Consider the following 57,671-nt stretch of genomic DNA (forward strand, 5'->3'; position numbering starts at 1 on the left):
AAACAGTTCCGCTTTTGCATTGAACTCTTCAAAAATAGCTTCCAATACAAGATCACAGGATTTCAAATCATTCATATCCGCGGAGCCGGTGATGTTCGCAATCGTTTTTTCAGTTTGTTCCGGTGTAAAGACTTTTTTTTCTACACCTTCCTGAAGGGTAATACGAATTCCATTGAGTCCATTCTCGACAAATTTCATTTCACGATCGGCCAGGATCACTTTAAAATCTTCCTGTGCAAATTTCTGTGCGAGCGCTGCACCCATTTTTCCGGCGCCGATTACTCCGACTTTATTCACCTTTTTCATATTCATGCTGCTAATTATTTTGCCATTCCGGTTTTCTTTTTTCCAGGAAAGAATTAATGCCTTCATTCGCGTCATGCGTTTGCATGAGGCGGTTTACATACAATTGCTCGAGTTGCGGAAGAAAATTTGTAAAGAGGTGATTCAACTTCACCCTTGCCGCACGCACCGCATAGCGAAGAGATGACGCGCTTTTGGGAACAATGTGCTGTTCCAGCCATTTATCAACTTCCGTATCCATCGTGGCTTTATCTTCATACAGTTCGTTCACAAGACCAATCTGTTTGCCCTCTTCACCGGAAATTGTTTTTCCCGTAATCAGCAATTCCTCCGCCCGCGCAGACCCAATTTTTTCCGGCAAAAGAATTGAAGCAGGAGGAGGGAAAACACCCAGTGAAATTTCAGGCTGTCCCAGCTTTGCTGTTTTGTCAGCGAAAATAAAATTGCACATCAAAGCAAGTTCCAGTCCACCACCAAGGCATTGTCCTGAAATTTTTGCCCCACATGGAATTGCCAGGTCCCGGATGGAATAAAATAACTGATGGAAAGCGTGTAGCATCGTGGAAGCGAATTCCTTTTTGTGTTCTTCCACACTGGCACCAAAGCAGAAATGTTTTCCGGCTCCTTCAAACAGAATGAACTTTAATTCATCCTTTAAATAAAATGAACTCAATGTTTCCTGTAATTCCTCCATCATTACATGATCCAGTACATTTCCCTTTTCATGATCCAATACAATTACAGCTACTGAATTATCATATTTGAAATAAACATTTATTTTTTTCATAATTCCTTGTGATTTCATTTGGTTTTGTAACTGAAAACAACAGATCAACCCGGTATTTGCTGAAACTGAGGCGAGATTTTCCGAATCATTTCGTCGTTCCATTCCTGTCCTTCAGACAAAAGTTGTCGCAGCAGTATAAAGTCTACTTCACGATTCTCTTTCGGTCCTTCATTGAAAGCACGAAATCCCGCTTTCGCTTCGGTCATCATATTCAAAGCAAGCCATTCCCTGTTGGCTTCTTTATTTTTGTCCCAATGCTCCAGTTTTTTCTGCCTCACGGCGTTCACAGTTTTCATCGTACAATTCGGGAATGTGTAAAGCAATTTCGCTATCAGGTTATTGACACCTTCGTCCAACAATGACAGATCCATGTTACCTTTTGCGACAATTTCCTTTGCTTTTGCCAACGCTTCTCCCCGCTTTGGAGTTCCATAAATAATTTTTCCAAATTCATCCATCCATTTGTCCGTATTTACAAGAGGATTAGCAATAAATTTTCCATCAACTTTCAAAGCAGGCACCAGATCCGTGATCAAGCCATATTGATATGCCTGATGTGCAGTCCACTGTTCGCAGAGCGTGAGAGAACTCATCGCTCTTTCAACACCTACATACAAATGAAGAAAATCAGTGGCTCCGCCTACAGGAGCACTTCCATGTTTTGGCCCAGCCTGACCAAAACGAGCGAAATCCTGCGCGATGGTAAAATCACAGGCCATACCAATTTCTTGACCGCCGGCAATCCGCATTCCATTTACACGATTGATGACAGGTTTTTCGCAAAGCAAAATAGCCGTGACCATGTCGTTGAACAATCGCATGTACTGACTGTATTCCTGAGGGTTGCTAGAATAGTATTCAGCATATTCCTTTGTATTTCCTCCGGTACAGAATGCTTTTTCTCCAACAGCGGTAAAGACTACAGCGACAATGCTCCGGTCATTCGATGCTTCACGAAAAGCGAGAATAACTTCCTTCACTGCCGCGGTTGTATATGAATTAAATTGTTTTGGATTGTTCAACCAGATCCATGCATTATAAAGTCCGCTTATTGAAGCACCGCTTCTATCAAGACAAGGGCGTTTTTCAAAAATAATTTCATTAAATTCTGTCTGAACCAGATTGTGACTGTGAAGTGTTTTCATATTCCTTTTATTAATTGGTGAAATCGGGAACCATTACCGACCGTTTGGTGTATTTGTGTTCGAGTGTATTTTTAAAAACCTCATTGATTTTTGACATTGGAAATGTCTGTACGAACTCGGTGATATTCAACATTCCGTTTGCGACAAGTTGCAATACTTCAGGATAAAGCTCCGGTTTGCAACCCCAGGTGCCTACAAGTTTCGCGTCAAAAGCCATCAGGTTGCTCAGTCTCACTTCTACTTTGTCCATTGTAAAACCAACGATCGACAAGGTGGAAGCGAATGAAATCAAATTGAAGGCAAGATCCTGTCCGGCTTTAGTTCCTGACATTTCAAATATTTTCCAGCAATAGGCTGAAGTTTTCAGTTCCTTAGCAATAGATTTCACCCGCTCTTTGATGGATTTTGTATCCATTCCTTTAATATTGAGCACGGCATCTATTTTATTCTCATTGGCTATGGCTAGTTTTTCATCACTGAGATCCAGGGCCAGTACTTTTGCGCCACTGATTTTCGCGAGCAAGGCCGCGTAAATACCTACTCCACCAACCCCAATTACGATAGCAAAATCATTTTTTTCAATCTCCGCCTTTTTTATCACCTGGTAAGGAGTAGAAACCGCATCCGCGATAACTGCCAGTTGTTCCAGGGAATATTTCTTCAAAACAGCATCAGGAACTTCGCAGAGATATCTGGCCGGCACTTTAATGTGTGATGCAAAACCACCATCGAAATCATTACCGGGCATTAATTGGTTCCGGCAAATATTACTTCTGCCTCTTTTGCAGAGTTCGCATTCCCCGCATGGGAGAACTGCCGGAATGATTACTTTTTTTGATATCCACGCTTCAGGGCCTGCTACTACTACTCCGCTGATTTCATGACCCAAAGTGAGCGGTAGCGGATGTTTGGTTTGCACACCCTGATGCCAAAAACTAAGATCCGTATGGCAGACTCCACATCCTGCAATTTTAACAAGAGCTTCTCCCTCTCCTAATTCTGGTAAGGAATTTTCAGACAGGCTGAATTCTTTGCTCAACTCTGTCATTTTCCATTGATATAATTTCTGTTCTGACATAGGCTACAGATTACAATTTTCAAATAATATAGCAGTACCCTGTCCACCTCCGATACATGCGGAAGCGATTCCGTACTTCACTTTACGATAGTTCATTTCACGGGAAATTGTCAAAGACAAACGAGCTCCTGTTGCAGCCAGGGGATGCCCGATAGCGATGGCTCCACCGTTCACATTACAAATATTTCTGTCGAGATTGAGCTCTCTTTCACAGCCGATGAACTGCGCGGAAAAAGCTTCATTGATTTCTATCAGGCCGATGTCAGTCATTTTCAATCCGGTCATTTCCAACAAAAGCCGGATAGCAGGAACCGGACCCAAACCCATTTCTTTTGGATCAACCCCACAGCTTGCAGAAGCGACAATCCTGGATATAGGAATCAGGTTGGATATCTTGATCTGATGTTTATTGGCCACGGTAACAGCTGCAGCTCCATCGACCATACCGCTTGAATTTCCAGCGGTCAAAACGCCAACTTCAGAAAACACCGGCGGCAATTTGGCTAACGCCTCAGGTGTTGTAGCACGTACATGTTCATCCAGTTCAAACTGGGTTACACTTCTGGGCAAAGAAACTTTTCGTGCTTTCAAACCGTCTGCTTCAAATACTGTGGAAGCAACCGGAGAAATTTCATCTTTAAAAAAGCCACGATCACGTGCCGCGATTGCTCTGTCTGATGAAAGCTTCGCGAATGCATCCACATCAAAACGAGTGATACTATATTTCTTCGCGACATTTTCGGCAGTGTAGCCCATTGGATAACCGGCTGCTGTATCATCAAGAGCTTCCCATAACATATCTTTGAATACCGGTCGGCCGAGGGGATAGCCCATGCGGTTTCCAAAACAAACTGTTGGAGCAAGGGACATATTTTCAGTACCACAACACAAAACAGCATTCGCTTTTCCAAGAGTGATTTGTTCCGCACCGGTGATGATAGTTTCAAAACCAGAACCACAAATGCGTTGAACCATCAGGCTTGGGATTTCCATCGGAATCCCAGTAAAAAGGGAGATGTGCCGTGGCAAGAAATACGCATCGGTAGAACTTTGTCCGATATTCGCGATAATGACCTGGTCAATATCTCCTGGTTTTAAAGTGGATTTCTGAAGTGCGGCACGTCCCGCGAAAATTCCCAGATCAGTTGGCGAAACCATTGCCAGAGAACCACAGTATTTTCCAAAAGCTGTTCGAGCGCCATTCACGAGATAAATATCATCGTAGATAATTCCTATTCCTTTATTCTTGTCATGAAAAGCTTTCACAATTAAAGTATTTTGTGTTCTGTGATATTTTCGTTTTCCAAAACCGCCACATTCTGTTTGGCATACACTGCTGCACCCAGGGCAGTCATAAACTGCGAGTGTTCGACAGTCTCAACTTTTTCGCTGAGTTTCTTTTCCAGGATATCGATGAGGTAAGGATGGAAAGCAACAACACCGCCTATGAGGTAAACAGGGGCACCCGGCTTGATGCGAAGTTTTGCTACACGATTGGCAATCGAGAGATAAACACCTTTGGAAATGTCCTCCACGCTCATTCCTTCGATCAGCCATTTCATAATTTCCGTTTTAGCGAAAACAGTACAGAAACTATTCAGTTCATTTTTATTATTACTGCGTGCAGCAAGCAGGCTCATTTCACCGATATTAATTTCCGCACGTTCGGAAATCTCCGTGATGAATGACCCTGTACCAGCCGCGCATTTATCATTCAAATAAAAATTCTCTACATGGTTTCCTGAATCGCAGTGAATAACTTTAATATCCTCTCCTCCTATGTCAATGATGTTTTTTTCTCCTTTCGCATAGAGGGAAACGCCTTCAGCGGCGCAATTAATTTCTGTTTTCACAAAATCCGCGTCAGGGAAACTTTTCCTTCCATATCCGGTAGCGCAGCATGCTTTGATTTCAAATTCCGAGCGAATCGCGTTCAGTACATGTCGCACGCCGATTTTATCCCGGTTTATTGTTTTTAGTGCCAGCTTAAACGCGATTTTAGAATTACTGTCTATAACAATGAACTTGGTGTAAGAAGAACCCAAATCAACACCCAGGAAATACTCTCCGTTTCCGGATTTATCTCCTTTGATGATGACACCATTTTCCATTTTTGACTTCTTCGCTCCAATAAATTTTTTTCCGATTATTGAAGGATCCAGTGTCTTCATAAAGGAACTGGAACTGCGAATGGTCATCGCTTTAACCATATTGGTGAAAGCCAGATTGATCGGAGTACGGATGTAATGTTTTCTTCCATATTCCACAATTTTACCATTCATAAAATCGATTTCCGTAGGACGGTTGTTGATGAGGTCAACAGCAAGGGAAGGAAAGTGATCACCGGCTTTTTTGAGGTATCGAAGACATTTTCTGATGAATTCATCTTCGAACTTTATCTTTTCAGCCTCCGCTACCTCTACGGCTTCTTCGATCACCTGTTCTATGATCTCAACGGTATCCGGCATATTCATCGCTTCCTTGATGGTCAGTTTTCCGATTCCACAGAGCGCGCTGAGCGAGGAATTCAAAATTGTTTTCTCCCAGATCTGCTTGAGCATTTCAAAAGATGTCAGCGCCTGTGTTGTAAGATTAATGCTGTTAAACCAGGAACTGATCTGACGGGCAGTTTCAATTTTTGAATCGTCGAGAGAAGCAATATAATTTGGAGGGTTAAAGAAAGTAACCTTCACAACATTCGGGGAAATGAGATTGCCGGCAAAATTTATTACCATGCGCAGGGTTTTGCTTTCACTGATTCCGGAAGCAAAAATCTGTTCCACATCAATTCCATTCTGAGCGCTTACAAACAATTGTGAATCCAGATTCATACTCATCACCTGTTCTACAAAAGCAGGAGTGGAATATCCTTTTATACAAACAAATATGATCGCAGGATTGAACTCTCGTATATCGTGAAAATCTGTATAAATAGTATCGATAAATGCCTGTTTTTGAATCGCCCCTTCCAGTTTAATGCCTTCTTTGCGAATCATGTTTACTTTCACCTTGTCGTTATCGCAAACCGCTACCGTACATCCCGCTTCTTTTAGGTGCATGGCGAGAATCAATCCAACCGGTCCAAGACCGATGACGGCAACTCTTTCTCCCAGTGCAATATGTTGTTCTGTCATTGGTAGTCAGATTTTAATTTTCATGGATTCAAGTTGTTCAACGAACGTCTCTATTTTTGTAATGCTTTGTCCTTCGGAGAAGAAACGCAAGTCGCATAAATCTCCTTCGATCACGAGATATGGAATACCGGTTTGATCTTTCAGACGCTGAGGCAAGCCAAATTTCGCGTTCGAATTATTAAAACAGGTCTTTGTATCGTGATAAATGATTCCATCACAGGAGAATTCTTCCAGCCAGGCTGTGAGCATTTTCATTTTCGCTTTTTCACTTCGATTGATAAAAATCTGTGTGTAGGCATATGCGGAAGATTCAAACGGATCGTTTTCATCGAAGTCATCGAAAATCCAGCTGTTGCAATACGTTGAAGCAACAACACTCGCATTGTTCTGAATAAATAAATCAGAGAACATCCTGTTCTTTCCCCAGTTTGGCATTCCTTCCCAGAATAAACGGCACTTTTCTTTTTCCAAAATCCCGACCCCGTCCCGAACATTCCCTTCCAGTTCTGTCAATAAGGTCTCGTAATATTTTCTCGCGGTTTCCGTTCCGCGCAAGACCACGATGGGACCCATGTGTATTGTCCCATCGAAAAAACTGATTGGTGCAGGTGAAGCTTTTGCTGTTCGAAGTACTTTTTGCCAGAGAACGGTGGCTTCCCTGCTCAATCGCAATGTTTGCCTGAAAGAATCAATGTCAAATTTTTTACCTGAAGCAAGTTCACAGGCAGGAATAATATTTTTAAGCTGGCTAACAACCAATGCAACTTCGGGGCGGCTTACTTCATCGAGGTATCGGGGAGGATGAATTCCAACAATCGGACATTTAAAATAATCCGCGTAAAACGTAAACCAATCCTGAACTTCCCGGCATTGGTTTGTATTGTAAACGATCAGGTCAGGTTTTGGAATTCCTGACAAACCGTAATGTGATTGCAGAGGTGTACGGCCGGTGAGGAAAGAACCGATATCACTGGTGGTATAGGAACAAATGTGATTTGAAAATCCCTTTTTCCCTGCTTCGGGAATCAGATCGGTTGCCGATCGTGTTGCACCGAGTAATGCACCGTGATTTTCAGGAAAGTAAACTTCGAAACCAAAGGATCGAAGTAACTCAGCAGGACCTACGCTTGTACACCAGGCGATTTTACGGTCTGTATTTTCCAGTGAGCGAAAATAATCGCCCATTACTTTTTTCAGCAATTGTGTAATCCGGATCTCGTACATGTCAGGTGGCGAATATGCGTCCAACCGTATCTTTGAGTTGATCCAGTCGGATGATGTAAATTTCTTCCTCTACAGGATTGTCTTCTCCGTAGAGATTTTCAAGATGTGATTTGTATGCTGTGACTACGCTTCTGGGCGCGACCTTCATCGAAGGTGTGAGTGTTCCTTTCTCGAGAGAAAGTTCATCATCGATAATCATTGCCGCACGAATCTGCGCGAATTTTTGTCCGATGGCACAATTGGCGTCATGTAAACAACTGTGCAGACATTTACGCAGTTCCTCCATATTTCGCGGACAAAAACATCCGCCTTCAGGAGTGTGCGCGTAATCAGGGTGATCAAGTAATTTCTTATTCGGAAACAAAATCGCGACAGGATATTCCTGCCCGCTTCCTACAACCATGGCGAAAGAGATGTAATGACATTTCATCTCAATCAATTTTTCCAAATCCGAAGGGACTACCTTTTCCCCGTTTGACAATTTGAAAATCCTGTCCTTACGAGTGATGAGTTTAAGACCATTGTCCGTGAATTCTCCGATATCTCCGGTACAGAACCAGCCATCTTCAGTAAAAATCCCTTTGTTCGCCTCATCATTTTTATAATAACACTTCATTACGTTGGGACCGTTGACCTGAATTTCACCATCATCACTAAGACGTAAGCTAACTCCAGGCAATGGTTTTCCTACAACGCCTGCTTCCCTTTTCAACTTTGGATCTGTGAGAGAACAACAAGGAGAAGTTTCTGTCAGGCCCCAGCCTTCCATTACCGGAATGTTCCGGCTTTCGAACACATCGGACAAGTTTTTGGGTAATGCAGCGGCAGCGGTGAAAATAAATTTCAGTTGGGAATGAAAGAAAAGGTCCTCCGCGGATTTGTCGTGTTTAGTGAGATCGATCAACGACTGATACACTTTTGGCACACTGAAAAATACAGTTGGCTGGATCAATTTCCAGTTCTCAAGAATTTCTTTTGGATCTTTTCCATAGCCCGATTCGAGAGAAATGGTGGCACCGTTGTACAAAGCGGTGAACAATTCAAAAATTCCTCCGAAACTGTGATGCCAGGGCAGATAAGAAAGGAAGCGGTCATTTTGATCGATGTTCCAGACCAGTGACAAAGCAGCCTGTTGCGATAAAATATTTTTATGCATCAGTTGAACACATTTCGGAACACCCATTGTTCCGGAGGTATACATGTTCAGGCAAATATCATCGGGAGCCGCATTCAGCTTCAAGATGGATGGGTCGGCACCTGTTTCAACTAACAATTCAGAAAAAGAATGTTGATTCGGGAAGAACTGTGTTTCAACTTGGTCAAAAACAAAAATATGATTAACATGAATAGAGTTGCTCAATCTGCTCAGCTGTAATTCTCCTGCGAGAGACAGAAATTTTGCATCCGAATGATTGATCAGTAATTCGGCTGTATCTTTGTAAAAATAAGCGAAAATAGGAACGCTCACTCCGCCGGAAGCCATCACCGCAAGTTCCATTTCGAGCATTTCCAAACGGTTTGGAGAATAGATGATCATCTTATCTCCCTCGTGAAAACCAAATCGTCTCAGATTTGCAGCGATATTGAGAACATTTCGATACAGCTCATTCCAATTTATTCCCACGTAGATACCATCGCGTTTTTCTTTTAACGCGATGCGTTCCCCATATAATTTCACATTTCGGTCCAGCAATGTTGCGATGTTGGGAAGAATAGTACCCAATTGTTTATCCGATCTGAGCTCTTTCATGGGAAGAAGTTTTATACTGCCACGGCTTGTTTTTCTTTAAGTTTTTTATCCCTGTAGCCTCCCCAAAGAGCAGCACCAATAGCGCCGGCGTAAATCGAATCGGGATGCGCGTGGATAACATATTTCTTACTGCCTTCCTTCAACAGTTCATCGATTGCCTGGATCATACCTTTGTTCAACGCCATTCCTCCGGTAAGCACAATCGGGGATTCCGCTTTCAGGGAACTCAGCAGTTTGATGATTCGGGAGCCGATAGAAAGGTGAATTCCTTTGATGATATTCGGTGTTGTAATGCCGCGTGATACCATATTGATAACATCTGTTTCAGCCAGCACGGCGCAGATCCCTGAACTCACTTCCGGTTGTTCCCCTTCAAGGGAGACTTCTCCAACTTCTTCAATAGACAAACCGAGGTAACGGGAAATATTTTCGAGGAATTGTCCGGAGCCGGACGCACACTGACCGGTCATTTTATAATCTTCCACACGCGCGTCTTCGCGAATACGGATCGCGCGAACATACAAAGCGCCCAGATCAACGACTGTTCGTGCATCCGGAAATAGAAAATTCGCTCCTCGTGCATGGGTCGTCATGCCGTAGAAATGTCCCCGTTTTTTACGCACAAGATCACCCTCGCCTGTCGAAGCGAGATAGGCAACATCTTCATACTGTAAATTGTGTTTGGTCAGCATTGCCTGAACCATTTCATCCGCGACCTGTGTGGGATTACGTTTACGGATCTTTTCAGTTTGTTTATCAAGGATTGAAGGGTTTTCGGAATAATTCATCAATACGAGTTTGATGAAATTGCTTCCGATATCAATTCCCATTGTGTATACAGCGTTTTCCATGGTATAATAAATTATCCGACTGAAACTTCGGCCGTGTTGGATTTAGAAGGAAGGTCGGTGCTGATGTTTCTTCTGGCGAACATGGCACCACCCAGAGCACCCATAAATATTGAGTCTGTGTGGATATTGATCGTGATTCCATCACCATAATTTTCACGCACAAGTTGTCCGAGATATTTGATCACCGCAGGGTTTCTGGCAACACCACCGGTAAACGTAAATTCATTGAAGACACCGCCGGATCTTGCAATGAGAGACATGGCGCGCATAATGATCGCTTTGTGCAAGCCACCGAGAATATCCGCCCGTTTTTCGCCGAGATTTGTCAACTCCCGAAGTTCCGCTCCGGCAAACACCGTACAAGTCGAACAAATGGTTACTTCCTTCTCCGCTTGCATAGCCATTGGCCCAAGTTCATTGAGAGAAATACTCATTTCATCAGCAATGTATCCCAGATAACGGCCACAACCCGCAGCGCAACGATCGTTCATCTGGAAACTGGTTACGAGTCCGTATTTATCTACTTGTATCGCTTTGGTATCCTGTCCGCCGATATCGAGAACAGTGCGTGTATTCGGAAAAACCGCGTGTGCACCGAATGCATGACACAGAATTTCCGAACGGATACAATCCTGTGGAAAAGGCAAGAGCGCCCGGCCATAACCGGTCCCGGTCATGTTTTCAATATTGAATTCAAGATCCGCTACCTCGTCAATATGCGAACGAAGGGATTCCGAAACATTCTTGAAATCACCTTTCAATAAATACATCTCGGCATCAAATGCACTGTCGTTGACAAAAGGAACATCGGTGGGAGTATCGGGAAGATTTTCATACTTGTCACGGAGCACTTCCATCGCCTGGTGAATGAGTGTTTTAAAATCAAAATTCACCACTTCATTTTCAGCAGGAGTGATACTTTTATCCCAAACCGTCATCATTGGCTCGAATAGAGACTTATCGAGCTTGTTTACTTCTTCATTGTATTTTTCTGAAACAACATCACGGAAGAACTGATTTTTACCACCCAAATTTCCGTAGATGTATTCATTTTTAATTTTTGGCTTGATGGTTTTACGTATAGCCCGGAGTTTTTCAAGAACAAATTCCTGCATATCACCTTTAAAATAAACCCGGCAGGTTTTAAATAATTCTTCTCCAAGTTTATCCAGACGGATTTTGAATTCTTCATACTGAAATACGCTTTCCAGGTCATCGATGTATTTTTTGTATTCCGGGCGAAGTGCTATTTCTTTTTCCAGATTCCTCTTGAGTACCGAAAAACGAGCATTGTAAATCGCCTCCATACGTGCAATATCAGCGGCAACCGAATAATTTGCGCGGGTATTGGTGATTCCACGGCCAATAATTTCATCGTCCTCATTGATGATAACCGCTTTGGAAGTAGTTGATCCCAGATCAACACCGAGGTAATATTTCTTCATTTCGTATCGGATGGAAATTGAATAATGAATGAATCGTTTTGTTATTCCCGCGCAAAGCCGGGAATTATACCTACACTCAAACATTGACCTCCTGGGCCATGATGATTTTCCTTTGTTGCAACATCTGGAAGTAAGACTCCAGCCTGTTTTTGATATTGGCATAGGAGAAGTACCGTGGATCCACAAGGTCGCTTTCAATGAATCCAACCGGTACACCGCACCGTTGCTCAATTTCACGCATGATCAATAATTGTCCCGCGGAGAAACTGTTACAACTCTTGATGGAATTGATAAGGAATCCGTCCGCTTTGTATTCCTTGATATAGTATTCGAGCAGGTCAACACGTTGCGGGAGATTCAGATTGGTGTAACAGCCCATACAATATTTCGCGAGACTCTCCAGTGGTTTCTCCGGTTCGTGTCGAAATCCGAGATCATAAAGACCGCCAACTTTAGTATAGGTTGATGCGACAATCACCGCACCCATGTCGTAAAAGATTTTCCAGAACTCGCGGAAATTGGTCCAGTTCGGTGGTCCTTCCACAACCAGGCGGAATCGTTCTTCTTTCAGTTCACCTTCCGGATTGATCGGGTGCAATCCAAGATTGAGTCGCTCGGTTACTTCATTATACAATTCCTTGTAATATTCTACAGCTTCCTGCGTGCCACGGAATGCGGAAAACAATGGTCCCATGTAATACACACCGGCGAAATAAGAATCAATTGGTGATGGTCGATTTTTTGCAGACTGCAAAACCTTTGACCAATACTCTTCCGCTTCAGCGGATTTTTCAAGCATGCCGCTCAGACGAGAGTAATCCAGTTTTTTCCCGGCGACTTTTTCAAGTTTGGGAATAACATCTTCCTTCATCTGTTTCACCATGTAATTCACCTGATCCTCGGTAATCTTGCCATCTTCCTGATAAGGAGTGTGCAGCATGGCGATTTCAACTCCGGGGTACAAACGCTCAAGATTTTCAAACCACTTCATAAAAGTGAAGCAACCAGTATAGCTGAGAAGCAACATGTCGGGATCAGGAAGCTTCTCTCCCGTTGGTCCGATGTTGCCACTGAGCATCATTCCGATGTCGCATTTCACGTAAGTACACACATCTTCACTGAAGCCGAGTTTTTCCGCGTCCTTGATATATGCCCCCGATTTCTTTCTCATCCCGGATTGCAAAGCATTGATCTCCGGATAAACCGGTAACATATCCAATGCTAAAATCAATTCCGTCAGATTGCCGGGGACGAATGTGTAGACAACTTTTTTTCCTTTTTCTTTCGCTGTACTCAATTCCGTGAAAAGATTACCGAGCATCTCTTTCTGGATGATCATGCTCTTTTCTTTCAATGCTTCCTGTGGATTTCCCATGGTGATGTGGGTTATTGGTTTAGACTGGCTAATGAATTATTTCGTGGGATTAAACCCAAAGTTTTATTGAATCAGAGAATGTTCCTGCTTGCTCTTTAATAACTTTGAACTGTCCGGTGTTTTCGTGAAATTGAAAATTGATATGATTAATTCCGGCAGCATCGCATGCCTTTTGTAAATCCGGCCGGTCGAGCAATGCAGGATCACAGAAACTGGCGGCGCAAAAAATGACACCATCCGCTTTTCTTCTTTTTACCAAATCCACCAGACGTTGTCCTTTCGGATTGTCTACATCATAGATCGCGGATGAAAAAGTACTTTGTGTCAGGAAAGAATTGACAAGTGCCTGCAGAGGCTGATCGGTAGTTGCATCTACATCCCCAATAATCCATCGGGAGCCTAACATAAAATCATCATCAACAATGTAGCAACCCGCCATTTCAATGGACCTTATCAAACCAATCGGAGGTTGTTCACAGAAAGAACCAGAAATGACAATTTTTATATTGTCCATGGGTTCACCTCTTTCTTCTCCGATGCATGCAACAACATCCTGCAGAATTTCATTGTGTTGTTCGACGGGAATAACTAATCCTGCACGGAGAACATGATACAAATCCGTTGCAGAAATACGCCATGGATACTCTGTGCGTATATCGTAAATTTTTTCTATCAGTTGCCGATTGGTATTGTAGAGAGAAATTGAATGATTGAGTTGAGCAACCGTCGCTTTGACACCGTTCAATTTGTACATATCCTCCATTACTGTCTCCAGTAACTCACGATAAAATACACCACCGATCAACTTGTCAAAATTCTGAGGGTAATCAAAATACCGGGTGAACTTTCCCTTCTTTACAATTTTAAACATCCCTGAAAGATTTCTGACGCAATCACAGATCGCAGGAAAAAGAAATCCATCAAAATCATTCAGGTTATCATCGAGTGCCATTTCAATTACACCTCTTGGTAAATGACAGATATAACTTTGGTAATACGCGTCACCTTTGATGATCTGCTTACGATCACCAACTCCCATTATTCCTACAGGCAATGCATTTGCTGCATGAATAATTTCCCGTGGTATATAAATCGGAAGATACCCAACCAATAATCTGTTTTTACCATCCTGCTTCCACTGCTTTGCAGCCCTAAAATGTAAATCAAATGCCAGCTCTTTGCATTCTTCAATCCTCTTATTAAGGATATTTACAGCAGAATTCATAAGGATAATTATTTTACATTTTTATAAATAAAATCTAGGTAATTATTAGTTATACAATATTCCTGATTTTTATCATCGTCTCATATGACTAGAATTATTAATATAAATACGTTCTCGTATTAAATTTCATGACCATTATCATGTATATTATTTAGTCAAACATCGATTTTGCAATTTAGATTGATTCCAGATAAGAGAAATTATAATCAAGAATCTGATCCGGGCTATGAATTCAGAACAGAATTTTTTTAAAAATTCACCGGCTAGCCTGATCCTTTCGGGAGGAAAGTCAGGACGTTTTCCAAATCATCAAAAAGCGCTATTACCTTTTTCGTCCAATACAAATTTTATTGAACAAATAATAAGTGTTTATATTCGGTCGGATATTAAAAGAATACAAGTTGTCATTCAACCTGAAATAGTATTGCCGGAGAAATTAATTCAACAACCGGAAGTATCCGTTTGCATTAATCATCAACCGGATTTAGGAAGACTTTATTCTATACAATGCGGTTTGAAAAATTTAAAAGACGAGGAATTCTGCTTTATTCAGAATGTCGATAGTCCTTTTATTGATACTCAGACCATACTCAGTTTGAGCAAACATTGCTTTGATGCAGATTGTATTGTTCCGACGATGGATGGAAAAAGAGGGCATCCGGTGCTGATTTCCAAAAAAATCATAGAATATATCCTGAGCATCGACGACTACGAATTAACGTTGCGGGATATACTGGAACAATTTAAAAAGGTAGAAGTCAAAGTAGAACAACCCGGAATCCTGATAAATATCAATACGCCCGAAGAATACAATCGCTATTTTTCAAAAAAATAATAACGGGTTAAATTCCTGATGGTAAATTCAGGATAATAGTTCAAACGAATGATCAATTCAGTTTCGAATGGAAGATAAAAAGATTGCAATCGTTACGGGTGCAGCAAATGGAATTGGAAAATCAATTGCGCGAAGACTGGTGAAGGATAATTATTTTGTACTTGCCGTTGACATTGATCCTGCAGGCGCTGAGAAACTATCCATAGAATTCAACACTGAAGAGGCAACCTATATATTGACAAATATTTGCAATGAAACAGAAGTCCATACTCTTTTTTCTTCATGTATAAGTAAGTACCATCGTATTGATCTTGTTGTTAACAATGCAGGAATTATCAGAGACAATCTTATCTGGAACATGAGTGTTGAAGAGTTTGATACGGTCATCAATGTGAATCTGAAAGGCACCTGGCTGATGTGCCGGGAAGCCGCCAGCATTATGAAGGAACGAAAGAATGGCAGGATCATCAATATCGCTTCACGTGCCTGGTTGGGAAACAGGGGACAGAGTAATTATTCCGCTTCAAAGGCAGGAGTTGTCGCTCTCACCCGTGTTCTTGCTCTTGAATTGGGCAAATACAATATATGCGTAAATGCCATAGCACCCGGACTGATTGATACACCGATGACACAAAAGCTGGAGAAAGTTGTTCTGCAAAAACTGATTGATGCTCAGCCTTCAAAATCGATGGGGAAACCCGAAGATGTTGCAAATGCCGTTGCCTTCCTTGCAAATCCTGAAACAGGTTTTATTAATGGACAAACAATTTATGTAGATGGAGGGAAAAGTATTGGTGCCAATTCCGGCTTTTAGAAACACCCTTAAGGCCACCTCTACAAATTTTCAGCATGATGAAGGTCATAGTTGAAATTGAGGAATAAGTGGATTTTTGATATTCCCAACGTTTCATCCTTAAAGTCCGGGATACTGACGATGAAAGTTCTACATCTCAACATTAATGGAAAATCCTATGATGTTCCTGTAAGCGAACACGAGATGCTTTCGAATGTCATACGTGAAAAAATTGGATTGACCGGAACGAAGATTGGCTGTTCGCAGGGAAGTTGCGGAGCCTGTACTGTCATGGTAAATGACGAACCCGTTCTGAGTTGCATCACACCTGCTTTACGCTTTGAAAACGCGAAGATCACGACCATCGAAGGAGTTGCTGTAAATGGGGAGATGCATCGGTTGCAGGAAAAATTTGTGCATAAAGGAGCCATCCAATGTGGCTTTTGTACACCCGGAATGGTTCTTACTGCGCTTGGCCTTGTTAAAAATCTTTCCGCGGACAATAATTTACAACTGGATGCGGAAAAATATAAAGCCCGTATACGCGAAGGTTTGTCCGGTAATGTGTGCAGGTGCACAGGATATAAAAAGATCATAGAAGCAGTAACAGAATACGCTCTTGAAACTGAAACAACAGAAAAAAAGAAAGCCATAGCAGAATTTCAGGAAGCTGTTCCAATGGTTGGCACAGGACGGCCGGCCATTGAAGCGGAAAAGAAAGCAAAAGGTCTTGCGGAATATGCTGATGACATTCGGACAAAAGAGGCTTTGCATGTGAAGTTTTTACGCAGCATTTATCCTCACGCGAAAATTCTCAATGTCGATACACTTGATGCTTCCCGAATACCGGGTGTTCGGTATATCGCAACAGGCGCGGAGTTGCCGGGAAAATTCGGTGTTCTTCCAATCTCGCATGATGAAACCGCAATGGCCATTGACAAGGTCAGGTATATAGGGGAAATTGTCGCGGCGGTTGCGGCAGACACAGAAGAGATCGCAGCTGATGCATGTAAGGTAATTCATGTAAGCTATCAGCCTATCCGGGAATTTCTCACGATCGATGATTCGATCCATGACATTGGTGATCATGAAAAAATTCATGAGCATACAAAATTCAACAACAATATTCATAAAAAAGCGGAGCTGCGTTTCGGTGATCAGCAGGAAGGATTGAATGGATCAGATGTTGTAAGCTCGCTGACATTTAATTTCGAAGCAGTAACACACGCATTTACCGAGCCGCACGCGGCGATTGCTTTTTGGGATGAAAATGGATTAACGATCACCACGGCTACTCAGGTTCCACATTATCTCCATCGCGCGCTTGCAAGTGTATTGAATGTTCCTTTGAATCGCGTACGTGTGATCAAACCATATGTTGGCGGTGGATTTGGAGGAAAGAGCGATCCTTTTCCACATGAAATCATCATCGCGCATATTGCCCGACAGACAGGAAAAGCGGTTCGTGTCAAACTCACACGGGAAGAAGTATTCATTACTAACCATGGAAGACATCCGTCACGGATGACCATAAAATTGGGCGCAAGTAAAGATGGCATCTTACAAGCACTCGATGCTGATATTGCCATCGACGGCGGAGCCTACGGAAGTTTTGGCGTGGTTACTTCGTATTACAACGGAGTATTGCTGCAAGCTCCGTATAAGCTGAGCAATTTCGGTTTCCGTACTTTCAGGGTTTATACCAACAAACCTCAATCGGGTGCTATGCGCGGACATGGTGCCGTTAATTCACGATTCGCAGTAGAAAGTTTGATTGATGAAATAGCACACAAAATCAACATGGATCCTGTTGAACTGCGAATGAAGAATTTTCTGGATTCAAATTCGATGACTGTTGGGGAATACCGAATCACATCCAACGGCAGCCGCGAGTCATTGCAAAAAGTAACGGACCAATCCGACTGGAAAAATAAACATGGCAAACTTGAATACGGTCATGGTATGGGTACCGGTTGTGGATTTTTTATCAGTGGCAGCGCGTTGCCAATTATCTGGAATGAATTACCACAATCGGTGGTTCATCTGAAAGTTGATTTCGACGGCAGAGTGGTGATTACTTCAGGTGCCAGCGATATCGGACAAGGAAGTGATACGATGCTGGCGATGATTGTAGCGGAAGTTCTTGGAATCGGGCTTGAAAGAATTTTTGTTCTTGCAGCGGATACCTTGCTGACACCTGTTGATCTTGGAAGTTATTCCAGCAGGGTCACCTTTATGGCGGGGAATGCCGCGAAGGACGCGGCTGAAAATCTACGTAATGAAATAGCACAAACCATTTCGAAAAATTCCGGAGTCCCGGTGGATGAATTGATTTTTAAGCATGGAAGAATCATCAGCAATGACAAGACGATTGACCTGGCGTGGACAGATGCCATTGAACAACTCACTGCCAAACGTGGCGCTGTGAGTGTGAGTGGCAAGTACATTTCACCAAAACTCGGCGGGAATTTTAAAGGTTCAGGTGCCGGACTGAGCCCCTCCTATTCTTTTGGAGCCTGCACTGCGGAAGTCAAAGTAGATGTAAATACCGGACATGTTAAAATAGTAAATTTATGGGGAGCTCACGACTGTGGCAAGGCAATTAATCCACTTGCTGTAGAGGGGCAACTGGAAGGATCCTGGCACATGGGAATTGGACAAGCGATGAGCGAAGAAATGATTTATTACAAAGGACTCATCGTCAACAATAATTTTCTTGATTATAAAATTCCCACTTCTCTCGACACGCCTGACATACATACCAATATCATCGAGACGATAGATCCGGAAGGACCTTTCGGAGCAAAAGAATGTGGCGAAGGCGCATTGCATCCTGTGATTCCCGCAATTGCAAATGCGATTTACGATGCCGTAGGAATACGAATTACAAAATTACCAATCAAATCGGAGGATGTATTACGACTGATGAAGGAAAGTAAAAATGCAAAAACTGAAATTGCCGAACGATGACAGGAGAGAAATTTTATTTTAAACCTGAAACGGTTGCCGAAGCAATTCAACTGGCAGGAGAAAACAAGCATTCATTCCGGTTTCTTGCCGGAGGTTCTGATTTGCTTGTGAATAAATTTCAGTCTAACGCAGAAACAGATTGCCTCATCGACATCACTGAAATAGCAGAATTAAAACAAGTAATACACACAGGAAATAAATTAATAACAGGAACGTTAATTCGTTTGGATGATCTGAAGAATTACGAAATCATCCGAAAGAATTTTCCCGCCCTACTGGAGGCGGCCAGGGCTGTTGCTTCTCCCCTGCTCAGAAAAACGGCGACTCTCGGAGGAAATATTCTGTGCGAAAACCGATGTTCATTTTACAATCAAAGTGAATGGTGGAGAGAAGCTGTGGGATATTGCCTGAAATGCGAGGGAGATGTTTGTATCGCGACAGGTGGTAAAAAAGCCTGCTTTTCAAAATTCGTTTCAGATACAGCACCGGTTCTCATCAGTATGGACGCGGAAATTGAAGTTATGGATGAGCATGGAATAAAAACAATCCCTTTGGAATCCATTTACACCGGTGATGGCGTGAATCCACGAAACCTGTCTGTGACTTCCCTCATTAAAAACATTATTCTGCCAACAGATATTCATTTCAAAACGATTTTTAAAAAATTGCGACCACGTGAAGCCGTTGATTTTACCTCGCTCACAACAGCAGTTACTATTCATTCAACAGGCAAATTAAAAATTGTGATTGGAGGAGTGGATCCTAAACCCGTAGTGATCGAAGGAACTTTAAACGGAAACAACGACCACTATATCAAACAAGCCTTAAAAAGCTGCCGTGTTGTAGACAACGATCACTATTCAAGGCCCTATCGCCGGGAGATGATCCAGGTTTTCCTGACCAGTAGTTTTTCTGAACTTATTTCATAAACCAGAACGGATGAACAATTCCATGCTAGTTTTGTACGAAGAACATGCCACCATCATCAAAGTAATTGATGCGGCAAAAAATGCTACACTGCTTTTGGAAAAGAACCCCGGTGAATATGAAAATTACATTCGCCGTCTCATCCATTTTTTCAGAACTTATGCTGATCAGTACCATCATCACAAAGAAGAAGAAATATTGTTCCCGGAAATGGCGAAGAAGAACGAATTGCTCGGGGGAAGTATACTTCATGAAATGCTGGAAAATCATGATGACTTCCGGTCCATGATCAGGGAAATTGAGAATCTATTGAGCAAAAAAGAATACGGCAAAGCACAAGCCCAACTCAATATATATACTGAAGCACTTTTAAACCATATCGCGGCGGAAAATGAAGAAGTCTTCCCGATAGCTGAAACACTTTTCAATGATACTGAACTTGAAAATCTGAAATTCCGCTTTGTTGACACGGACCAAGGACTGGGAATTGATCTGAAGACAGAAATGGAAGATTGGACAAGACAGATGGGTGAGCATTTTTTCCTTCGACCATGATGAAGGAAAGACCTAATGGATTTCAGACCTCCGGATCAATGGATGAGGCTGAATCATTCATTTCATAAGTTTCTGATTTTCATACAATGATTGCAGGCGACAAAAATCGCCTTTTCGCCAAAAATTCTACATTTTTTTGATTATTCCCGTTCAGCATTGCTTTTTTCCCATTCAGCAGTATTTGTTAAAATTTAAGTACATTGATATCTATTATTGTGTCAGCTTACATTAAACACAAAAACATTTGAAGTCACCCTTACTCCTTCTTCTGGGTTCTCTATTACTAATAATTTCCAATAGTCCTGCACAAACCAACGGGCACTATCTTTTTGTGGAAATTCGCGGCTTGAGTCCGCAACGCGGGGTTCCTGAACTGAGAGAACAGCTCAAGGCTATTCCTGCTATTGATACAATTGAATACTGCGAAAAATCCGGACTTACCATTCTTCACACAAAAACAAGTGCGGTTGAAAATCGATCGAAAGTAAATGCATTATTGCATTCACTCAATTACAAATACACCATCAAATCCGAAATCCCGATCGAGGAAGCACGGAAAATTTGCGATAAGAATACTCACAAGTGATTATAACTCATTCCTGCGAAAAGCATCAGAACAAAGATTGAAAGTAAAATAATAGTGTTCAGGTAAATCAACTCGTTGTTCAGTCTCCCCCTGCTGAATTAATTGATGCGACTCAATTAATTTCAAGTGCAATTAAAAAAACTCATATCCTTCCTTCTTCTTTGGCAAATCTTTTCATTTGCACAGAAAAGTTACGGGCAAACGACAGTGTTAAGCGGAACCGGTGATGGGGGATTTGAAACCGGAACCACATTCGCTTTAAACAACTGGACTGCCGTGAACACCGGGCAAACCAATCAATGGTGGTGCGGAACCGCGGTTGCCGGGCAAGCCGGAGCGCGTTGCGCTTATGTGGGCACTGCAGTCGGAAACAATAATTACACTGCCACTGCTGCTTCTGTTGTGCATTTGTATCGCAACATTACTTTTCCGCTTGGCCTTGATCTTATAAAAGTTTATTTCAAATACAAAGTCCGTGGACGTTCCGGTGAAGATTACATGGAACTTTCTCTTGTTCCAACTGCTGTAACTCCTATTGCGGGTACACCTTTGAACAATGGCACTTTACTTACCGATTACCGAAATCAAACTACCTGGAAAGTTGATTCAGTCGAGCTCCCCTGCACAGTAGCTGGAACAACACAACGACTTGTTTTTTCCTGGATCAACGACAATGCCTCGGGTAACAATCCGGCAATCGCTATTGATAGTGTAACCATCGTTTCCAGAGTTGGAACTTCCTGTGATGTAGGATTGGGAAATATAAATGTAGGTTCATTACCTTATAATAGTGGTCCCGGCTCTACCTGTGGAATGGATAATGATATTAATAGTCTCACCGCAAACTTTTGCAATGACCCTGCATTTCTTGAGGGAGAAGATGTTGTGTGGACATTTACTCCAACAAGTTCCGGTCAGGTAACCATCGACCTGAATGCTCCACTCGCCTTCGCGACTTCACTCACCTTGTATGATGATTGTCCGGTAGGTGGTTGCTCCGGCATCATGGGAAATTGTGTTGCCAATGTGGAAGATTACGATGGAAGTAAAAGTATGTGTGTTACGGTGAATGCCGGAACAACTTATTATCTGGTATTGGACGATGGAAACTTTAGTTGTAATGATTATGACAATCTGTTTATCTCCTCAGTAAGTGCAAGCGCTGTTGGCGCAACCTGTGCTAATCCGGTTGTAATTGGTTCTTTGCCTTTCAACGTTGTGAATGAAACGACAGCATGTATGGGAGACGATTACAATGATCTGACACCGGGTACATGTGCAACAGTTTATAATTCAGGTGAAGACAAAGTTTATTCACTTCTCTCTCCCGGAAACCAATGTATCAGTATTACCATTAACAATGGCTCTACATCACTGATGGGCTTTCAGGTTTATTTTGGTTGTCCGGGTTCAGGATCCTGTATTGCCACTGACGGAGGATTCTCTCCGCTTGTGACAGATGTAACACTCCCATTCGCGGGAACTTATTATATCGTGATCGACAGTTGGGCTCCTCCTGCAGCAGTCAGTTATGATCTTTCTATTGCATCCTTTGGTTCAGGGGCTGTGAATGATCAGCCGTGCAACGCGATCAATCTTCCAATGGGAACATTTGTGCTGGGTGATAACAATTGTTCTACCGGCGCCGGTGAAGCAGCAGCGCCTTCCTGCTGGTTTGATCCGGGCAATATGAATACAGTGTGGTATAAGGCGACTGTTCCAGCATCCGGATTGCTTGCAATAGAGACACAAATTGTTTCCATAGTAGATAATCAGATTGAAGTATTTACCGGTACATGCGCTTCACTAACACCTCTTGCAGCAGGATGCAATGACAATTCCGCATTGGGTTGTGGTGGATTGACAACTGCGGCAACATTACAATTGACAGGACTTACACCCGGATCAACATTATTTATTCGTGTTGATGGAGTTGGCAACCTCACCGGTTCATTCAATATCATGGCATCGGATAGTATTTCACAATCAGGATTCAACAACCAGGATTGTCTGGGTGCTATTCCTGTTTGCGGCAACCAGGTGATCAACCAACCTGTGAGTTTCTTCGGATGCGGGTTAGTTCCCGAAATTCCAAACCCGGGCAATGTGAGTAATCCGGATATCAATCCGGCAGGATTCAATTCAGGTTGTTTGCTCGCGGGAGAATTGAATATCGTATGGTATACTATTCACATCAATACACCGGGTTTGCTTGCATGGACGCATACACATCCATTCGGATTCTATGACTGGATCATGTATGATTTAACGACATCAACCTGCAATGACATTTTAAACAATACTCTTGCACCTGTAAGATGTAATTGGAACGGATCTCCTTCCAATTTATGCGGAATGCAGAATCCTGTTCCCGCTGCCGGGACACCTTTCAATTTTCAGGATCCATTACCCGTCGTGGCAGGACAAACAATTGTCCTCGCTTTATCGAATTACAGTTATACCACCGGAGGCTACACGCTTGATTTCACAGGGTCCACAGCGGGAATAGGAAATTCTCCGGTCATCAACTGGTCGGGAGCGACTAACAATGCCTGGGCAACTGGTACAAACTGGAATGGTTGTAATGTTCCTGCTTGTGGTGTCACTACGAATATTTTCCCATCCCCGATTCCGCCTGTAATTTCCGCGAACACAACAGTGCAAACGATTAATATCCTTGGCGGAGCGAGTCTCACTATCAATCCGGGAGTAACAGTTACTGTGTGTGGCGACTTGAATAATTTTGGAACGATTAATGCATCACCCACGTCAACAATTGTGATGAACAATGGCGCGGTTTCTCAAACCTTTGATGGCGCTCTCACCGGTGCGAACAAACTGGGAAATGTGACCATCACAAAAACAGGTCCAGCCAGTACGAATGCAGACATGGATATCGCAGGTAATTTTACCACGAGTAATGTTACCAGTGTCTTCAACACAAATAACAAATACATCAAAGTCGGCGGCAACTTCAACAATGCAGCAGGCAATACAACTTTTACAAATGTAGTTCCCGGCGGTTTCCTGGAATTTAATGGCACTGCCGCTCAAAATTATTCTCCCGGAGGTGTTTTGACGCTAGAAAATGTTGTGATGAATCATGCCGGTCCGGGTGTAAATCTGATCGGAAACAATATGCTGATTGGATCTACGGGCACTCTTGACTTGTCGCGAGGTAAAATCATCACTACTCCCGGCTTAGAAGTAACAATGCAGAATACCGATCCGGTTTCGGTTTTCAATTTCAATCCAACAAGTTTTGTCCAGGGAAACTTACGGAGGTTCATCGATGGTTTACCGAACAGTTATGACTTCCCTGTTGGGCATGCAGTAAAAGGTTTCCAAAACGCGAACATAACATTTACCACCAATACACTTATTCCAGATCTGGTTGCAAATTTCCAAACGTACGCGACTGTTCCTGTTGGCCCGGTTTCAAACGATTGTTCGAATTACAATTACAGCTTATCCAATGTTCTTGACAATGGCTACTGGAACATCAATGCTTCCGCGAATCCAACGAGCGGAACATTTGATGCTGTGTTGGGGAATCTGAATTATACACCGACGGGCAATTTTGCTACCGTTCTTCAAAGTACAGTTAGCCCGCCAAGCGCAGTTACATGGACGCTGAGTGGCACTTGCGATCCGGGCAGCACGCCTGCAAATACTATACGAACAGGAATGAATGGATTCGGTGTATTTGGAACCGGACTGGGCACTCCTATTTCATTACCTGTGGAACTGATTTCATTTACCGGAGAAAATGCAGGTGAGAAAAATATTTTACACTGGACAACAGCGAGTGAATTAAACAATCAGTATTTCCAGCTTGAACACTCCGCAGATGGAAGCACCTTTACTTCTTTTGAAAGAATTTCCGGAGCCGGCAATAGCACGAGTCTGCTGAACTATGAAGCACCGGATATGCATCCTCCGGGAAAGGTGAGCTATTACAGATTAAAACAGGTCGACTACGATGGACAATTCACTTATTCATCTGTGATTGCCATCCATAAGAAATCAGATCTCTATCCTGTTTCCTGTTTCCCAAATCCTGTTAGCGATGCCTTAAATATTTTATTTGATAACTCCGGTAATAACAATGTATCCATCATCATTTACGATATATCCGGAAGAGAAATTATCAGGGAAGAAAAAGTTGTAAGTGAAGGTTCTAATATTTTAACCTTAGAAACCAATGCGCTTTCAAGTGGATCGTATTCTGTAAGTCTGCTGAATTCGAGAAATGAAATATTGGCGAGGGATCTGTTTTTGAAAAAATGAGCAGACTCTTTCTTCCTGATCCATTTCAATGTTAGCTGCTACTATATAGTTTTTGTCTTTACTCTTTGATGAATCTTCCAGAATAAGATTGATTTTTTGTTTTCAAATGAATATTATAAATGCCGGGCTTCAGCTTTTCTATCGGGATGACAATATCTCCATTCTGATTTTGTTTAAAATAAACCAACTCACTCATCATGTTATAAACCGCTACTTCGGCATGAAAAAATGTCTGAGGTCCACCGGAGACTTTTACTGAAGAAATCGCGGGAGAAGGGAAAACAGTGAGTTGCCTCATGCCTGTCAGTTCATGAATTCCTATTGTATTTGTATAACATGGGAAACTGTCTCTATCAAACCATGACTGTACTTTTGCAACATCAAAATAATTTCTTGCAATGGAGGTGGTCAATCCATTCGGATTATTTTGATCTCTTGTATAAACATAAGCGTAATCAAGTGTAACACTACCATTAGCAGGAAGGAATGCAGGTCCCACCGTACTCACAAAAGAACGATCATAAGGTTCATTTGGTATAGATCCATTTCCGGGAGTTTGTTCAGTCCAACCATTACCTGAATAAGGTACACCCGTAAACATAAATTTCTCCGGTATACGGGCAGAATCATTGGAATAACCTGTGCCACCATAGGTCATAGGTGAGCCATCCTTCCAAAGACTTTTCATTCGATCGTAATAATGAATTGCTGTACTAGGATTGCCATCCACAAAAGGCCCTCCGTAATTAAACATAAACCCCGTCATTTTTAGCGACTCATCAGATTCATCTATAATAAAATCTCTGTCATTATCAACACCATCACCCGGTGGAGCCAAGGGTCCTTTCAGTAAAACAAAATTGATCATCGGGGGATTCAAACCATATCCATGACTACCCTCGTCAATTGAATCACCATTATACCCGTAGGCAAAACTCCGCGAAGAATCACATCCTGCATAGTCATCAAATCCATTTCCCAAATCAATATCCGTACTAATTCCCATGTAGAAATCATGGTAATTATACGGACTCCTGTTAATTATTTCATATGAATAGAATGTAGTATAATTAATAACCGAATCATCGTCACTCACCGAAGGGCAATTGAAAGCATAAGCGGAAGCATGTATTTCCACACCAAGATTGTTTGGTGTTCCCGTGACTTCATGTTGACTAAAATTATCATTCATGATCCACCAGATCATCTGATCACCTTTGATCTTTGGATAATCTCCATCGAAGGGATCGTAAACTCCATCCTGATTAAAATCAACAAAGGGTGCCAGATGCCGACTGAAATTTCCTGACCCTTGAGCCGGCCAGTTTAATATTATATCGGGAACAGAAAAACTTCCATTGGAAACAGATCCATCCAGAAACTTCAGTCTGAAAGTATCAATTGTAGATTTGTCGATTTTCCAAACATTATCATACAATACCTTACTAGCGCTATCTGCCATTCCGGAAAGCGTATCCAAAGGTCCGGGCCAGTAATCATCTCCACTTTGACGATAGGTTTGCGCTGCAATATGCAAATCACCCTGATCATCCAGTCCGCCCATCCAAATTCCTTCGGCAAAGATTGCACACTTCAAAGAATTCTTTGGCGTTTCATAATTGGGCTTTCCAACCTGATCCCAAAAATTTGATCCATTGTTCATTATTCTAACCCTGGCATTATTGATATCCAACCATGGACAGTTTGAAGTATCTACAACTTCATTCAGATCTGAAAAAAATGTACTTTTTAAAGTTGGGTTGGCAACATTCGCCAATCCCCGTACAACAAAGCATTTACCATGCGAATCAAAATCAAACGTATTATAGCTTGTATTCAGATCAAAGATCAATGCGGCATTTTGCACAAATATGCTAGCATTTTGTAAATTTGATGAGAGTTTCATCCAATTGTATCTGCTTGAAGAAAGTGCAATTAGCTCCCCAATGCTATCCTGCCCTAACACGTAAAATGGATCGAAATATAAAATATTATTTGTTTCACAGGGATCTATTCGCATTTCAGAAACAGCATCACAAACCAAAGTGTCAAATGTAAAACTTGTTGGATAAACAAATGATCCTTCAAGCCAGATTCTGCCGGTTCGATCAGTAACAAATCTACTAACAAAATAATAATTTAACTTTATCCATTGGGCATTGTGAAATACAAAAACGGCGCTTTCCTGAGCAACATAAATTCCAAAATTGTTCTTCCCTATTGCTTTGATTTCAGAAGATTTTAAAATTGAATTGGAGGAATCATATTTCACCCATGAAGATCCATCAAAATTAAACAAGGCACTATCTGTTCCGACCCATAAGAGTGCTCCATCAAAAAGTACTTTTTTTACAAATAAAGAATTTAAGCTACTGTTTGACGGGGTAAAATAAAAATAACCGCTACTATTTAATCTAACCAACCCGGAATCGGTTGCAATCCAAGTTTTTTGTCCATCAAAGGCAACATCATTTACTTTATTGATAGGATATCCTGTTGTAGAAGAATAGACATTCCAATTAGAACCATCGAATTCCAGGATTCCACGATTGGTAGTACCTACCCAGACATGATCATCAGGAGAGACACGTAAAACTTTACAAAAAGCATTATGGACAGGAATCGTATCCGTGTAAATTGTTTGTGCGAAAGAATTGTCAATCACCGCAAACCAAAAGACAATAAAAAAGATTGCAAATAATTTGTTTCGGGTCATCTATAAATTTAATTCATAAATAAAATAATTACTCAAACGAAATAAATCAACATCATGAATTCTGAAAATTATTGCACTTTAATTTTCAAAGTATATAAATGTAGTAAAATAAATTGGAGAAAACTCTTCGTTTTTAATATTGCACACCGATATCATTCACCATCTTTTCTCTGCAATTTTCTAAAAATCCCAATTTTTTGTATCTTTCGTAAAACTGATACTTGAAATATTTTTACCCTCACCCTAAAATCAGAAAAAAATGAAAAAAACTTTACTCTGTTGTCTTGTACTTCTATATAGTATAAGTGCCTATCCCTGGGGTAGCGATGTTTTTGTTCAGGCACAACCCACCGGGAGATCATCATTGGTTGCGACAGCTTCAGGAACCTTGTATTGCTCCTCATCCCGCGGTTTCAGTGGAGTGGGCGGCATGGATATTTTTGAATCAACAGACATGGGTCAGACCTGGAATCCGATAATCAATCTTGGAAGCGGTCTATGGGTTGACAAGTCCAAACTGGTGGTCACCGGAACCGATTCGGTTTACTGCGCATACCAGATTGGTTCTGATCTGTTTTTCTATAGTATACAATCTGGAATTACGACACCTTTCACAACTGTACCCATCTCTGATTTTGATTTAGCAGCTTCTCCAAACGGAAACGCGATATATCTTTACACCGATGATTCAGGTGACAACAATATTCACCGTTATTCGAGTACAGACGGAGGTTATACGTGGACGGGAAGTACTGCTCTGGTAACAGGGAACGGAGCACATCCAAGAATTTGTCTGACAGGTTCTCGGCTTATTTTGAATTACTATGGACCCGTTTTAACCGATACTGCTACTTCCATCATTCGTTCCGCGATTTACAATGAAACCGTACCGGGCACACTTGTATCCAGCACATTCATTGACATGGTCGCAGCCGGGCCGGTACGTACTCAGTATGCATCGGTTATCATGAATGGACTGGTTTGGTTTGTCTTTTCCGAAGGCGACAGTGCACCTGTACTAAAATACATGCTCAGCACTGACGATGGCGCCTCATACGGAGCGGAAACACTTGTACCTATTAGCGCCGCCAATACCACAGGCTGTTTTGACATTGCGCCTTTTATGAACGCCTTTGACCAGGGAATGTTTCTGGTATATTATGCTGAAGGATTACCTCCACAAGGTCAGATGTTGTTCACTTACGCTTCCACGTTATCTCCAACCACATTCAGCTCCGATGAAATTATCAATGATTTCAACCCGCAATGCATTGATGCCAGTACTTATCCGACAGTCTTTTCAATGGGTGGCGATGCTGCCACAATCTTTGTAGAAATCGGCATGGGTTCACCGGAATTGTATTTTGACTTACGCTCAGCACTCGTTTCAGTTGATGAAAAACCAATTGAAGATGTACTGAGTATTTATCCAAACCCGGTCCAGGATTTTTTACAAATAAAAATTAATTCTCAAGTGCCAAATCAAGAAATCAACATTCGTGACATTAGTGGCAAAATCATCCTTACTACCAATTTGAAGAATGCAGACAACTCAATTGATGTACATGAACTAAGCAGCGGGATCTATCTTCTGCAAACAACGACCGAAGAGAATCATCGGTTCATTAAATTGTAAACACAACAACAATCACCATTTGATTCCGGATTTCGTGATACAAGTCATGAAATCCGGATTTTAAATTATTCAAAATGAAAAGACTTTTACTCACTCTTACTGCCATTGTCTGTTTTCAAAATGCATTTTCCTGGGGGAATGACGTGCTTGTACACTCAGAGTCTGTCGGAAGACCCTCACTGGTCGCGACTTCCAATGGCACCTTGTATTGCTCAGTTCCATCGGGAATAAGCGGACAAAGAGGAATTAATATTTTGCAATCAACTGATTTAGGTGCAACATGGTCATTGGTAACTAATCTAAGCAATGGTCAGCTTGTCGCGAAATCAAAACTAGTCGTAACTGGAACTGATTCGGTTTATTGTGCCTATCAGCAAGGGTCCTCGCTTTACTTCTACAGTCTGCAATCACATACGCGAACGTCATACACCTTACGTCAGATTTCAGATTTTGATGTTGCGGCTTCGCCTAACAGCAACTCCTTGTATTTGTTTACTGATGAAAGCAGCACGGATTTTCTATATTATAATAGCTCAACTGATGGCGGACACACCTGGACCGGAAGTAGCGGAAATGTTTCTGTGCATGCTGCGCAACCAAGAGTTTCCATGGATGGCGACCGTCTTATCCTGAATTATTTTGGCCCGCCACTGACGACGGTCACTACTTCTGATATCCGTACTATGGTATTTGATGAAACAGCTCCCGGAACGATTCAGTCCGGAGGCTTTTTTCCAATGGTTTCAGCCGGACCTGAGAGATCCATGTTTGCTTCGTGCAAAGTCAATGATAATGTATGGTTCGTCTACACAGAGGGCGATACACTCACAGAATTAAAATACAGGTTGAGCACCCTGAACGGTTCATCATACGGACCTGAAACGACTATAACCGGAGGAGGTACAACGAGTATTGGTTGTTTTGATATCACCTCCTATAAAAATCAAAACGATTCAGGGATGTACGTGGTTTATTTTTCACAAACGACATCCGGGCAAGCGGAAATGAAATTCTTATCCGTTTCATCCGCGACACCAACGGTATTTTCCAGTCCGGAAACATTCAATGATTTTATCCCTGAATGTACCGATGACGATACATATCCGGCAATAACATCCATTTTATCGGACGCGGGAGTTGTTTTTTTTGAAAGAGATGCCGGAGTGGCTTCGCTTTATTATGATATCCGGACTACAACATTAAAAACACCTGAGATAGAAAATGAACAATCACTCAGCATATTCCCAAACCCGGTTCAGAGTCAACTTTCGATAAGTAATAAAAACCCTCAACAAAAAAGTGGCTGCAGGATAACGGATATAACCGGGAGGGTTTTGAAAGTGATCACACTCCTGGAAAAGGAAACAACGATAGATCTTTCGGATTTTGGATCCGGAATTTACTTCTTAGCCTTAGAAGGAGGAGAAGTGATACGGTTTATAAAAGAATAATTTTATTTCGCCCAATCGGCGCAAAGGGCGCAAAGTATTTCTTCGCACACTTGCGTGATACCTGCTATTTAACCCGCTTCACTTCTACTACCCAATCCCATGGATAAGGATCACGCAGCCACTTCGGGGGTGAGGTAATTTCGGTGTCCCAGCTGTATTCGAGACGGTCGATATTCTGAATCTCGAAATTTCCGGCATTCAAAAATGAATACAATTCCGCGAAAAGATAATGTTTGGTCGGATGTCCGTCGATGTGAAAAATACCTTTCTGAATCAGTTCATGATGGGCCGGAGTAAGGTGATCAAATTCTTCTTTAGGAATATCGTGATGCTTCACGCCTTCGCTTTCGTACACTTTCAACATTTGCATCGCGGAGAATGACGCGGATTCAAGCGAAGGAATAACAATCACTGCCGTTCCACCTTTTTTCAATGACTTCAACACATTTCTTAAAATGGAAAAATTCCGTTTGTTGTTGTCTCCGATAGCGACATTGCAGCAAAAGGCAAAATCTGCAGGCGGAATCTTGTTCTTTGGTGCGGCAAGATCAACACGCTCAAATTCTACGTTTTTATAGCCGGCAGTTTTGGCGATGTCCAGACATTTTTGAGAAATATCTACTGCGAGTACCTTATAAAACAATGGTGCCAGTAAGGGCAATGCTTTTCCGGTTCCGCAACCGAAATCGACCGCGAATTTTCCTTTTCCGGCATATTTTTGAACGATACCTTTTAATTTTCCTTTTTTACTGGATTTAAAGACATCAAAAATTTCTTCTTCGTAGGTTTTTGCAATTTTATCCCAGTGAATAGCTTCAGTCATTTGCAATTACATTTTGAATTCACTGCAATGAAATCATTCGAGGGCAATATTAAAAGGAAAAAATATTAACAATGGTGTAAAACAGGTAAAACAGCCTTTTCAAAATATCCGGAATTGAAATTGAAATTTTCAGTGTATGGCCTGAAAACCGCCACCAGTAGGCTTTTCCGGACCAGTTATCCACAGGAAAAGCCACTGGTACACTTCACATAGTTTTCAGCTGATTCCTGATGCATCTTTGAGTCATCAATCACACTGGTTTTGGCGCCTCTCCTGAAAAGCCTACAAACATTCAACCTTTTCTCTTAACATGAAACACAAAAACGCTGGCGAATAGCCGGCGTTTTTACTTTCCTGTTAGGTTTGCCACGAATGCACGAATTGTTACTTAAGGAAAGATGCTTTTTTCTGGTAAAATGTACAAAGTAAATAGTTTGACTATTTAGGCTTTTGATTTGCGTTTCAGGGAAAGGTAATCAAGGTAATAGAGAACCTTTATGGAAATACTATTTGTCTGGGGCTGACTGATGGTGTGTTTCAGATCATCAAACAAATCAGTTGTGACTTTGCTGGTTTGGGTTTCTATATCGTTTTTATAAACGATCGAGAGATTGCTTCCGGGCGCAAATTGCCAGCTGTATACAAAATCAATATTGAAAACATTGTAATTAAAATTATTTTCACCGGAATAGACATTATTATCCACCAGATCGCCATTATCCATCAATGTAAGATACTTACGATAGTTACCGGTTGTCCAGTAATGTCTTGCGTTCAAAGTTAACGCCATGTCATTTTTAAAGATATATTTTCCGGACAAGATGTTTTCATAAGTATTCATGATTCTTAGTCCGTAGATGATAGTATCAGGATTAGAATAATCCGCTACTCCTAAGTTGTAGGGATCATAATTGTAACTGTTGATAAGCTTCAATGTAAATTTATCATTGAAGCGATAACGAATAGTAGTACTGATTCCAAATCCTTCTCCTACAAATCTTCCTATGAAATTACTTGGATTGAAATTAAAATCGACAGCGAGTTTCTTTCTATAATCGCTGCTGAATCCTGCATATGCATACCATAGCTTCACAGTTTTGTTGAATTTTCCGGGTACGCGAGGTTCATTGTAATCATAACCGGTTGTTGGCGTGTAACCACCTCCAAAGAAATAGGAATTATAGCTTACCCGATTCGCGTATCCATCAATACCCAACTGAAAAAGTGTTTGCTTTTTTGTTTGAGGGTTTTGAGAATAATCAACGGAGAGGTTCAGATTACCTTCAAGCCATTTCTTCCAGGGTTTGAACCACAGAAATGTAAAATAGCCTCTTGTATTCTGAAAATTCGGTAAGGTATAATACCCAAGATCCAACTGATTGTATGTATCTCCTGTAAATGTTCTGCTTATACCAAACTGGTACTTACCACTTATTTTTCGTGCACCAAAAAAATATTTATGACCAAAGAGTGATGTATAGACATTTGATTCCGTCGGATCCTTTTCGAGCTGTTGACTCAATGCAAAACTACCATCGACCGCGTAACGGTTTTTCTTATCGGCAAAAGTGAATCCGGTACCACTTACATTCGCATCATTGTATTTCTTTGTCCGGGAAACATTGGTATTGATGAAATAGAAATTTGAATAATCATTGATTTGCTGATCCAATACAAGCACATTGTAATTTGTCAGAGGCTCAGTAAGCACCTTACGTCTTACACCGGCCTTGTTTTGCAACTCAGCATACATGTTGTTGGTAACGGCATTGAACAAACCAAAACCCAGACCTGAATTACTTCTCCCGGATATTTTGAATGCGTTGATCAGTTTCGTCTGTGATGGATTCTCTTCAATTGTTTCACCCTCCTGCAAAGAATCAAGAACAGAATAAAAGAAAGTGGGCGTCTTCCCTATCCGTCTTGAATAGAATAAACTATTTTTTGAAAACAAATCTGTACCTTCTTTGAAGAAGGATCTGTTTTCGTTGTAATTAATTTCCCTGTAACTGAGATTTTTTACCTTATTATCGGATTGTGTCTGACCGAAATCCGGGAGGAGAGTCATGTCAAGGGTAAATCGATCATCAATTCCGTATTTTAAATCCGCGCCAACATTATAGGAGAATGAATTTGAATAATGATATTCGGTTTCCGAAGCATAATCAGGTGAACGTTCAAAATATGCGGATGCGTATGGAGTAATGGATAAACGTGGTGGCGACTGAATATTTTCCATTCCTTTCAGCAAACCCCAGTAAACCTGTGCGTTCGCGGCATCTGAAGGAGTCAGGCTCCATTGATCAAACTCATTAAAGCGTCGGATATTACGAGTCGTCTGAAACGCCCATTCCTGGATAGGTTTTTTTGGAAAACGAATGGCTGAATATGGAATTTTCATTTCTACGCTCCAGCCTTTGTTATTGATTTTTACTGCACTTTCCCAAACTGCATTAAAAGTCGGGTCCGTAAATTTCGCGTCAGTCTGAACACCGGAAGCATAGACTCCAAAATCAAAAGCATCCTGACGAAGATTGTAAGGATCAATTACAAAACGAAAGTAATCAGCGTTCAGACCGTCATCACGATTTCCCAGTTCATGGAGGATGCTGTCGGGATTTTCATCATACAACATCGCCGCGACATATACCGCTTTGTTATCGTAAGCAATCCGTACTTCGGTCAGTTGAGTAGGCTTCCCTCCTTCTAACGGTCTGTTCATTACGAAATCCGATACCGGCTTGATGTCAGCCCAAAAGGCTTCATTCAATACGCCATCAATTTTCGGTGGCACTGCAATTCGTGAAGCAATACATACTTTGGTTGTATCGTTTCCGAGCGTAGATAAACTAATTAAAACGAATAGCAGCAGAATGAATCTTTGCATTGTGGGGATGATTGTAAAGAATGATACTTTAAAAAGAAGGGAATACAAGAATACTTCAATGATGTAAAACTAAAAAATGAAGCGTGAGTTTCACTTTTTACCCTGTTAATCTTTGTTAAGAGTAGTTGTTAGTTGTTGGTTGTTGGTTGTTGTTAGAGATTGGAAAAGTTAATAAGATCTGGTAATCTCGATCTGATACTTGATACTTAATACTTAATACTTAATACCTCATACCATGTATCAAAAACATATTGCCGGCCAGGGTTTCCTGATCCTATTGAACGACCCTTTACCCGGAATATTTGCCTCTAATATAAAATAAAAAAGCCCTGTACACTGAGAGGGAAACTCAGATGCACAGGGCTGAAATTAATCGAAAGGGGTCAGTTCACATCCCACCAGACTTTGTCAGTGATGACGTGCTGAGCAGGGGTATTCGGGTTTAATGTTTGTTCAGAGTTAGGATAGAAAAGGATACTCGGGAATCGATTACCAATCTGACTGGTAGCAGAAATAACTAAGAAATCTGGATAACCTGTTCTTCTCCATTCATTCCACGCTTCTACACACTCTGATCCGCACATGGAAATCCATTTTTGGGTAATGATTGCTTTGATTTTATCTGCCTGAGTACCAGCATCCGGAAATGCGATAGCCGGCTGAGCAATGTAAGCAGCCGCATCAGCAGGATCAAAGCCCCAATATGCGAAGGAAGCATTTACACCACTTTCATAAAGAGCTTTAGCATCGCCACTCATCCAGCCTCTTGTAACGGCTTCCGCTTGCAGGAAATAACTCTCCGCAGCACTCAGGAAGAATACAGGAGACTCCGGACCTGCCACAGTAAAGCTGGGTTTGGAAAACCATCCTGAAACAACTGTCTGACCTCCAAAACCGGGAAGTTTGCCTTCGCCCTGATTGATTCCGTTTTGCAAACCAACACTGTCTCCTGAAGTTGCAGGTCTGTAGAAAGCATCGATACGCGGATCATTATTGCTTTTTAAGTAATTCAATGCGGTATTACTTGCAAGTACATTGAATGATCCCAAGGAAACGATTTGCATGTACAAAGGGTTCTGATTGAAATTCGCGTCATAAAAAAGCATGGCTGCATCCTCACCATCACCGATAAACTGTGCACCATCCGCGATCATCTGCTGAATACCTGCCTGAGCTACATTTGGACGAATTTCAGACTGACGCATATACACTCGTAATTTCAGAGTATTCGCGAAACGAATCCACAAATCCATGTCACCACCATAGATGAAATCATCTTCCTGTGGATAAACATCGTCACCTGCATAAGAAGTAATCGCTGCAATACCTTTGTCGATCAAAGTAATCAGACCATCATAAATTTTCTCCTGAGAGTCGTAATGAGGCGCATACACTCCTGATTCCGCCTGAAGCGCATCCGTAAAAGGAACATCTCCATGCAAATCTGTCAACACCTGATACGTATAGGCCTGCATGATGTAGGAAATACCGGAATACTTTGTATTGCCACCGGCACTCAAACGAATGATATCGTTGAAGTCCATCAATGGTGAAGCATATAAATCTGACCACTGACGATCAAACGTAGTATTGGAGATCAGGTATTGATCATACACATTGTACTGGTTTCCGGTTGGACCCTGTGTCCAGAACTGACTCCAATAACCTCCGAGAATCTGGTAATCATTCCCCATGACATAAGCTGTGTGGCCAATGGCAGCAGGTAAGATCTGTTTGGGTTTTAATTCAAGAGGATGATTTGGATCTGTGTTTACATCAAGGTAGTTTTTCTCACAAGAGACAAATACAGTAAACAGAGAAACGAAGAATATAGATTTTATAATTGATGTTTTCATTTCAGGATGTTTTAAGATTAGAACGTAAGACGAACATTTGCTCCGATACTTTTCACAGAAGGCAGGGTACCGTATTCAAATCCCTGCGCATTACCGTTACCAAATGAACTGGCTTCCGGATCGATGTAATGATTGTCTTTGTGAGTCTTGATCCACAAATTCCTTCCACTCACACTAAATACAATCGCGCTGAAAGGCGATTTGCGAATGAGTTTTGTTGGAATTGAATATGACAAACTGAGTTCGCGAAGTTTAATGTAAGATGCATCGATCAAATTTTCTCCTCCCGTCGAACTGACAAAATTCGCCCAATAGGTAAGTACATCCTGAACAGGTGTTGTGTTTGCGCTATATGATCCATCCGCATTTTGGACCACACTTCCGGGGATGACAAAAGGTTCACGGTCACCGTAAGTAGTGATCGGATCAGTGCCTGCAAATGTCATTGTACTCTTTGTTCTTGAAAACATCATTCCACCCTTCCTGACATCAAATGTGAATCCAAACGAGAATGATTTGTACGTAAGTTTATTGGTCATACCGGCGAGGTAATCCGGTTGAATATTTCCGCGGATTTGATCTTCAGCTGCAATGATTGGATAGCCTGTATTAGGATCCACAACGACATTTCCATTCGGATCACGTTCGAAACTGGTCATAAGCAATGATCCATATGGCTGTCCTTCCTGCAATACAATGGCTCCTCCTGTAAATGAATTTCCGGGGTTCGCACTGAAAGGAGCTTGTCCAATATTGAGAGAAATCTGATCGAGTCCGGGATAAATATCTTCCACTAAACTCTTGTTCTTTGTATAGGTAAAAGAGATGTCCCAACGAATTCCTTTTTTGGAATCAACAGGCGTCAAACGCAACAATGCTTCTATCCCTTTGTTTGAGAATTTACCAGCGTTGATCACTTTTCCAAGATAGCCTGAAGAAGCAGGGAATGGAGCAGTGAAAATTTGTCCATCACTCACATTATCATAATAATCCGCTGTAATCCCAACGCGATCATTGAAGAATGCAAGATCAACTCCGATTTCAATTGCACGGGTAAATTCCGGTTTGAGATCAGGGTTGGAAACCACATCACCCAGGGTATATCCGGCAACACCATTCACCGGGAAATTCAGGAGAGAATTTGCATGTCCATCCGTGATATTCGGAGCCTGATATGTATTGGTCAGAACATAAGGCGCAGCTGCTTTACCAACTTTCGCGTAGCTGGCCATGATCTTACCAAAGTTAAATGTGTTGGTACTGATTTTGAAAGCGTCAGTAAAGACAAACGAAGCATTCACGCTCGGATAAAAGAAGGAATTGTTTTTAACAGGCAAAGTGGATGACCAATCGTTACGTCCTGTCAATCCAAGAAAGAGGTAATTGTTGTATGACAAATCAATGCTGCCATATACTCCATACAAACGATCAAGTATCAAAGTATTGCCAACTGTTGGAGCACCCTGAGCATTTGCAAGATTATAAAATCCGGGAACTACCAACGCGTTGGCGGTAGAGATTTGTCCGGTTGTACGTTTTTCACGGACGTTGTGCCCCAAAAGTACATTCATGTAAATTTTATCCGTCAATTTTTTCTTCGCGTTCACCATGAGATCAGAGTTGATTTCGCGGCTGGTGTAATTCGTCACTTCATATCTTCCCGGAGAAGTGCCTGCTCCTTGTATATCATTTGGTGAACCCGGAGTAAAGGCGATGATCGCGTTGATCTCCTCACGGTTATCATCATAAAAATCAGTACCGATACGATAGCTTACATCAAGCCAGTCGTTCGCTTTATAACCCAACATCACATTGCCAATTACGTGATCCACATTGTTCTGATATGAATTTTCATTCAAAGCAAAATAAGGATTGGTCGTATAGGGACTATAGAAATTATCCAGATTGTTGTATGGCGCAGTGTAGTCTTTCAAATCCTGTAAATTGATATCACGGGGAGTTTGAATGATGTCTTCCCATGCCGACAAACTTGTTTGCTGTCCCTGTATGGAGAGATCTCCCTTCGATTTGATATAATATACAGAAGCAGAACTGTTGAATCTATTAGCGAGTTGTGTTGTACCGGAAACTTTGAAAGAAGTACGATTGTACTCTGTACCTGGCATAATACCAAACTGTTTTACATTTCCAATCGACATATAGTATGTAGATTTCTCTCCACCCCCTGAAAGCGAAAGATCATTGGTATAAGTTCTTCCCAAATCAAAGAAATCTTTCACATTATCCTTTACAGCTGAATATGGTTTGCTCAATTGAACACCATTTACAGTATTTCCCCATGGTAAAACTTCTCCATTCAGAGGAGCACCCCAGCTTGTATTCTCGCGAAGGTCCGGTTGTTTGAAAAGACCTTGTCCATATTCATTCTGAAACTCTGGCAACTTCAATGGAGATTCAAATGAGATCCCGCTTGTAAAGCTCATTTCCGCATTCTTTTCAGAACCTTTCTTCAGATTTTTACCGGTCTTGGTTGTAATCATGACGGCGCCATTCGATGCGCGTGAACCGTACAATGCTGCAGCGGCCGGACCTTTCAGCACAGTCACCGATTCAATGTCTTCCGGATTGATATCATTCGCTCTTGAACCGGCATCCACCTGTCTGTTCAGGTTATCGCCGGTCTCATAGGACGCATTATCAATCGGAATTCCATCCACTACATACAAAGGCTGATTATTTCCGAGGAATGATGTCCCTCCCCGGATTACAACACGTGTAGAACTACCTACACTACCGGAACCATTACTAATCTGAACTCCGGCAACTTTTCCCTGCAGCGAATTGAGTACACTACGATCACGGCCTTTTGTTAGTTCCTCTCCTCCTACTGAAGTTACTGCATAACCCAAACTTCTTTTTTCACGTTGGATAGCATTCGCTGTAACAACAACTTCATCCAGCTTCAACACATCTGATTCCATGACCAGATCAAAAGTTGAACCCGTCGGAACCGGAACTTCTTTTGATTTCATTCCAAGAGATGAAAATGTAAGAATCTTGCCTGAAGCAGGGACATCAATAGAATAAACACCATTGATGTCGGTCACAGTACCAATTAAGGTCCCTTTGACAACCACAGAAACACCCGGAATGGTCATGCCATCTTCTTTCGAAGTGACCTTCCCGGTGATGGTCCGGGATTGAGCGAAAACTGTTCCCGTTGAAATCAGGCAGATTAAAATCAGCCAGGTAAAGATTTTTTTCATAGCGTTTTTTTTAGTTTAACACATTTAGATGTTTTTATTTTTCACCTGGTCGGGTAAGCCACCATGTCTTAATTATTTTGTCGTTAAAGTACAGGTCATTTATTTTCAGGAAACGCCAGTAACCAAAACCAAAAGAAAACAAACACTTTATCATTATTTTTCAATAATGTGTGGCCCACCCGTCCAGCTGAAAAATGAAATAAGGTTTGAATCATCGCAGACCAAATTTGCGATTCCTTTCTTCACGAAATTCAAATCCTAATTTGTGTTAACACAAAATAACGAGGAGATGAAGGATGAAGAGAAAATGTTAATTCAAATAATTAATTGAAAATTCCTAAAATTACTTTCAGGCTAAAGAGCTGGAATCTATGAGCATTTACACTTCAAATTCAAAAATTAAAATAAATATGGTTAATATAACTTTTCCTTTTTATCAAAAACAATTGCAGGAACAATTGTGCCTCTTGTTAATTTTTAACATAAAGTTTAACATGTACGCTAACAATTCAAAGGAATTTTAACAACTAATGTTAATTAAAAAAATAAAAAAGAAAATGTTGCACTTAAAATATATTTCTGGAACTATCCGGTTCAGGAAGGCTGAAACCCGGCGTCCATTTTAAAAAAAACAATATCTTCCTTAAACAATTTAGCGGACACATTCCAACCATGAGGAAGTTCTTTTACTTTGATTTCCGCATTTATTTGAGCATGCACATTCGGATCAAGCACATGTAAAAACTTAATATTGCCTGCTTTGTTCAGATTTGTCTTCGTCCCTACAACTTCTTCGAGGATTTCCTTAATCATCTCAACCATGCAAACTCCGGGAACAACTGGCATTCCCGGAAAGTGACCCTGAAATATTTCATGATCAGCATTTATAGTCAGCGTAGTGGTCATCTGATCGCCTTGAATCAGCGAGTTCGTTAAAGTACAAAATGATCCGGTGAGCATTATTGTTTGATTTTTCTAAGGGAGATATTAAACTTAAAATTTTTATGTGAAATGAAGACAGAATCCGGAATCCCGGATGTATTAAACATATTCATTTCGACTATTGTTTTTCTTTTTGAAGCAGACTCCATTCGTTTCAGCGATGTACAAGCAGAATCGGTCACGCGATATACAAAACCACTTCCCTGTTGATATCGGGTATATAGATCCTGCTGATCAGAGAACGTCGAGACATTGCTTGTGTCAAGGTTATTCATCAGCATGAGCTCAAAATCATTTCTCAGAGCATTAATAACCGATTTCCGGTTCATCTTACTGATTACATTTCTTGCATGAAATGTTCCGTTACGCTCCCATTCAAATTCAAAATAGGTAAGACCCATTTCACTTTGAAAAACGGTGTAGATACTACTGTCCGGAATTGATTTAACAGCAAGCAATCCACTGAGATGCTTGTTGAGCACATCCACGCTTGTTGAATAGACGGCGTACGGAATAACAGGCTTAAATGTTGAAACCGGACAGGGAACAACTTCTGTCTTTCGCAAATGATCGTATGCGGAAGTACAAGCTGTAATCACCAACAGCAGACTAATGAAGAGAAAATAAAGCGTCCGGCAGTTCACTATTGATTTCCTTATTGATAAAACTGAGAATCGTATTGTCTCCTGAAAGTTCGATCATTTCAACCTTAGAGACACTATAATCAGATTTATCAGATGTTACATAGATTGTTTTGAAATATTCTTTTAATCCCTTCGCTAAGGGTGTCATCTCAATCAGGTAATTTGTTTTGTTTTCCAAAACACGAATCTTGAAATCCTTGTTGTTCAGCACCGCACCGCTGACACAATCCAGCATAATCTGGCTGATCTGACGAAAGATCTTATTGCTACTGGTAGAGATGGTGCTTTCCTTTTGTCCATCACGGATATAAACCTTACTTCCATTGATGATCATCAGGTATTTGAACGGAGTAAGATATTCCATTCGCACCTTATCACTTTGCTTAAAACTGAACTTCCCTTTGGAAGTAATCTTCTCCGCAAGCATGCTCATGTTTTTCTCCTGGGTAAAATCGCTGCGAATGGATTTAGTATTTTTTGCCGCTTCCATAAACTTCAATCGAAAAACCGACATATCTCCAACCGGTGAGTAGCCTGTAAGTTGGGCCCACCCGGAGAAGGAAAAAAGCATGAATACAAATACAATTAATTTACTTCTATACATAAGGCTGAATTCGAAAGAGCTGGTCAACTGTGACCCATTGATATCCTTGTTGTTTGGCATTTGTGATTAATTCTTCGAGAATTTCTTTCGTAACCTCGCAGGTATCATGAAAGAGCAACACAGCACCCGGAGCAAAACGTGATTTAACTTTTTCGAGCAATTTATTTTTATCCTTTATGACTGTATCCATTGAACGTATGCTCCATCCAATCGGAAAATAATTTCCTTGTAAAATTACCTTTTTTACAGTTGGGTTGGTAACTCCGTAAGGTGGACGAAACATTCTTGTTCGCATACCAAGAACGTTTTTAATTTTCCAGTCAAACTGACTCAGATCCGCCATCATTTTACTCACCGGAAACATATCGAACCAAAATGCATGTGAATCGCTGTGATTTCCGATTGTATGGCCTTCCGCATGCATCCGTTTAATCAGGGCTTCATTCCCTTCAATATTCCTGCCAATACAAAAGAATGTGGCCTTTACCTGCTGAGCATTCAGAATATCCAGAATCCCCGGTGTAATTTGCGCTGAAGGGCCATCATCAAATGTAAGCGCCATCAATTTTGTTGACGCATCACCCTTGCATTTTATTTCAATGAAAAACCCCGAATCTACTCTGTAACAGCCATAAAACACTAGTGCCGACCAGGCTAGTACAGGAAGCAAATAAAAAACAAATGAAATCTTTATCGTCAGATCCAGAATAAAAAGAATCAGGATGACAACAATGAGCAAGACATTCGTTTTTCTGAAATTTAGCATGCTGAAAAGAGAATTAAACTATGATGTCCGGAGAGATCTCTATTATAAAGCAAAATTCTCCCCTTCGATATTACCGGCTGTTCGGAAGCAGCACAAAAAGGAACTGATCTGTCTTTCAAAGATTTTGCTGCCAGCCAAAATCCAAATGAAGCAGCTGTCGGATATTCTCCGCAGAGGTGCTTAAAATTAAGGAATCTGCATTGCTTCCCGATATTTTGTTCAAGGTCAGAATAAGCAAGATCATGTTTATGATCACCATTCTTTCCTGTCAAAACAAAATCAAGATCGCTCCAGGATAATTTTTGCTTTTCAAGAAATTGACTGATCCATGAAAGAACATCACTCTTTTCAGAAGGGTCATACAAGGTCGATAAATCATCCAGAGATGCTATGCATTGATCATCAGATTCAGCTGACAAAAGAAAAAAAGCAGCTCCTTCACCCGACATCGTTCCTTTCGTATCTGTTTCCAGGAGACTAGTATTTTTTCCATTGTTGCGGTAAAGACCGAAGCGACTAAGTATCGTGTGACTGGTATCCGTAATTTCATCCACTGCTCCAACAAGAACATTAGCAGCTTCGCCTTCATTCATCAGAAGCAATGCATCAATCAATGCATGTTCAAATGAAAATGCACGGTGAACAAAAGTGTTGTTGTATTTGTGACTCTTCAACATTAATGCAATCTGAGCCGCAACTGTATTGTGAGTGGATTGAATGAATGCAGTCGGTGTGAGTAACTCTTCCTTGTTCGCCACCATTTTATCCAGAAAATTCACGGTGTCTTCGAGACAACCGTAGGCTGTACCGGTTATGATTGCATCCGGCTGAGTATTTTCACTTTGAGCAATACATTCCATCGCAGCAGCAGCGCCCATGCGGATAATTCTGCTCATACGCCTGATCAATTTCGGATCAAGGATGTTTTTGTAATCCGGCTCGAGGCATTGCATCCGCCCTCCTTCGTAAACACATACATTGGCATAATCATGCTTCACACCAAAGCTATCCTGGGGAGAAATAATTCCTGCTGAACGGATGTAAACTTTCTTCCTCATGAGCATGCAGAAAAAATCAGAGATGAACAATTTCCTCCAAACCCAAAAGAATTGGAAAGCACATGACGAATACTTTTATCAATACTGAAAGTTGTCTGCGGAAGCAATGAAACATCTTTCATCGGAGTTTCAAAACGGAGATTGGGATATACATAGCCATTCGCGACAGACAAAACCGAAAACACAGCTTCTATACCACCACTTGCGCCAAGCGTATGTCCGGTATAAGCTTTTGTCGAACTCAGTTTTGGCAATTTATCTCCAAACAATCTCCTTATCGCGGTTCCTTCCGAAAGATCATTGTTCTGTGTTCCTGTACCATGAAGGTTGATATAACCAATGTCCTCCTTTTTAATTCCGCTTTTCAACAATGCACCTTCCATCGCCATGAATGAACCAATTCCTTCAGGAGAAGAAGCCGTCTGATGATGCGCGTCGTTCGCGTTGTGGTAGCCGGATAACAAACAATAAGCTTTCGCATTCAATTTTTTCAAAGCATGCTCCGACATCAGCACCACATATCCTGCTCCTTCACCGAGATTCAGTCCCTTGCGGTTTTCATCCAGTGGACGGCATGGCTGAGTATCGAGAATCATCAGTGTATTGAATCCGTTCAGCGTAAATCGGGTGAGGGCATCCGTTCCACCGGCAATTGCCACGTCCAGCAAACCCGCGGAGATCATTCGTGCCGCATGAAAAATAGAATTCGCCGAAGAAGAACAAGCAGTACTGATGGTACTTACATAATCCGAAATCCCAAGACGATTTGCAACGAGTTCGGTTACGCTTCCACATTCATGATGCACTACATTCCGTAAGCGACCTTTGCGGGAATCAACTTTGAATTCCTCAAAAAAATCTTCCGTGCGATCCATTCCTCCCACAGAGTTGGCGGAAACAAAACCGATTCGTAAACCGGTATCCGGATGCAAACCTGCGTCATGATAGGCTTCCAGAGCAGCCATCATGCTCAACAAAGCAGCACGAGGAAAATGTGACGACAAACCACAAAACCCGCTGAGTTCCTCATCCGAGAATTTCACTTCTCCTACAGGAAAAACATTTCTGTGAATTGTCTTCAGTCGCGTGATTGGCCCTATCCCGCTGCTACCGGATTGTAAAGCAGCAACAGTTGTCTCCCGGTTTTGACCTATCGCGGAAATAACACCAATACCAGCAACAAAAATTCCGGGAGCACTCATTCAATTATACTTTCGGCTGATTTGCTGTGATGTATTCAGCCATAGTACGCACGGAACGGAAGACCTTCGGTCCTTCTTCCGCGCTGGCCAGTTTAATTTTGTATTGCTGTTGTAGCAGCACAATCAATTCCAAAGCGTCGATAGAATCAAGGCCGAGACCTTCAACGAACAAAGGTTGATCATCACCGATATCTTCCGGTGTAAGGTCCTGCAAATTGAGTTGCGCGATGATCTGAACTTTCAGATCGTGCATGAGTTTATCCATTTCCCTGGTTGTATATTTTATTAATAGTATCAGGCGAGAAAGGTTGGCCTTCGCCTTTTTTTTCCACCCACATCAGACATGCTTTGTATTGATCACCAAAACAATCTACCCAACCACACAAACAAGCTTGTGTGATATTTTCATGCAGGAGGTATTCCACATAATGGTGTAAATCGCTTGCATTAAATTTTTCCTGAATAAAAAATAAATTCTCTCCATTAATTTTATGACGAATACACAATTCACCAATCAGAATATTTGGTAACGTATATACAAATAAGGCCGGACTCGCCATTTCCTTTACTGTGTTAAAATAACGAACATCGGTATCGAGACTGGAATTCGCATTGTACAACACGATACTGATATCTTCACTTTTGTATGTATTCGTCAACGATAAATTACCAAGTACCATTTCTCCGGCGAGAAAACCCAATTTGCTCAGGTTATCCATCTTGTAGAACTTGGGATATTTTATACCCAAATGCTGGTACAAAGACAATAGAAAACCATCCGTATCCTTTGCGGCAGCAGAATAAATCTCCTGTCCGTTCAGAATAGCTTTGCCCTGTTCGATCAAACAGGTATGAGTGATGGTAATTTTGTCTTCCAACTGTTAATTCATATTTATGGTTTTCTCCAATTCGATCACTCTCACCAATCGTTTCAATGCATTCTCGTGATTTTTAACATACGGATTTGTTTCATCCCAGACGTAACCGGCAAGTACTGAGCAGATCTGGTTTTTAATTTGCACGTCCTGTTTTTCGGAGAAAAATATTTTATCCAGAGTGCCGTCATACCATCCCATCACATAGGTACGGAAGGTATTGACTCCATCCATCATCTTTTGCATGTATTCTTTTTCCCAGTCGACCTGTTCTCCATTCAAATGACGGATTACAAGATGAGCGGCAAGCTGACTGGAAACACTCGCAAGCGTAACCCCGGAAGAAAATACCGGGTCCAGAAATTCCGTCACATTACCGGTCAGCACGAAACCATTGCCATAGAATTTATCTGTTGTAGCCGACCAGGATTCAAGAACTCTGGGCTCGAAGGCTATTTCAGTATTCTCAAAACGTTTGCTGATTTCAGGTTGTGACTGTATCAACGCGCGCAATTGTTCTTCCGGTGAACCTGAAACTTGTTTGAAAAATTCCGGCTCGCCTACAAATCCAACAGATGTGAGTCCGTTTGAAAAAGGTATCACCCAGATCCACACACCCGGTTCATGAACAACGATGGTAATTCTGTTCGGTTCATCCGCCATGGAACGATTCACATCCTTCATGTGTGTAAACAGGGCTTTTCTTGCAATGAGATTGGATGGTCGCTCCATGTTGAAGAGCTTTGGAATCACGCGCCCATAGCCGCTTCCATCAATGATGAATTTCGCTTCGATCAATTTCGTGGAACCATCCTTATCCACAACAGTAGTGATCGAACAATTATTTTTAAATTCAATACCGGTTACTGTTGTTTCATAATCGATAGAAACGCCCATGGATTCAACAGTATCGGCAAGTGTTTTGTCAAATTCAGCGCGTGGCACCTGCCAGGTCCAGTTCCATCCTTTTGTAAACTGACTTTCAAAACTGAAATCACAAACGTCGCCATTGCGAACGAACTTCGCACCAAATTTTTCCTGGAAACCCTTCGCTTTAACCGCGTCAAGAAAGCCGGCTTCTTCAAGGGCTTCCATACAACGCGGTAATAAACTTTCGCCAATGACAAAACGCGGAAACTTCATCTTCTCAACGATCTTCACTTTAAAACCTGCTTTGTTCACAATAGAAGCTGCAATGGTACCTGAAGGACCGGCGCCAATAACGAGTACATCAACTTTTTCGGTATTCATGGAATTAGTGTATTGAATTTTTCTTTCGAAGTATTAACAAGGTATGACTCAACCCAATTTCATCGACTTCTTTCGCTACTTCAAATCCGGACTGATCGACACATTCGAGAAATGTTCCGGAATGATACATCTGACTATTGCCATTAGCCATGCTGGTGAAGTACAATGAAGTCTGTTGCAAACAAAATGATGCTGCTTCAAATCGCTGTCGATCCCAAAAAGGTTCCAGAATATAAACTCTGCCTTTCTCGGAAAGGGCGCCCAGACAACGCTTTAAGATAGAAATAATTTCTTTTTCTGAAAAACAATCCAGGAACTGGCTCATCCAGATGGCATCGAATCCTTTGGGAAACAGCTGATTCTCATCCAGAATATTAGCCTGGTGAAAATGAATTCTGCTCTGTAAGCCGGCTTCAGAGATTTTCTTTTTCGCCATTTCCAATTGTCCGGGCAGATCCATGATACTCACCTCCACCTTTGAATCGTATGCTGCACAGGCAATCGCCCACTTTCCTGTATTCCCTCCGATATCAAGTAAATTTGATGGAGAATTTTTGAATACTTCTTTCAGCGCCTGAGGAAAGGCATTGTCGGAATAGAAATGATCAAACGCGAACCAGCTTTTTTGTACCTGTGCCGGCAACTGTGACAAAGCCTGGTAAATGGTATTCCATGTTCCAAAGACGTTGAGTCCTTCAGGCTTGCCGGTTTGGATACTTTTATCAAGTGTAAACAATCCGAGATAACAAACATCGTGGATAAAATCCATATTGGTACGCGTGAGTTCATCATGCAAAATATAGTGGCCGGTTTTTGTCAGAAAATATTTTCCATCCCGAAATAACACCAGACCAATACTCAACCCGGATTCAAGCAAAACGCGTACTCCGTACAAAGGAAGTTTCACTTGCTGAACGATATCATCCAAGCGAATTCCCGTCTCTGCGCTCTGATCAATGGAAGCAAGTATCCCGCTGTCACGCAGAACACGCGAAGCCTGGAACACAACCGGAGCAAAAGCGATATGCTGTGCTTTCTCTTTTGCTTCGAGAGCGGTCTCGTTATTGTGCGTGTAGAACTCAGCGGCTTTTATTTCTGTGGACATATTCTCTTTTTCAAATTTATGTTCTTGAAAATACAAGAGCAGCATTACACCCTCCGAAACCGGATGCTGTCTTAATCGCGTGATTAATTTTCGTGTATTGCATTTTATCACATACATTCAGTAAGACTGAAACACCCGGATTTTGAAATCCATAAGTAGGAAACAAAATATTTTCCTTCATGCAATTGATGGTGATAACAGATTCAACCAAACCGGCGGCGCCTAATGTGTGTCCATAATAACCTTTGAGACTGTTTACAGGGACTTCTGTCAATCCTGAAAGGCCAAAAGCCTTTGCTTCCATTTCATCATTGTAAACAGTTGCTGTTCCATGCGCGGAAATGAAATCAATGTCAGAAGCATCAAGAGAGGACTCCGTCAATGCTTTTCGAATCGCAAGAGCCAACTCCTCGCCTGTTCGTGAAGGTCCGGAGATGTGGTTTGCATCATTGCTGATGGCCCCTCCGCTGAATTGAATCTGCTTCCCATATTCGGCCGGTGATTCAGAAAGGACTATTGTCGCCGCGGCTTCTCCAAGATTGATTCCTGTTCTTGCAATGTCGAAAGGTTTACACACTTCAGCGCTGATTGCCTGAAATGACTCAAAACCGCTTTGTACAAAACGCGTAATCAAATCAGCGCCTGCTACGATTGCGTTTTGGAATTTACCTGATTGGATCAAACGCTTACCCACCAACAAAGCAGCCAATCCGGAAATGCAGGCATTGGAGACGACAATGGGTACATTGGGATTTCCAAAATGCTTGGCGACTTTATTTGCGGAACTGCTCAAAGAAATTTCGTCTCTTATATCGTCAACAATAGGGAAACTTTCAAGCATGCCAATATTTCCTTTTGTTGTAGAAATAATGAGTATTGTCTTTGGGTCAGTAATTTTGACCTCTGTTCCTCGGAGTGCATCCGTTATTGACGCAGTCAGAAGATTCTCAAATTTGGTAAACCCCGGAATTTCCGGAAACTTATTTTTTACTGAATCATCGAACAATGCAGCAAAAACATCCGTTCCGGAAGACATAAAATCAGCATGACGCTTGACACCTGTTTTTTCTTTCTCCAGCGCACGCATATTTTCTTCCGTGGAAATTCCCAGTGGAGAAAAAATATTATCGGCAACTACAAAAACATTCTTCATACGCGTCATCTCCATTCAACCACACATTCAAAACACTTTCTATCGTATTCCTTGTTCTACTTTACTTGAATTAATTAACTGAACGATTGCATCTTTTTCCACTCTTCAAAAAACGAAGGGTTCACCAACTGAAGCATTGATTTTTCCGCATCCAGGAAAACCTGAGTGGTAGATCCGGTTGCGACCAACTCCTTTGTTGCCGCGTTATATAATGTGTATTTAAAAATAATTTTCGCCGCCTCACAAGGGAGATAGGTCGTCTCAATAATCATTTTGTCACCATAACGCAAAGAGCGTTTGTATTCACACTCCACACTCACGACCGGAACTACATAACCTTGTTTGTATATATCCAGATAACCCAAACCATACTTTTGGCCAAAGGCTTCTCTCCCATCTTCAAAATAACGGATGTAATGTCCATGCCAGACAATACCCAACGGATCCGCCTCGTTGAAGCGAACATGTATTTCAATCCGCTCGGTGAGACCGGATTTTTTTACGGGATGAATTATTCTTCCGGAAGATTTCTCCATTAATTAGCTCCTGTTTTCCAATCGGCATATGCCGACTTATCAATCGACTTTAATACTTCATAAATTGTTCTCGCCCAGTAATTCCTGAAACCAAAACCCATGGCTTTTCCTGTCATGCGTTTTGTCAGTAATACTTTTTGAGAAGCCATATCGATGATCGTAACATACATACTTGCATTCTGAGCAGTCTTGTTAAATCCATCGACAATGAACACAATTCCATAACCTGTTTTATCGCTGAGCGTGTATGCGGAAACCATTTTCTGAATCTGTTCAGGTGTCACCCTTTGTAGGTCTTCGGAATTATAGGTCTTCATTTTATCTACATCAACTTTTGCATTCACTTTTCTCACAGCAGAGAGATCAAAAGAAATATTTGATCTTCGAAAAGTCTTAGCCACATTGTATTTTTCAGTTTCATTGAGAACAAGATCATTCATCGATTCAAAATACCGATCCTTGATCTCCCATACATCCGCGCCGGCATCGCCAAGGATACGCAGCTCTGAAAAATCAAGTCCCAGCCAGGTGGTTTTCTTATCGGTGGAACCAAAAAAGTCTTTGATGGTTTGTGCTGATCCGGAATTTACGAATCCGGTTATGCAAAAAAAGAGCACGAAGAGCGAGTTAACATGTACACGTTTCATATCAATCTTTTTTTATAGGGTTAAGGACTATTTTCATTTCACAATTCGCGAGAACTTTATCCTGACTACGGATGCTACCTGAGATGATGGTAACATCAAAAACAGTATTCAGGATTTTTACTTCTGTCTGCAATACATCGCCCGTATGTGGCAAGGAAAATATTTCCAGGTTACGAATTGCGCCGATGAAACCAACAGGAACATCCTGCTTTTGAGTGGCAGCGATGTAGCCAACACGTGCCGCTGCTGTTTGTGCGATATTTTCAATCATCCCTGGTTCACGGAAGATTCCATCCACAACAAAAATATTTTCATCTCTGACAGTCAGACTGCAACGCGTTGTAGTTTCATCTGAAAAATCCAATTGATCAATCATGACAAACGGAAATTTCTGAGGAATCAGGTCAGTGATATTTTTTTGAGGCAATTCCATTATGCTTTCCAAAAATCGTAATAGTTATACCATTGAGCGGGATAGTGCTTTACTTTTTGTTCCAGTTCCGAGACAAAATCATTCAGCATTTCTTCGGTAGCAATTTTCCTTTCTTTAGAAAAATACATTTTCGGTTTGCTTGCGAAAAAATGGTAGTGTAATTTACTTTCTTTCATCGCAAACACAAAACTCACAGGAACTTCAAGACGAGTAGCCAGAACAAAAGGACCGAAAGGAAAAGGAGCCTCTTTTCCCAGAAATTCCTTATTAACTATCCTGTTCCCTTCAACAAAGCGGTCGGCATGCATGCATACAAATTCGTTATTCCGTAAGGCCTCATTGATTTCATAAATATGCGAAATATCGTCCTTCACAACAATGATTTTAACCTGTCTTTTTCCGATGACTGAACTAATGTATTCCTTGATTTTCTGATGTTCCCCGTCGTACATGACGATATTGATCCTGGTATCGAGACGTTTGAGCAGGAAACCGGCAATTTCCCAGTTCCCCACATGGGCGCTGATAAGCATTCCGCCTTTTCCTCCAGCCACCATTTCTCGCAGATACTGTTCCCCATCGAAATCAAATGTGAATTTATTGGGAAGTTCCGACATCAGCACAATCTTGTCGATGAGACTTTGTCCAAACCAGAAATAATTCCTGTAGACATTCAGCACGGAAGAAATGGTACTATATCTCAGGATTTTCCTGAAGAAAGAAAAGATGACACGTGTAGAAGAAAAGGAAAATAAAAAATAATAAAAGGCGACAAACCGGAGAAGGAAATAAGCGGGGAAAACACCAAATCGTCTTAGAATCCCAACAAAAATACTGTAACCGGTTTTTGTTCCTTTTGATTTGCCCTGCCAGGAAGGCATCAGATCAATTCTTTTGAATTTACCTTGGAGATGACGTAATCATAGAAATTCTGGAAGGTCACGATGCCGACAAAATCTTCGGGTTTTACCTTAAAAGCAAAATTACTTTCAATCACCACCACAAGGTCAATATAATCAAGGCTGTCGAGGCCCAATGTTTCTTTCAGGTTCGCATCCGGGGTAATTTTCTCCGCCTCCACTTCGAATTCCTCCACCAGGAATTCGTTAATCTTTTCGATGATCTCTTCGTTTTTCATATTCATCATGGTTTCCATTTCCTTACGACCAGCGAGGAATTCGTCCCGCCGAAGCCAAAGGAATTGGATAAAAATACATTTATATCCTTTTCAGTCGTCGTTTTAATAATATTCAATTTCGCGGAATGTTCGTCCGGGTTCTCAAAGTTAATATTCGGCGCGATAAAACCATGCTGCATCATGAGCATAGAGTACACAATTTCACTGGCTCCGGCCATCCAGCATTCGTGTCCGGTCATTGATTTTGTTGAACTTACAGGTGTTCCTGCCTCTCCAAATACCTCAGAAATCGCCTCCGCTTCACTGGCATCACCTGCAGGTGTTGAAGTTGCGTGAGCATTGATGTAATCAATAACCCGAGGATCAATACCCGCGTCAATTAAGGCCAAACGAAGGGCACGAACCGGACCATCCACCGTCGGGTTGGAAATATGGGCGCCATTGGATGAAAATCCATAACCGATCACTTCGCCAAGAATGGTCGCGCCTCGCTTTTGTGCCGATTCCAGACTTTCGAGAATCACTGTTGCTGCACCTCCACTCGGGATCAGACCATCGCGATCGCGGTCAAATGGACGGGAAGCTTTTGTTGGATCTGATTCATGAATTGAGAATGCCGACAAAGCATCGAAATTCCCCATGGAAAAAATATTGATCTCCTGAGCGCCTCCGCAAATCACGCAATCCTGCAAACCGGTTTTGATAAAATGATATCCTAACCCTATTGCATGACTGCCACTCGCACAAGCCGCACTCACTGTAAAATTTATTCCTTTCAACTTGAAAATTGTTGAGAGGTTCATAGTCACTGTTGAATTCATGGTCTGAAAAACAGAACCGGAACCAACAAGCATGGTATCTTTTTTTGCTCTGATAATGTCTGTCGCTTCAACAACAGGTTTTGCGGAGCTATCGTTGCCATAAATAATTCCAACTTCCCTTTGATCAATCCAGTCCTGATCGATACCCGCGTTTTTCATCGCTTCCAGAGTAGCGACATAAGCGTACTCACCCTGTTCTGGCAACATGATCCGTGCGCGACGGTCGAGCAATCCTTTCAATGCAGGTCTCTCCACAAAACCTGTCAATCCTGAACGGTAACCAAATTGCTTACGCTCCTGATCCAGAATTATCCCGCTCTTCCCCTTGAACAAAGAATCCCTCACCTCATCGAGATTTTTCCCGATACAGCTGTAGATTCCGAGGCCGGTGATTACTACTCTGGTCATTTTTTTGGTGGTTAGTGCTTGGTATTTAGCCGTTATTGGTTATTGGTTTTTGGTTGTTAGGCCGCGACAGGATTTTAAATTAATTTTATTCGTTTTTCTTTGGTGATGAGTTGGTGTTAATGGCTTTTTATCAGTCGAACTGAGATCGGAGTTGAAACTAATTAATTTCTTCTGGCCTCCCAACAACCAAAAACCAACAACCAACAACTAAGAGTACAGTCCCCCATTAATCGAAAGCACTTCTCCCGTGATATATGCTGCTTCGGGTGAGGCGAAGAAGCCAACGGCGTGGGCAACTTCTTCGGGTTCGCCGAAACGATGAACGGGGATCATGGCTTTCAGATCTTTTTCGTTGAGCCCTTCTGTCATTTCTGTTTTGATGAAACCCGGAGCAATCGCGTTCACGGTGATTCCTCTTCTTCCAACTTCCTGTGCAAGGGCTTTTGTCGCTCCAATCACTCCTGCTTTCGCGGCGGAGTAATTTGTTTGTCCGGGCAATCCTTTCAGACCGGAGAGCGAAACGATATTGATAATTCTTCCGAATTTTTTTACAAGCATTCCATTCAGGACAAGTCGGGTGACATAGAAGAAACCATCCAGACTCGTACCAAGCACACTGTCCCAGTCTTCGTCCTGCATCCACATCATCAACACATCTTTTTTGATCCCGGCATTGTTGACGAGGATTTCGATCAAATCCTCCGGATGTGTTTCAATCCAACCGGCAAGCTCGCTTTTTACTTCCTCCTTATTCGCGACATCAAACTTCAGAAGTTCACCATCAGCACCGTTTGCCTTGATCATGTCAAGCGTTTGCTTCGCGGCTTCTTCATTCGACTTGTAATTCACAAGTACAAAATAACCCATGGAAGCCATTTTCAGGCAAATAGCCCTTCCAATGCCTCTTGAGCCCCCTGTCACTAATGCACATTTCATGTAAATTCCCTCAGATTGTTTTAAAGCGTGCCTGAAAGGGCAAAAATAGGGAATTTTTGGTATTTAGCGGACAGTTTTGGTGCTTAGTGCTTAGTGCCTGGTGCTTAGTGGCCAGAACGGGCAATGAATTCAAGTTTTTTAATTCCTGATCTGGTCGATTTTGATTCTAAAATCAAATGAAATAACATATATCTATCTTATAATCAATAAGATGAAAATTAACTTCTTAATTAAAAAAAAGACGAAAAAAATTCTCAGATAGAAACTTATTCTACTATCACCCCCTCCTAACAACTAACAACTAACTAACAACTAACAACTAACCTCTAAGCACTAACCACCAACCACTAACCACCAAAATCTACAATCAAAAATCAAAAATCAAAAATTCAAAGCGCTTCCATCAACCCCCTCACCCTTTTCAAATCCAAATACTTCGGTTTGTCTTCGATGAATTTCGGGAAAATCTTCCTGACGTCCTGATAGATTTGCTGGGTCGTAGAGGAGAGTTTTGAAGAACAATCCAGATAGTCGACGGCCTGAACCAAAGCCATCAGTTGAATAGTCAATACATCCAGTGCATTGTCGAGAACCTTTTTAGTCATCAACGCGGCATTGCATCCCATGCTCACGATGTCCTGGTTGTCGTTGTTGTTGGGAATACTGTGTACATACATCGGAAAAGAAAGCGTTTGGTTCTCCGCGACAGTAGAAGTTGCCGTGAATTGCATGCCTTGCATTCCAAAATGAAAACCGAGCGTACCCAGATTCAAAAATGGAGGAAACTTATTATTCAATTTATCATTCAACAAATAATTCAACTGTCGTTCGGAAAGCATCGACAATTTCGTGATGGCAATTTTCAATTTATCCATCTCCAGAGAAACATAATCTCCATGAAAATTTCCTCCATGAAAAACATTCTGATTTTCATGATCAATTACAGGATTATCATTGACTGAATTCACTTCATTTACAACAGTAGTTTCCGCCTGTGCAATCGTGTCATAAACCGGACCAAGCACCTGTGTGATACATCGCAGTGAATAATATTCCTGAACCTTGTCTTCGAATACATCTTGTTCGATACTTGCCGCATTGTACAAATGATCGCTGCGCTTACGGATCATCTTGCTGTCGGCAAGAATATAGCGCATCAGTGCCGCGATTTTATTCTGACCGGGATGTTTTTTCACTTCGTTCAGTTCAGCGGAAAAATGATCGTCGAATGCGGAAACGACTTCATTCGTCATCGCCGACAAGATCACCGCCCAGTCGAGGAGATTCTTTGCCTGGATCAAATTAACCATGCCAATGCCTGTCATCGCAGAAGTGCCATTGAGTATGGCAAGACCTTCACGCAAACGAATACTAAGAGGAGTAAGCTTACATTCTTGGAATACATCAGCGGTTTGGCGAATTTCTCCTTTGTAATTCACTTCTCCCTCTCCTATCAATACCAATGCTAGATGCGCCAGTTGCACAAGGTCACCACTTGCGCCAACACCACCGTGTTCAGGGATACAGGGATAAATTTCGAGATTGATCAGATCCCTGATCAACATTGGCAAATCCTCATGCACTCCGGAATGTCCCAGCATGAAAGAATTCAAACGGGCAATCATCATCGCTTTTACATACAAAGGCTCGAGATAATTGCCTGCACCGGAACAATGACTGCGAATAAGGTTGTACTGTAAGGGAATACTCTGTTCTTCCGAAATCCGGTACTGTGCCATGGGCCCTAAACCGGTATTGATTCCGTAAATTAATTTGTCTTTGGAAAATGATTTCAGAAAACTAAAACTATCCTTAACTCTCTGAATTGCAGATGCATCCAAAGTCACCGTTGCCTTCTTTTGCAACAATGCCTTCACCACCTCAAGGGTCAATTCTCCCTGTACATTTGCTTTCATAGGGTTTCAAAAATAGACAATCGGGGTGGATTAAGAAAGAGGGGACGAGGGACGAGGGACGGGGGACGGAATTTAGTGGTTGGTGCTTGGTGCTTAGTGGTTAGTGGTTAGTGCTTAGAGGTTAGTGGTCAGTGCTTGGTGGTTAGTGCTTGGACAGGCATTCAAATACAATCCATCACACCAACATCCTTATACCTTATACCTTATACTTTATACTTTATACCTTATACTTTATACCTTATACCTTATACCAGGCATCCGCTACAAAACACACTCCATCCTACTCCGCCAACAACCCATAATAAAGCACATCAATAAACTTTCCATCATACGTCTTAAAATCCTGCCGAAGTTTTCCTTCGAGCTGGAAACCTGTTTTCTCTGCAACTTTAATGCTCGCAAGGTTATCTTCAGCTGTACGCAGATATACTTTATTCAATTTCAATTCACGGAAACAATAATCGACGACGAATGAAACCGCTTTTGTGATAATTCCCTTGCCGGAATATTCCCCATCTATAAAATATCCGATTTCAGATTTCAAAACTTTCCAGTCAATGTCTTTCAAAAATACCGAACCGATAATTTTTTGACTATTCTTTTCACAAATAACAAAAGAAGAAAACTCACGTTTTTCCCATGCATCAACCCGCTCAGCAATAAATGAAGCAGTAGAATTCAAATCACTGTTCGCACTCACCGTCACAGGAAAATACTTTGCAATCCGATCTCTGTTTGTATCAATAAAGAAAAAATATATATCCGCATCCTCGACTTGCAGTCGTCTTAAAACAAAATCATCAAATTCAATATTCATGTATCAGAAGTTAAGCTCTTATTGACTTTTTATTTAATCGGGAAAACAATTTTGTATCACAAAGTTCACGAAGATTTACACAAAGCTAATGAAGCCATGCAAGGATAACTCCTGGCATCCAATTAAAAAAGTCTTTAAAAACCAACCACCAACCACTAACAACCAACCACTAACCACTAACCACTAAGCACCAACCACCAAGCACCAACCACTAAGCACTAACAACTAACCACTACCTACGCCTGTGATCCCTAAACTTCACCGCCTTCCTGCTTCCATCCGGGAACTGCAAAGCACGAATTTCATCTTCACTCACATAGCGGATCTGTGGAATAACACGGAGTCGCGATTGAAGATCGGCGCGGATTTTTTGCGTGAGTTCCTGTCCCATGTGAACCGGACAAATATGCAGCACCACTTCATCCGTATCGATATCGTTTGAAAAAACTTCAGCGACATAATCTTTGATCTCTTCCATTCCATTCAACAGATCAAACAAAGCGGGAGGATACATCGTCGTTCCTTTCAGTTTGATCATCTGTTGTTTTCT

The 57,671-nt window shown here is 41.6% G+C and carries 47 protein-coding genes (2 of these 47 only partly in view); 9 read left to right on the forward strand and 38 right to left on the reverse strand.

Annotated elements, in window-relative coordinates; genetic code table 11:
* The 12 genes from IPP86_18140 to bcrC form a co-directional block, all read right to left on the reverse strand.
* Positions 1–372, reverse strand: partial view of a 3-hydroxyacyl-CoA dehydrogenase/enoyl-CoA hydratase family protein gene (locus IPP86_18140; protein ID MBL0140420.1) — the start only. The gene continues 1,698 nt to the left of window position 1, outside the view; 372 of the gene's 2,070 nt are visible here — the first part of the coding sequence; its start codon is at positions 370–372; its stop codon lies beyond the left edge, outside the window.
* Complete coding sequence (locus tag IPP86_18145) at positions 317–1,090, reverse strand: enoyl-CoA hydratase/isomerase family protein (GenBank protein ID MBL0140421.1); 774 nt, start codon at positions 1,088–1,090, stop codon at positions 317–319. Before IPP86_18145 ends, IPP86_18140 begins: the two co-directional genes overlap by 56 nt.
* Before the next feature lie 44 nt (positions 1,091–1,134).
* Positions 1,135–2,235 carry a 6-oxocyclohex-1-ene-1-carbonyl-CoA hydratase gene (gene oah, locus IPP86_18150; GenBank protein ID MBL0140422.1) on the reverse strand — a complete coding sequence of 367 codons (1,101 nt, stop codon included), beginning with the start codon at positions 2,233–2,235 and terminating at the stop codon, positions 1,135–1,137.
* A gap of 10 nt (positions 2,236–2,245) precedes the next feature.
* The gene (gene had, locus IPP86_18155) at positions 2,246–3,313 is read right to left on the reverse strand and encodes a 6-hydroxycyclohex-1-ene-1-carbonyl-CoA dehydrogenase (GenBank protein ID MBL0140423.1); all 1,068 of its coding nucleotides are present in this window, start codon (positions 3,311–3,313) and stop codon (positions 2,246–2,248) included.
* Between the two features lie 3 nt (positions 3,314–3,316).
* Positions 3,317–4,549 (reverse strand): thiolase family protein, encoded by a 1,233-nt coding sequence (locus tag IPP86_18160; protein MBL0140424.1) that lies wholly within the window; start codon positions 4,547–4,549, stop codon positions 3,317–3,319.
* 32 nt (positions 4,550–4,581) lie between these two features.
* The gene (locus tag IPP86_18165) at positions 4,582–6,447 is read right to left on the reverse strand and encodes a 2-dehydropantoate 2-reductase (protein MBL0140425.1); all 1,866 of its coding nucleotides are present in this window, start codon (positions 6,445–6,447) and stop codon (positions 4,582–4,584) included.
* Between the two features lie 6 nt (positions 6,448–6,453).
* Positions 6,454–7,671 carry a 2-hydroxyacyl-CoA dehydratase gene (locus tag IPP86_18170; protein ID MBL0140426.1) on the reverse strand — a complete coding sequence of 406 codons (1,218 nt, stop codon included), beginning with the start codon at positions 7,669–7,671 and terminating at the stop codon, positions 6,454–6,456.
* Position 7,672: 1 nt separating this feature from the next.
* Positions 7,673–9,421 (reverse strand): AMP-binding protein, encoded by a 1,749-nt coding sequence (locus IPP86_18175; GenBank protein MBL0140427.1) that lies wholly within the window; start codon positions 9,419–9,421, stop codon positions 7,673–7,675.
* A gap of 11 nt (positions 9,422–9,432) precedes the next feature.
* Positions 9,433–10,272: a benzoyl-CoA reductase subunit D gene (gene bcrD / locus IPP86_18180; GenBank protein ID MBL0140428.1), complete on the reverse strand. Its 840-nt coding sequence runs from the start codon at positions 10,270–10,272 to the stop codon at positions 9,433–9,435.
* Between the two features lie 11 nt (positions 10,273–10,283).
* On the reverse strand, positions 10,284–11,717 hold the full coding sequence (locus IPP86_18185) for a benzoyl-CoA reductase subunit A (GenBank protein MBL0140429.1): 1,434 nt from the start codon (positions 11,715–11,717) through the stop codon (positions 10,284–10,286).
* Positions 11,718–11,793: 76 nt separating this feature from the next.
* A complete protein-coding gene (bcrB, locus tag IPP86_18190; protein ID MBL0140430.1) occupies positions 11,794–13,092 on the reverse strand; it encodes a benzoyl-CoA reductase subunit B in 1,299 nt (432 codons plus the stop codon).
* 49 nt (positions 13,093–13,141) lie between these two features.
* Positions 13,142–14,317 carry a benzoyl-CoA reductase subunit C gene (gene bcrC / locus IPP86_18195; GenBank protein ID MBL0140431.1) on the reverse strand — a complete coding sequence of 392 codons (1,176 nt, stop codon included), beginning with the start codon at positions 14,315–14,317 and terminating at the stop codon, positions 13,142–13,144.
* 226 nt (positions 14,318–14,543) lie between these two features.
* Here bcrC and IPP86_18200 point away from each other — a divergent pair, with 226 nt between their 5' ends.
* The 7 genes from IPP86_18200 to IPP86_18230 all read left to right on the forward strand — a co-directional run bounded on the left by IPP86_18200 (position 14,544) and on the right by IPP86_18230 (position 25,273).
* Complete coding sequence (locus tag IPP86_18200) at positions 14,544–15,152, forward strand: NTP transferase domain-containing protein (protein MBL0140432.1); 609 nt, start codon at positions 14,544–14,546, stop codon at positions 15,150–15,152.
* A gap of 67 nt (positions 15,153–15,219) precedes the next feature.
* Positions 15,220–15,966, forward strand: a complete 747-nt coding sequence (locus IPP86_18205; protein MBL0140433.1) for an SDR family oxidoreductase — start codon at positions 15,220–15,222, stop codon at positions 15,964–15,966.
* A 120-nt stretch (positions 15,967–16,086) separates the two neighbouring features.
* Positions 16,087–18,915, forward strand: a complete 2,829-nt coding sequence (locus IPP86_18210; GenBank protein MBL0140434.1) for a molybdopterin-dependent oxidoreductase — start codon at positions 16,087–16,089, stop codon at positions 18,913–18,915.
* A complete protein-coding gene (locus IPP86_18215; protein MBL0140435.1) occupies positions 18,912–19,844 on the forward strand; it encodes an FAD binding domain-containing protein in 933 nt (310 codons plus the stop codon). The genes IPP86_18210 and IPP86_18215 overlap by 4 nt, the downstream gene beginning before the upstream one ends.
* 10 nt (positions 19,845–19,854) lie before the next feature.
* Complete coding sequence (locus tag IPP86_18220; protein MBL0140436.1) at positions 19,855–20,397, forward strand: hemerythrin domain-containing protein; 543 nt, start codon at positions 19,855–19,857, stop codon at positions 20,395–20,397.
* Positions 20,398–20,641: 244 nt separating this feature from the next.
* Positions 20,642–20,983, forward strand: coding sequence for a hypothetical protein (locus IPP86_18225; protein ID MBL0140437.1), 342 nt, complete (start codon positions 20,642–20,644; stop codon positions 20,981–20,983).
* Between the two features lie 126 nt (positions 20,984–21,109).
* Positions 21,110–25,273, forward strand: a complete 4,164-nt coding sequence (locus IPP86_18230; protein MBL0140438.1) for a T9SS type A sorting domain-containing protein — start codon at positions 21,110–21,112, stop codon at positions 25,271–25,273.
* Positions 25,274–25,331: 58 nt separating this feature from the next.
* Here IPP86_18230 and IPP86_18235 read toward each other — a convergent pair whose 3' ends face one another.
* Positions 25,332–27,989 (reverse strand): T9SS type A sorting domain-containing protein, encoded by a 2,658-nt coding sequence (locus tag IPP86_18235; GenBank protein MBL0140439.1) that lies wholly within the window; start codon positions 27,987–27,989, stop codon positions 25,332–25,334.
* Positions 27,990–28,248: 259 nt separating this feature from the next.
* Here IPP86_18235 and IPP86_18240 point away from each other — a divergent pair, with 259 nt between their 5' ends.
* Both IPP86_18240 and IPP86_18245 read left to right on the forward strand, forming a co-directional pair.
* On the forward strand, positions 28,249–29,625 hold the full coding sequence (locus IPP86_18240; GenBank protein ID MBL0140440.1) for a T9SS type A sorting domain-containing protein: 1,377 nt from the start codon (positions 28,249–28,251) through the stop codon (positions 29,623–29,625).
* Between the two features lie 74 nt (positions 29,626–29,699).
* Positions 29,700–31,076, forward strand: a complete 1,377-nt coding sequence (locus tag IPP86_18245) for a T9SS type A sorting domain-containing protein (protein ID MBL0140441.1) — start codon at positions 29,700–29,702, stop codon at positions 31,074–31,076.
* 64 nt (positions 31,077–31,140) lie between these two features.
* Here IPP86_18245 and IPP86_18250 read toward each other — a convergent pair whose 3' ends face one another.
* The 25 genes from IPP86_18250 to IPP86_18370 all read right to left on the reverse strand — a co-directional run.
* Positions 31,141–31,899, reverse strand: a complete 759-nt coding sequence (locus tag IPP86_18250; GenBank protein ID MBL0140442.1) for a class I SAM-dependent methyltransferase — start codon at positions 31,897–31,899, stop codon at positions 31,141–31,143.
* 442 nt (positions 31,900–32,341) lie between these two features.
* Positions 32,342–34,786, reverse strand: a complete 2,445-nt coding sequence (locus tag IPP86_18255) for a carbohydrate binding family 9 domain-containing protein (protein MBL0140443.1) — start codon at positions 34,784–34,786, stop codon at positions 32,342–32,344.
* A gap of 383 nt (positions 34,787–35,169) precedes the next feature.
* Positions 35,170–36,642 carry a SusD/RagB family nutrient-binding outer membrane lipoprotein gene (locus tag IPP86_18260; protein MBL0140444.1) on the reverse strand — a complete coding sequence of 491 codons (1,473 nt, stop codon included), beginning with the start codon at positions 36,640–36,642 and terminating at the stop codon, positions 35,170–35,172.
* A gap of 17 nt (positions 36,643–36,659) precedes the next feature.
* On the reverse strand, positions 36,660–39,869 hold the full coding sequence (locus tag IPP86_18265; protein ID MBL0140445.1) for a SusC/RagA family TonB-linked outer membrane protein: 3,210 nt from the start codon (positions 39,867–39,869) through the stop codon (positions 36,660–36,662).
* Between the two features lie 594 nt (positions 39,870–40,463).
* Positions 40,464–40,829: a hydroxymyristoyl-ACP dehydratase gene (locus IPP86_18270; protein ID MBL0140446.1), complete on the reverse strand. Its 366-nt coding sequence runs from the start codon at positions 40,827–40,829 to the stop codon at positions 40,464–40,466.
* Positions 40,829–41,455, reverse strand: a complete 627-nt coding sequence (locus IPP86_18275; GenBank protein MBL0140447.1) for a hypothetical protein — start codon at positions 41,453–41,455, stop codon at positions 40,829–40,831. The genes IPP86_18270 and IPP86_18275 overlap by 1 nt, the downstream gene beginning before the upstream one ends.
* Entirely contained in the window at positions 41,421–42,026 is a 606-nt protein-coding gene (locus IPP86_18280; GenBank protein ID MBL0140448.1) for an outer membrane lipoprotein carrier protein LolA, read from the reverse strand. Before IPP86_18280 ends, IPP86_18275 begins: the two co-directional genes overlap by 35 nt.
* A gap of 25 nt (positions 42,027–42,051) precedes the next feature.
* The gene (locus tag IPP86_18285) at positions 42,052–42,825 is read right to left on the reverse strand and encodes a polysaccharide deacetylase family protein (protein ID MBL0140449.1); all 774 of its coding nucleotides are present in this window, start codon (positions 42,823–42,825) and stop codon (positions 42,052–42,054) included.
* Positions 42,819–43,883, reverse strand: coding sequence for a beta-ketoacyl synthase chain length factor (locus tag IPP86_18290; GenBank protein ID MBL0140450.1), 1,065 nt, complete (start codon positions 43,881–43,883; stop codon positions 42,819–42,821). Before IPP86_18290 ends, IPP86_18285 begins: the two co-directional genes overlap by 7 nt.
* Positions 43,880–45,085, reverse strand: coding sequence for a beta-ketoacyl-[acyl-carrier-protein] synthase family protein (locus IPP86_18295; GenBank protein MBL0140451.1), 1,206 nt, complete (start codon positions 45,083–45,085; stop codon positions 43,880–43,882). The genes IPP86_18290 and IPP86_18295 overlap by 4 nt, the downstream gene beginning before the upstream one ends.
* A 4-nt stretch (positions 45,086–45,089) precedes the next feature.
* Positions 45,090–45,350, reverse strand: a complete 261-nt coding sequence (locus IPP86_18300; protein ID MBL0140452.1) for an acyl carrier protein — start codon at positions 45,348–45,350, stop codon at positions 45,090–45,092.
* Complete coding sequence (locus tag IPP86_18305; protein MBL0140453.1) at positions 45,343–45,963, reverse strand: hypothetical protein; 621 nt, start codon at positions 45,961–45,963, stop codon at positions 45,343–45,345. Before IPP86_18305 ends, IPP86_18300 begins: the two co-directional genes overlap by 8 nt.
* A 3-nt stretch (positions 45,964–45,966) precedes the next feature.
* Entirely contained in the window at positions 45,967–47,211 is a 1,245-nt protein-coding gene (locus tag IPP86_18310; GenBank protein MBL0140454.1) for a tryptophan 7-halogenase, read from the reverse strand.
* Between the two features lie 4 nt (positions 47,212–47,215).
* Positions 47,216–48,316, reverse strand: a complete 1,101-nt coding sequence (locus IPP86_18315; protein MBL0140455.1) for a methyltransferase domain-containing protein — start codon at positions 48,314–48,316, stop codon at positions 47,216–47,218.
* A 16-nt stretch (positions 48,317–48,332) separates the two neighbouring features.
* A complete protein-coding gene (locus IPP86_18320) occupies positions 48,333–49,469 on the reverse strand; it encodes a beta-ketoacyl synthase (protein MBL0140456.1) in 1,137 nt (378 codons plus the stop codon).
* Between the two features lie 74 nt (positions 49,470–49,543).
* Entirely contained in the window at positions 49,544–50,005 is a 462-nt protein-coding gene (locus IPP86_18325; GenBank protein MBL0140457.1) for an acyl-CoA thioesterase, read from the reverse strand.
* Entirely contained in the window at positions 50,005–50,652 is a 648-nt protein-coding gene (locus IPP86_18330; protein ID MBL0140458.1) for a hypothetical protein, read from the reverse strand. Before IPP86_18330 ends, IPP86_18325 begins: the two co-directional genes overlap by 1 nt.
* 1 nt (position 50,653) lies before the next feature.
* On the reverse strand, positions 50,654–51,079 hold the full coding sequence (locus tag IPP86_18335) for a 3-hydroxyacyl-ACP dehydratase (protein ID MBL0140459.1): 426 nt from the start codon (positions 51,077–51,079) through the stop codon (positions 50,654–50,656).
* 5 nt (positions 51,080–51,084) lie between these two features.
* On the reverse strand, positions 51,085–51,966 hold the full coding sequence (locus tag IPP86_18340; GenBank protein ID MBL0140460.1) for a lipid A biosynthesis acyltransferase: 882 nt from the start codon (positions 51,964–51,966) through the stop codon (positions 51,085–51,087).
* The gene (locus IPP86_18345; protein MBL0140461.1) at positions 51,966–52,223 is read right to left on the reverse strand and encodes an acyl carrier protein; all 258 of its coding nucleotides are present in this window, start codon (positions 52,221–52,223) and stop codon (positions 51,966–51,968) included. Before IPP86_18345 ends, IPP86_18340 begins: the two co-directional genes overlap by 1 nt.
* A 5-nt stretch (positions 52,224–52,228) precedes the next feature.
* A complete protein-coding gene (locus IPP86_18350) occupies positions 52,229–53,452 on the reverse strand; it encodes a beta-ketoacyl-[acyl-carrier-protein] synthase family protein (protein ID MBL0140462.1) in 1,224 nt (407 codons plus the stop codon).
* Positions 53,453–53,659: 207 nt separating this feature from the next.
* The gene (gene fabG / locus IPP86_18355) at positions 53,660–54,388 is read right to left on the reverse strand and encodes a 3-oxoacyl-ACP reductase FabG (protein MBL0140463.1); all 729 of its coding nucleotides are present in this window, start codon (positions 54,386–54,388) and stop codon (positions 53,660–53,662) included.
* 389 nt (positions 54,389–54,777) lie between these two features.
* Positions 54,778–56,304, reverse strand: coding sequence for an aromatic amino acid lyase (locus tag IPP86_18360; GenBank protein MBL0140464.1), 1,527 nt, complete (start codon positions 56,302–56,304; stop codon positions 54,778–54,780).
* A gap of 280 nt (positions 56,305–56,584) precedes the next feature.
* Positions 56,585–57,121: a GNAT family N-acetyltransferase gene (locus IPP86_18365; protein ID MBL0140465.1), complete on the reverse strand. Its 537-nt coding sequence runs from the start codon at positions 57,119–57,121 to the stop codon at positions 56,585–56,587.
* 232 nt (positions 57,122–57,353) lie between these two features.
* A protein-coding gene (locus tag IPP86_18370) for an AMP-binding protein (GenBank protein MBL0140466.1) crosses the window boundary here: on the reverse strand, positions 57,354–57,671 show its 3' portion. The gene runs 981 nt beyond the window's last position; 318 of the gene's 1,299 nt are visible here — the last part of the coding sequence; the start codon falls outside the window, past its right edge; its stop codon occupies positions 57,354–57,356.

The sequence above is a fragment of the Bacteroidota bacterium genome (assembly GCA_016720935.1).
GTDB lineage: Bacteria > Bacteroidota > Bacteroidia > AKYH767-A > 2013-40CM-41-45 > JADKJP01.

What these genes read in the sequence shown, in the direction of transcription:
- IPP86_18145 (MBL0140421.1), bottom strand. Translation starts at nt 1,090, where the DNA reads ATGAAAAAAATAAATGTTTATTTCAAATATGATAATTCAGTAGCTGTA.
- oah (MBL0140422.1), bottom strand. Translation starts at nt 2,235, where the DNA reads ATGAAAACACTTCACAGTCACAATCTGGTTCAGACAGAATTTAATGAA.
- had (MBL0140423.1), bottom strand. Translation starts at nt 3,313, where the DNA reads ATGTCAGAACAGAAATTATATCAATGGAAAATGACAGAGTTGAGCAAA.
- IPP86_18165 (MBL0140425.1), bottom strand. Translation starts at nt 6,447, where the DNA reads ATGACAGAACAACATATTGCACTGGGAGAAAGAGTTGCCGTCATCGGT.
- IPP86_18170 (MBL0140426.1), bottom strand. Translation starts at nt 7,671, where the DNA reads ATGTACGAGATCCGGATTACACAATTGCTGAAAAAAGTAATGGGCGAT.
- IPP86_18175 (MBL0140427.1), bottom strand. Translation starts at nt 9,421, where the DNA reads ATGAAAGAGCTCAGATCGGATAAACAATTGGGTACTATTCTTCCCAAC.
- bcrD (MBL0140428.1), bottom strand. Translation starts at nt 10,272, where the DNA reads ATGGAAAACGCTGTATACACAATGGGAATTGATATCGGAAGCAATTTC.
- IPP86_18185 (MBL0140429.1), bottom strand. Translation starts at nt 11,717, where the DNA reads ATGAAGAAATATTACCTCGGTGTTGATCTGGGATCAACTACTTCCAAA.
- bcrB (MBL0140430.1), bottom strand. Translation starts at nt 13,092, where the DNA reads ATGGGAAATCCACAGGAAGCATTGAAAGAAAAGAGCATGATCATCCAG.
- bcrC (MBL0140431.1), bottom strand. Translation starts at nt 14,317, where the DNA reads ATGAATTCTGCTGTAAATATCCTTAATAAGAGGATTGAAGAATGCAAA.
- IPP86_18200 (MBL0140432.1), top strand. Translation starts at nt 14,544, where the DNA reads ATGAATTCAGAACAGAATTTTTTTAAAAATTCACCGGCTAGCCTGATC.
- IPP86_18205 (MBL0140433.1), top strand. Translation starts at nt 15,220, where the DNA reads ATGGAAGATAAAAAGATTGCAATCGTTACGGGTGCAGCAAATGGAATT.
- IPP86_18210 (MBL0140434.1), top strand. Translation starts at nt 16,087, where the DNA reads ATGAAAGTTCTACATCTCAACATTAATGGAAAATCCTATGATGTTCCT.
- IPP86_18215 (MBL0140435.1), top strand. Translation starts at nt 18,912, where the DNA reads ATGACAGGAGAGAAATTTTATTTTAAACCTGAAACGGTTGCCGAAGCA.
- IPP86_18220 (MBL0140436.1), top strand. Translation starts at nt 19,855, where the DNA reads ATGAACAATTCCATGCTAGTTTTGTACGAAGAACATGCCACCATCATC.
- IPP86_18235 (MBL0140439.1), bottom strand. Translation starts at nt 27,989, where the DNA reads ATGACCCGAAACAAATTATTTGCAATCTTTTTTATTGTCTTTTGGTTT.
- IPP86_18240 (MBL0140440.1), top strand. Translation starts at nt 28,249, where the DNA reads ATGAAAAAAACTTTACTCTGTTGTCTTGTACTTCTATATAGTATAAGT.
- IPP86_18245 (MBL0140441.1), top strand. Translation starts at nt 29,700, where the DNA reads ATGAAAAGACTTTTACTCACTCTTACTGCCATTGTCTGTTTTCAAAAT.
- IPP86_18250 (MBL0140442.1), bottom strand. Translation starts at nt 31,899, where the DNA reads ATGACTGAAGCTATTCACTGGGATAAAATTGCAAAAACCTACGAAGAA.
- IPP86_18255 (MBL0140443.1), bottom strand. Translation starts at nt 34,786, where the DNA reads ATGCAAAGATTCATTCTGCTGCTATTCGTTTTAATTAGTTTATCTACG.
- IPP86_18260 (MBL0140444.1), bottom strand. Translation starts at nt 36,642, where the DNA reads ATGAAAACATCAATTATAAAATCTATATTCTTCGTTTCTCTGTTTACT.
- IPP86_18265 (MBL0140445.1), bottom strand. Translation starts at nt 39,869, where the DNA reads ATGAAAAAAATCTTTACCTGGCTGATTTTAATCTGCCTGATTTCAACG.
- IPP86_18270 (MBL0140446.1), bottom strand. Translation starts at nt 40,829, where the DNA reads ATGCTCACCGGATCATTTTGTACTTTAACGAACTCGCTGATTCAAGGC.
- IPP86_18280 (MBL0140448.1), bottom strand. Translation starts at nt 42,026, where the DNA reads ATGCTTTTTTCCTTCTCCGGGTGGGCCCAACTTACAGGCTACTCACCG.
- IPP86_18285 (MBL0140449.1), bottom strand. Translation starts at nt 42,825, where the DNA reads ATGCTAAATTTCAGAAAAACGAATGTCTTGCTCATTGTTGTCATCCTG.
- IPP86_18290 (MBL0140450.1), bottom strand. Translation starts at nt 43,883, where the DNA reads ATGAGGAAGAAAGTTTACATCCGTTCAGCAGGAATTATTTCTCCCCAG.
- IPP86_18295 (MBL0140451.1), bottom strand. Translation starts at nt 45,085, where the DNA reads ATGAGTGCTCCCGGAATTTTTGTTGCTGGTATTGGTGTTATTTCCGCG.
- IPP86_18300 (MBL0140452.1), bottom strand. Translation starts at nt 45,350, where the DNA reads ATGGATAAACTCATGCACGATCTGAAAGTTCAGATCATCGCGCAACTC.
- IPP86_18310 (MBL0140454.1), bottom strand. Translation starts at nt 47,211, where the DNA reads ATGAATACCGAAAAAGTTGATGTACTCGTTATTGGCGCCGGTCCTTCA.
- IPP86_18315 (MBL0140455.1), bottom strand. Translation starts at nt 48,316, where the DNA reads ATGTCCACAGAAATAAAAGCCGCTGAGTTCTACACGCACAATAACGAG.
- IPP86_18320 (MBL0140456.1), bottom strand. Translation starts at nt 49,469, where the DNA reads ATGAAGAATGTTTTTGTAGTTGCCGATAATATTTTTTCTCCACTGGGA.
- IPP86_18325 (MBL0140457.1), bottom strand. Translation starts at nt 50,005, where the DNA reads ATGGAGAAATCTTCCGGAAGAATAATTCATCCCGTAAAAAAATCCGGT.
- IPP86_18330 (MBL0140458.1), bottom strand. Translation starts at nt 50,652, where the DNA reads ATGAAACGTGTACATGTTAACTCGCTCTTCGTGCTCTTTTTTTGCATA.
- IPP86_18340 (MBL0140460.1), bottom strand. Translation starts at nt 51,966, where the DNA reads ATGCCTTCCTGGCAGGGCAAATCAAAAGGAACAAAAACCGGTTACAGT.
- IPP86_18345 (MBL0140461.1), bottom strand. Translation starts at nt 52,223, where the DNA reads ATGAAAAACGAAGAGATCATCGAAAAGATTAACGAATTCCTGGTGGAG.
- IPP86_18350 (MBL0140462.1), bottom strand. Translation starts at nt 53,452, where the DNA reads ATGACCAGAGTAGTAATCACCGGCCTCGGAATCTACAGCTGTATCGGG.
- fabG (MBL0140463.1), bottom strand. Translation starts at nt 54,388, where the DNA reads ATGAAATGTGCATTAGTGACAGGGGGCTCAAGAGGCATTGGAAGGGCT.
- IPP86_18360 (MBL0140464.1), bottom strand. Translation starts at nt 56,304, where the DNA reads ATGAAAGCAAATGTACAGGGAGAATTGACCCTTGAGGTGGTGAAGGCA.
- IPP86_18365 (MBL0140465.1), bottom strand. Translation starts at nt 57,121, where the DNA reads ATGAATATTGAATTTGATGATTTTGTTTTAAGACGACTGCAAGTCGAG.